Source organism: Mesorhizobium monacense, from assembly GCF_056781675.1.
In genome coordinates, this window is sequence record NZ_CM165567.1 from 284,467 (window position 1) to 339,435 (window position 54,969).

57 protein-coding genes and 1 tRNA gene (2 of these 58 cut by a window edge) are annotated in these 54,969 nt (G+C 64.4%); 25 read left to right on the top strand and 33 right to left on the bottom strand.

All coding sequences use genetic code 11. From position 1 onward, the window contains the following. The 9 genes from AC1RUK_RS01310 to AC1RUK_RS01350 form a co-directional block, all read right to left on the bottom strand. A protein-coding gene (locus AC1RUK_RS01310) for a UCP034077 family protein (RefSeq protein WP_481837081.1) crosses the window boundary here: on the bottom strand, window positions 1–226 show its beginning. It extends 257 nt beyond the left edge of the window; the window shows 226 of its 483 coding nt (coding positions 1–226); it begins with the start codon at window positions 224–226; its stop codon lies off the left edge, out of view. 444 nt (window positions 227–670) lie between these two features. Further along, entirely contained in the window at window positions 671–1,657 is a 987-nt protein-coding gene (locus tag AC1RUK_RS01315) for an ABC transporter permease (RefSeq protein WP_481837080.1), read from the bottom strand. Further along, on the bottom strand, window positions 1,654–2,640 hold the full coding sequence (locus AC1RUK_RS01320) for an ABC transporter permease (protein WP_481837079.1): 987 nt from the start codon (window positions 2,638–2,640) through the stop codon (window positions 1,654–1,656). Before AC1RUK_RS01320 ends, AC1RUK_RS01315 begins: the two co-directional genes overlap by 4 nt. Then, on the bottom strand, window positions 2,637–4,184 hold the full coding sequence (locus AC1RUK_RS01325) for a sugar ABC transporter ATP-binding protein (RefSeq protein WP_481839609.1): 1,548 nt from the start codon (window positions 4,182–4,184) through the stop codon (window positions 2,637–2,639). Before AC1RUK_RS01325 ends, AC1RUK_RS01320 begins: the two co-directional genes overlap by 4 nt. 88 nt (window positions 4,185–4,272) lie before the next feature. Next, window positions 4,273–5,307, bottom strand: coding sequence for an ABC transporter substrate-binding protein (locus AC1RUK_RS01330; protein ID WP_436173454.1), 1,035 nt, complete (start codon window positions 5,305–5,307; stop codon window positions 4,273–4,275). 53 nt (window positions 5,308–5,360) lie between these two features. Further along, entirely contained in the window at window positions 5,361–6,275 is a 915-nt protein-coding gene (locus AC1RUK_RS01335; RefSeq protein ID WP_481837078.1) for a sugar phosphate isomerase/epimerase family protein, read from the bottom strand. Between the two features lie 38 nt (window positions 6,276–6,313). Then, on the bottom strand, window positions 6,314–7,855 hold the full coding sequence (locus AC1RUK_RS01340; RefSeq protein ID WP_481837077.1) for a mannitol dehydrogenase family protein: 1,542 nt from the start codon (window positions 7,853–7,855) through the stop codon (window positions 6,314–6,316). Continuing rightward, entirely contained in the window at window positions 7,852–8,634 is a 783-nt protein-coding gene (locus AC1RUK_RS01345) for an SDR family oxidoreductase (RefSeq protein ID WP_481837076.1), read from the bottom strand. The genes AC1RUK_RS01340 and AC1RUK_RS01345 overlap by 4 nt, the downstream gene beginning before the upstream one ends. Before the next feature lie 72 nt (window positions 8,635–8,706). After that, complete coding sequence (locus AC1RUK_RS01350; RefSeq protein WP_481837075.1) at window positions 8,707–9,600, bottom strand: MurR/RpiR family transcriptional regulator; 894 nt, start codon at window positions 9,598–9,600, stop codon at window positions 8,707–8,709. A 121-nt stretch (window positions 9,601–9,721) separates the two neighbouring features. Here AC1RUK_RS01350 and AC1RUK_RS01355 point away from each other — a divergent pair, with 121 nt between their 5' ends. Together AC1RUK_RS01355 and AC1RUK_RS01360 are read left to right on the top strand one after the other, a co-directional pair. Then, the gene (locus tag AC1RUK_RS01355; RefSeq protein WP_481837074.1) at window positions 9,722–10,906 is read left to right on the top strand and encodes a Gfo/Idh/MocA family protein; all 1,185 of its coding nucleotides are present in this window, start codon (window positions 9,722–9,724) and stop codon (window positions 10,904–10,906) included. 173 nt (window positions 10,907–11,079) lie between these two features. Next, window positions 11,080–11,514 (top strand): hypothetical protein, encoded by a 435-nt coding sequence (locus tag AC1RUK_RS01360; RefSeq protein WP_481837073.1) that lies wholly within the window; start codon window positions 11,080–11,082, stop codon window positions 11,512–11,514. 191 nt (window positions 11,515–11,705) lie between these two features. Here AC1RUK_RS01360 and AC1RUK_RS01365 read toward each other — a convergent pair whose 3' ends face one another. From AC1RUK_RS01365 to AC1RUK_RS01375, 3 genes are all read right to left on the bottom strand, one after another. Then, entirely contained in the window at window positions 11,706–12,032 is a 327-nt protein-coding gene (locus tag AC1RUK_RS01365) for a GYD domain-containing protein (protein ID WP_120014089.1), read from the bottom strand. A 444-nt stretch (window positions 12,033–12,476) separates the two neighbouring features. Further along, complete coding sequence (locus tag AC1RUK_RS01370) at window positions 12,477–12,695, bottom strand: DUF1127 domain-containing protein (protein WP_436173447.1); 219 nt, start codon at window positions 12,693–12,695, stop codon at window positions 12,477–12,479. Between the two features lie 275 nt (window positions 12,696–12,970). Beyond that, window positions 12,971–13,060, bottom strand: a tRNA-Ser gene (locus AC1RUK_RS01375). Window positions 13,061–13,419: 359 nt separating this feature from the next. Here AC1RUK_RS01375 and AC1RUK_RS01380 point away from each other — a divergent pair. The 5 genes from AC1RUK_RS01380 to AC1RUK_RS01400 all read left to right on the top strand — a co-directional run bounded on the left by AC1RUK_RS01380 (window position 13,420) and on the right by AC1RUK_RS01400 (window position 16,263). Continuing rightward, window positions 13,420–14,118, top strand: a complete 699-nt coding sequence (locus AC1RUK_RS01380; RefSeq protein WP_481837072.1) for a hypothetical protein — start codon at window positions 13,420–13,422, stop codon at window positions 14,116–14,118. Between the two features lie 129 nt (window positions 14,119–14,247). Beyond that, window positions 14,248–14,568: a hypothetical protein gene (locus AC1RUK_RS01385; RefSeq protein ID WP_481837071.1), complete on the top strand. Its 321-nt coding sequence runs from the start codon at window positions 14,248–14,250 to the stop codon at window positions 14,566–14,568. Window positions 14,569–14,811: 243 nt separating this feature from the next. Then, window positions 14,812–15,801 carry a BMP family lipoprotein gene (locus AC1RUK_RS01390; protein ID WP_436173444.1) on the top strand — a complete coding sequence of 330 codons (990 nt, stop codon included), beginning with the start codon at window positions 14,812–14,814 and terminating at the stop codon, window positions 15,799–15,801. 105 nt (window positions 15,802–15,906) lie between these two features. Continuing rightward, complete coding sequence (locus AC1RUK_RS01395; protein ID WP_481837070.1) at window positions 15,907–16,032, top strand: hypothetical protein; 126 nt, start codon at window positions 15,907–15,909, stop codon at window positions 16,030–16,032. A gap of 57 nt (window positions 16,033–16,089) precedes the next feature. Next, a complete protein-coding gene (locus AC1RUK_RS01400) occupies window positions 16,090–16,263 on the top strand; it encodes an N-acetyltransferase (protein ID WP_481837069.1) in 174 nt (57 codons plus the stop codon). Here AC1RUK_RS01400 and AC1RUK_RS01405 read toward each other — a convergent pair. Together AC1RUK_RS01405 and AC1RUK_RS01410 are read right to left on the bottom strand one after the other, a co-directional pair. Beyond that, window positions 16,258–16,662, bottom strand: coding sequence for a hypothetical protein (locus tag AC1RUK_RS01405; protein ID WP_481837068.1), 405 nt, complete (start codon window positions 16,660–16,662; stop codon window positions 16,258–16,260). The genes AC1RUK_RS01400 and AC1RUK_RS01405 overlap by 6 nt on opposite strands. 16 nt (window positions 16,663–16,678) lie before the next feature. Continuing rightward, window positions 16,679–16,885, bottom strand: coding sequence for a SlyX family protein (locus AC1RUK_RS01410; protein WP_292856865.1), 207 nt, complete (start codon window positions 16,883–16,885; stop codon window positions 16,679–16,681). A gap of 191 nt (window positions 16,886–17,076) precedes the next feature. On the opposite strand from AC1RUK_RS01410, the gene AC1RUK_RS01415 reads away from it, so the two are divergent. The 6 genes from AC1RUK_RS01415 (at window position 17,077) to deoA (ending at window position 23,357) form a co-directional block, all read left to right on the top strand. Continuing rightward, a complete protein-coding gene (locus tag AC1RUK_RS01415; protein WP_481837067.1) occupies window positions 17,077–18,609 on the top strand; it encodes an ABC transporter ATP-binding protein in 1,533 nt (510 codons plus the stop codon). Beyond that, complete coding sequence (locus AC1RUK_RS01420; RefSeq protein ID WP_481837066.1) at window positions 18,606–19,745, top strand: ABC transporter permease; 1,140 nt, start codon at window positions 18,606–18,608, stop codon at window positions 19,743–19,745. Before AC1RUK_RS01415 ends, AC1RUK_RS01420 begins: the two co-directional genes overlap by 4 nt. Window position 19,746: 1 nt before the next feature. Beyond that, window positions 19,747–20,718, top strand: a complete 972-nt coding sequence (locus AC1RUK_RS01425; RefSeq protein ID WP_481837065.1) for an ABC transporter permease — start codon at window positions 19,747–19,749, stop codon at window positions 20,716–20,718. Window positions 20,719–20,793: 75 nt separating this feature from the next. Then, window positions 20,794–21,186, top strand: a complete 393-nt coding sequence (cdd, locus tag AC1RUK_RS01430; RefSeq protein ID WP_006203166.1) for a cytidine deaminase — start codon at window positions 20,794–20,796, stop codon at window positions 21,184–21,186. 30 nt (window positions 21,187–21,216) lie between these two features. Continuing rightward, the gene (locus AC1RUK_RS01435) at window positions 21,217–22,032 is read left to right on the top strand and encodes a purine-nucleoside phosphorylase (RefSeq protein ID WP_481837064.1); all 816 of its coding nucleotides are present in this window, start codon (window positions 21,217–21,219) and stop codon (window positions 22,030–22,032) included. 5 nt (window positions 22,033–22,037) lie between these two features. Next, window positions 22,038–23,357, top strand: a complete 1,320-nt coding sequence (deoA, locus tag AC1RUK_RS01440) for a thymidine phosphorylase (RefSeq protein WP_481837063.1) — start codon at window positions 22,038–22,040, stop codon at window positions 23,355–23,357. Window positions 23,358–23,369: 12 nt separating this feature from the next. Here deoA and AC1RUK_RS01445 read toward each other — a convergent pair whose 3' ends face one another. The 3 genes from AC1RUK_RS01445 to AC1RUK_RS01455 form a co-directional block, all read right to left on the bottom strand. Beyond that, window positions 23,370–23,933: a TIGR02281 family clan AA aspartic protease gene (locus tag AC1RUK_RS01445; protein WP_481837062.1), complete on the bottom strand. Its 564-nt coding sequence runs from the start codon at window positions 23,931–23,933 to the stop codon at window positions 23,370–23,372. A gap of 133 nt (window positions 23,934–24,066) precedes the next feature. Further along, window positions 24,067–24,696, bottom strand: coding sequence for a uracil phosphoribosyltransferase (upp, locus tag AC1RUK_RS01450; RefSeq protein WP_006203161.1), 630 nt, complete (start codon window positions 24,694–24,696; stop codon window positions 24,067–24,069). Between the two features lie 115 nt (window positions 24,697–24,811). Then, window positions 24,812–25,786, bottom strand: a complete 975-nt coding sequence (locus tag AC1RUK_RS01455; protein ID WP_481837061.1) for an adenosine deaminase — start codon at window positions 25,784–25,786, stop codon at window positions 24,812–24,814. A 135-nt stretch (window positions 25,787–25,921) separates the two neighbouring features. On the opposite strand from AC1RUK_RS01455, the gene ubiE reads away from it, so the two are divergent. The 3 genes from ubiE (at window position 25,922) to coaBC (ending at window position 29,996) form a co-directional block, all read left to right on the top strand. Continuing rightward, complete coding sequence (ubiE, locus tag AC1RUK_RS01460) at window positions 25,922–26,698, top strand: bifunctional demethylmenaquinone methyltransferase/2-methoxy-6-polyprenyl-1,4-benzoquinol methylase UbiE (RefSeq protein ID WP_481837060.1); 777 nt, start codon at window positions 25,922–25,924, stop codon at window positions 26,696–26,698. 13 nt (window positions 26,699–26,711) lie between these two features. After that, window positions 26,712–28,286, top strand: a complete 1,575-nt coding sequence (gene ubiB / locus AC1RUK_RS01465) for a 2-polyprenylphenol 6-hydroxylase (protein WP_481837059.1) — start codon at window positions 26,712–26,714, stop codon at window positions 28,284–28,286. Window positions 28,287–28,523: 237 nt separating this feature from the next. Next, window positions 28,524–29,996 carry a bifunctional phosphopantothenoylcysteine decarboxylase/phosphopantothenate--cysteine ligase CoaBC gene (gene coaBC, locus AC1RUK_RS01470; RefSeq protein WP_481837058.1) on the top strand — a complete coding sequence of 491 codons (1,473 nt, stop codon included), beginning with the start codon at window positions 28,524–28,526 and terminating at the stop codon, window positions 29,994–29,996. An 8-nt stretch (window positions 29,997–30,004) separates the two neighbouring features. Here coaBC and AC1RUK_RS01475 read toward each other — a convergent pair whose 3' ends face one another. The 7 genes from AC1RUK_RS01475 to AC1RUK_RS01505 form a co-directional block, all read right to left on the bottom strand. Continuing rightward, on the bottom strand, window positions 30,005–31,441 hold the full coding sequence (locus AC1RUK_RS01475; protein ID WP_481837057.1) for an MFS transporter: 1,437 nt from the start codon (window positions 31,439–31,441) through the stop codon (window positions 30,005–30,007). Window positions 31,442–31,588: 147 nt separating this feature from the next. Then, window positions 31,589–32,071: a DUF992 domain-containing protein gene (locus tag AC1RUK_RS01480; protein WP_481837056.1), complete on the bottom strand. Its 483-nt coding sequence runs from the start codon at window positions 32,069–32,071 to the stop codon at window positions 31,589–31,591. A 74-nt stretch (window positions 32,072–32,145) separates the two neighbouring features. Then, on the bottom strand, window positions 32,146–32,619 hold the full coding sequence (locus AC1RUK_RS01485) for a DUF992 domain-containing protein (protein WP_436173429.1): 474 nt from the start codon (window positions 32,617–32,619) through the stop codon (window positions 32,146–32,148). 193 nt (window positions 32,620–32,812) lie between these two features. Continuing rightward, complete coding sequence (locus AC1RUK_RS01490) at window positions 32,813–33,667, bottom strand: tetratricopeptide repeat protein (protein ID WP_436173428.1); 855 nt, start codon at window positions 33,665–33,667, stop codon at window positions 32,813–32,815. Between the two features lie 192 nt (window positions 33,668–33,859). After that, entirely contained in the window at window positions 33,860–34,123 is a 264-nt protein-coding gene (gene rpsU, locus AC1RUK_RS01495; protein ID WP_008874389.1) for a 30S ribosomal protein S21, read from the bottom strand. A gap of 235 nt (window positions 34,124–34,358) precedes the next feature. Further along, entirely contained in the window at window positions 34,359–34,745 is a 387-nt protein-coding gene (locus AC1RUK_RS01500) for an SET domain-containing protein (protein WP_481837055.1), read from the bottom strand. Window positions 34,746–34,856: 111 nt separating this feature from the next. Continuing rightward, window positions 34,857–35,615: an SDR family oxidoreductase gene (locus AC1RUK_RS01505; RefSeq protein ID WP_481837054.1), complete on the bottom strand. Its 759-nt coding sequence runs from the start codon at window positions 35,613–35,615 to the stop codon at window positions 34,857–34,859. Between the two features lie 262 nt (window positions 35,616–35,877). Between AC1RUK_RS01505 and AC1RUK_RS01510 the strand changes: the two genes are divergently transcribed. The 6 genes from AC1RUK_RS01510 (at window position 35,878) to AC1RUK_RS01535 (ending at window position 41,720) form a co-directional block, all read left to right on the top strand. Further along, window positions 35,878–37,131 carry a sarcosine oxidase subunit beta gene (locus AC1RUK_RS01510; protein WP_436173424.1) on the top strand — a complete coding sequence of 418 codons (1,254 nt, stop codon included), beginning with the start codon at window positions 35,878–35,880 and terminating at the stop codon, window positions 37,129–37,131. Then, a complete protein-coding gene (locus tag AC1RUK_RS01515; protein ID WP_481837053.1) occupies window positions 37,131–37,553 on the top strand; it encodes a hypothetical protein in 423 nt (140 codons plus the stop codon). The genes AC1RUK_RS01510 and AC1RUK_RS01515 overlap by 1 nt, the downstream gene beginning before the upstream one ends. 12 nt (window positions 37,554–37,565) lie before the next feature. Beyond that, window positions 37,566–37,862 (top strand): sarcosine oxidase subunit delta, encoded by a 297-nt coding sequence (locus AC1RUK_RS01520; RefSeq protein WP_481837052.1) that lies wholly within the window; start codon window positions 37,566–37,568, stop codon window positions 37,860–37,862. After that, window positions 37,859–40,852 (top strand): sarcosine oxidase subunit alpha, encoded by a 2,994-nt coding sequence (locus AC1RUK_RS01525; RefSeq protein WP_481837051.1) that lies wholly within the window; start codon window positions 37,859–37,861, stop codon window positions 40,850–40,852. Before AC1RUK_RS01520 ends, AC1RUK_RS01525 begins: the two co-directional genes overlap by 4 nt. Then, the gene (locus AC1RUK_RS01530) at window positions 40,845–41,429 is read left to right on the top strand and encodes a sarcosine oxidase subunit gamma (RefSeq protein ID WP_436173420.1); all 585 of its coding nucleotides are present in this window, start codon (window positions 40,845–40,847) and stop codon (window positions 41,427–41,429) included. The genes AC1RUK_RS01525 and AC1RUK_RS01530 overlap by 8 nt, the downstream gene beginning before the upstream one ends. 63 nt (window positions 41,430–41,492) lie before the next feature. Continuing rightward, the gene (locus tag AC1RUK_RS01535) at window positions 41,493–41,720 is read left to right on the top strand and encodes a hypothetical protein (RefSeq protein ID WP_481837050.1); all 228 of its coding nucleotides are present in this window, start codon (window positions 41,493–41,495) and stop codon (window positions 41,718–41,720) included. A 132-nt stretch (window positions 41,721–41,852) separates the two neighbouring features. On the opposite strand, the gene AC1RUK_RS01540 is transcribed toward AC1RUK_RS01535, so the two are convergent. The 6 genes from AC1RUK_RS01540 to AC1RUK_RS01565 all read right to left on the bottom strand — a co-directional run bounded on the left by AC1RUK_RS01540 (window position 41,853) and on the right by AC1RUK_RS01565 (window position 46,331). After that, entirely contained in the window at window positions 41,853–42,095 is a 243-nt protein-coding gene (locus AC1RUK_RS01540; RefSeq protein WP_436173418.1) for a DUF680 domain-containing protein, read from the bottom strand. Window positions 42,096–42,391: 296 nt separating this feature from the next. Beyond that, the gene (locus AC1RUK_RS01545; RefSeq protein ID WP_436173417.1) at window positions 42,392–43,036 is read right to left on the bottom strand and encodes a TetR/AcrR family transcriptional regulator; all 645 of its coding nucleotides are present in this window, start codon (window positions 43,034–43,036) and stop codon (window positions 42,392–42,394) included. An 86-nt stretch (window positions 43,037–43,122) separates the two neighbouring features. Then, on the bottom strand, window positions 43,123–43,899 hold the full coding sequence (locus AC1RUK_RS01550) for an SDR family NAD(P)-dependent oxidoreductase (RefSeq protein ID WP_436173416.1): 777 nt from the start codon (window positions 43,897–43,899) through the stop codon (window positions 43,123–43,125). Window positions 43,900–43,918: 19 nt separating this feature from the next. Further along, window positions 43,919–44,995: a phosphotransferase family protein gene (locus AC1RUK_RS01555; protein ID WP_481837049.1), complete on the bottom strand. Its 1,077-nt coding sequence runs from the start codon at window positions 44,993–44,995 to the stop codon at window positions 43,919–43,921. Next, window positions 44,992–45,516, bottom strand: a complete 525-nt coding sequence (locus AC1RUK_RS01560; protein WP_436173414.1) for a MaoC family dehydratase — start codon at window positions 45,514–45,516, stop codon at window positions 44,992–44,994. Before AC1RUK_RS01560 ends, AC1RUK_RS01555 begins: the two co-directional genes overlap by 4 nt. Beyond that, complete coding sequence (locus AC1RUK_RS01565) at window positions 45,516–46,331, bottom strand: SDR family oxidoreductase (RefSeq protein WP_436173413.1); 816 nt, start codon at window positions 46,329–46,331, stop codon at window positions 45,516–45,518. The genes AC1RUK_RS01560 and AC1RUK_RS01565 overlap by 1 nt, the downstream gene beginning before the upstream one ends. Window positions 46,332–46,456: 125 nt before the next feature. Here AC1RUK_RS01565 and AC1RUK_RS01570 point away from each other — a divergent pair, with 125 nt between their 5' ends. Further along, entirely contained in the window at window positions 46,457–47,698 is a 1,242-nt protein-coding gene (locus tag AC1RUK_RS01570; RefSeq protein ID WP_481837048.1) for an acyl-CoA dehydrogenase family protein, read from the top strand. Window positions 47,699–47,747: 49 nt separating this feature from the next. Beyond that, a complete protein-coding gene (locus tag AC1RUK_RS01575; protein ID WP_481837047.1) occupies window positions 47,748–48,785 on the top strand; it encodes a zinc-binding dehydrogenase in 1,038 nt (345 codons plus the stop codon). A 139-nt stretch (window positions 48,786–48,924) separates the two neighbouring features. On the opposite strand, the gene AC1RUK_RS01580 is transcribed toward AC1RUK_RS01575, so the two are convergent. The 3 genes from AC1RUK_RS01580 to AC1RUK_RS01590 form a co-directional block, all read right to left on the bottom strand. Further along, on the bottom strand, window positions 48,925–52,044 hold the full coding sequence (locus tag AC1RUK_RS01580; protein WP_481837046.1) for an efflux RND transporter permease subunit: 3,120 nt from the start codon (window positions 52,042–52,044) through the stop codon (window positions 48,925–48,927). Continuing rightward, window positions 52,041–53,204, bottom strand: coding sequence for an efflux RND transporter periplasmic adaptor subunit (locus AC1RUK_RS01585; RefSeq protein ID WP_436173409.1), 1,164 nt, complete (start codon window positions 53,202–53,204; stop codon window positions 52,041–52,043). The genes AC1RUK_RS01580 and AC1RUK_RS01585 overlap by 4 nt, the downstream gene beginning before the upstream one ends. A 172-nt stretch (window positions 53,205–53,376) precedes the next feature. Then, window positions 53,377–54,204 (bottom strand): MurR/RpiR family transcriptional regulator, encoded by an 828-nt coding sequence (locus AC1RUK_RS01590; RefSeq protein ID WP_436173408.1) that lies wholly within the window; start codon window positions 54,202–54,204, stop codon window positions 53,377–53,379. Between the two features lie 158 nt (window positions 54,205–54,362). On the opposite strand from AC1RUK_RS01590, the gene AC1RUK_RS01595 reads away from it, so the two are divergent. Beyond that, window positions 54,363–54,969 carry the 5' portion of an N-formylglutamate amidohydrolase gene (locus AC1RUK_RS01595; RefSeq protein ID WP_481837045.1) on the top strand. It continues 212 nt past the right edge of the window, so only the first 607 of its 819 coding nucleotides appear in the window; its start codon is at window positions 54,363–54,365; its stop codon lies off the right edge, out of view.

Sequence of the window (54,969 nt, forward strand, 5' to 3'; positions counted from 1 at the left end):
CACCGACCGGTGGTTTCCAGCATAACATGATGGCCGCTCCAACCTCGTCCATCGTCGTGAGAGGGTCCGCATTTGCCGCTAGCAGCATCAAGATCAGAGCCGAGGAGCAGAAAACAATTCGCCTGAGGCTTCCCATGGCATGCGCCGAGCCTAGCACGAGCAGGGCGGCCACCAAGCCAAACACCACGCTACAGGCTAGTTTCAGAAAATCAGGCGTTGCAAACATTAGGGGTCGTCCTCTTTGGTTGCCCACCCAAGTTTTCGGACCGACTTTCACTATCCGCCCGTCGCAGTATGCTCATGGCAGCTTATTCCCGGATGTCGTGAAGGGTTCTACTTCTGAACGATACGTGGGGATTGTGACAATAACTCGTTGCCGCTGCAATACAAGTTGCTGCTTTCATGTCACTCATCCTCCTTCGTGAGACAACCTTGACGGATCGCCCAGGCTGGTGGCGATGGTTCGCCGGAATGACGTTATTCGCCAGTCGGACCTGAATGCCGACAGTCGCGGCAGTTGTCCCCCCTTCGAGTCGGGCGGGCAGTTCAAACACGACGCTTTCTTGTCAAAACGGCGTGTGTCAATGACAGTTCCCCGCCATTCAAGACCTTCCGGATGCGCCAGGTGAATGACCTGCTTGGGTCAGAACCAGCCACTCACGCCAGCCCCCTACCGCTCCTCCACAATCCGCAAATACGCCGCCGTCACGAACAGCACGATCAGCCCGAACAGTATCCGCCTTGCCCCCTCCGGCATCTGCAGGATGGTCAGCAGGGTCGTCAGCACGGTCAGGATCAGCGCGCCGATGATGGTGCCGGTGTAGCCGCCGCGGCCGCCGAAGATCGAGGTGCCGCCGATCACGGCGGCCGCCACCGAAGGCAGCACCAGCGGTTCGGCCAGCGACAGCGACGGCGCCTTGATCAGGCCGATATAGAGCAGGCCGGTGATGCCGGCGAGCAGGCTGGAGATGACGTAGAGCGCGGTGATGACCTGCCAGTAGCGGACGCCGGAGAGGCGCGTGGCGCGTTCATTGTCGCCGACGGCATAGAGCAGGCGGCCGAAGCCGGTGCGGCGAAGCGTGAAGACGATCAGCACCGCCAGCGGCACGAACAGCAGCAGCGCGTTGGGGAAGCCGTAGGTCAGGCCGGTCCCCAGCCAGTTCAGGAAATCCGGGATTTTCGCGCCGGAAGCGATCACCGTGCGCTGGTAGACCTGCAGGCAGCCGGTACCGATCAGGCTGGTGCCGAGCGTCATGATCAGCGGGTGGACGCGAAAGACGCCGACGCCGATACCGTTGATCAGGCCGATCAGCAGCGCCGGCATCATCGCCAGCAGGAAGGCCACCGCCGGGTCCTGGTTGACGATCTGCGTGGCCATGATGAAGGCGCTCATCGTCGCCACCGTGCCGACGGAGAGATCGATGCCGCCGGTCAGCATGGTCATGGTCTGGCAGCCGGCGAGGATCGCCAGCGGAATGGCGAACTTCACCGTGTTGGCGAGCCAGCGTTCGTTGACGATGCCGGGGCGCAGGATCTGCAGGATCACCACCAGGATGACGAGCAGGATCATCAGCGGCACCAGCGGCCGGTCGGCCATGAAGCGCTTGAGGCGGCGGCCGAAGGATACCGGCTGGGGCATTGTCGCGCTGCTCGTCATGGCATTGCTCCTGCCGGGCGGCCTCTTATCGTGATGAAGGCGCCGAACATCACCACGGCGACCATGATGGCGCCCTCGATGATGGCGGTGACATTGGGATCGATGGCAAGCAGCGTCAGATCGGTGCGCACCAGCCGCAGCACGAAGACGGCGACGATCGGGCCGAGCAGGCCGCCCTTGCCGCCGCCGAGCGCGACACCGCCGAGCACCACGGCGGCGACGCTGGCCAGAAGATAGGGGCCGGGAATGGGGGCGCCGATGCCGGTGCTCATGGTCAGCGCCAGCCCTCCAAAAGCGGCAAACAGGCCCGACAGCGCGTAGGCGATGATGCGGGTGCGCGCGACAGGCACGCCGCTGCGGAAGGCGGCCAACTCGCTGCTGCCGATGGCATAGATCGAGAGGCCGAGCTTCGAGCGCCTGAGCGGTATCCAAATGATGCAGAGGCAGACGACCAGCAGCACCAGCGCCTTCGGCACCCAGGCGTCGATGTTGTCGGGCACGCCGGGTATAGGCAGCGTGCCGACGATACTGGCCTTCAGCCATTCGGCGGCAGCACCCCCCGGCGCGCCGAGCACCAGCAGGGCCGCGCCCTGCAGCACGAACAGCGTGGCCAAAGTGACGACGATATCGGGCACGCGGGTGACGACGATGAGGATGCCGTTCAATGCGCCCAGCACCAGGCCCATGGCGAGCACGAAGGGCACCACGAATAGCGCATATTCCTCGCTGGCGCCGTTCATCATCGAGGCGGCGGTGACGCTGGTCAGCGCCATCATCGCGGCGACCGAAAGGTCGATGCCGCCGGCGATGACGACGATGGTCTGGGCGGCGACCGCGAAGGCGTAGGGCAGCACGGCGCGTACCAGCGAGCCGAAATCGCCGCTGCCATAGCCCGGCTGGATCAGCTTGGTGAGCACGAACAGCAGCACGAAGAGGGCGAACAGGCCGGCGACCCAGCCCTGGTTGCGGAAGAAGCGGGTCAAGGTGCTAGCTCCGGGGTCGAAGATTTCGACGTCGGATCGGCCAGGATGCCGACATCGACGCTGACGCCGCGCGGCAGGCCATAGGCAGCGCGCATCAGCGTCGGCTCGTCGGCCTCCTCGACCGGGAAGATGTCGACGACATGCCCGCCGAAGATGACGATGACGCGGTCGCAGACACGCTGGACCTCTTCGAGTTCGGAGGTGTAGAACAGCACCGACTTGTCCAGGCCGGCGAGCTCGCGCAGCAATTTGTAGATCTCCTGCTTGGTGCCGACATCGATGCCGCGCGTCGGGTCGAAGCACAGGATGGTGCGCGCATTGGCGGCGATCCAGCGGGCGATCGTTACCTTCTGCTGGTTGCCGCCGGAGAGGCGCTGCACCTCGCCTTGCGCGCGGGTGTCGATCTGCAGGCGGGCGATGGCGCTGGCGACCACAGTGCGCTCCTTGTTTACCCGGATCGGTCCCCACTTGCGCAGTGCGGCGCTGAAGGGCAGCGCAATATTCTCGTGCACCGAGCGCTGCATGGCGAGTGCCTCGGTGCGGTCGCCCGGCACATAGGCGATCCCGGCGTGAATGGCATCGCTCGGGTGGGTGAATTTCACCGGTTGGCCGTCAACCTCGATCGAGCCGCCGGAGGGCCGGATGGAGCCGGCGAGCGCGGCAAAGAGTTCGTCCTGGCCTTGTCCTTCAAGCGCGACGACGCCCACGACCTCGCCATTGGCGAGCTCGAAGGAGACGTCTTGGAGCTTGGTGCCGACGCGCAGATTGCGGACGCCAAGGCGCGGGCGGCTCGCCGCGGTCGAAACGGCCTGACTGGCGGGGCGCGCGGCCATTTGGGTCTTGACGATCCTGGCGCCGAGCATCAGCTCGACGATCTTTTCCTCGACACCGGGCACGATGTCGACGACGCCGACGGTCTCGCCGTCGCGCAGCACGGTGGCGCGATCGCACAGCGCCGAGATCTCGACGAAACGGTGCGAAATGAAGATCACCGAGCGGCCGCTGTCGCCTTGCCGGCGCACCACTTCCAGCACCTTTTCGGCGAGGTTGGCGGGCAGCGCTGCCGTCATCTCGTCGAGCAGCAGCACGTCGGGCTCGACGGCAAGCGCGCGCGCCAGGTCGAGCACGCGCAGCACGGCGAGCGGGATGTCGCGTGCGGTGTCGCGCAGGTCGAGGTCGGGAATGCCAAGCTCGCGCACCCAGGCGCGGAACGGTTCGACCGGCGTGCCGGTGAGGCGCAAATTGGAGAGCACGTCGAGATCGGGGATCAGTGACGGTTCCTGGTAGACGGGAAGCAGGCCGGCACGGCGCGCGGCGGCCGGCGAGCGTATGTCGCGCGTCTCGCCACGGATCAGGACGCGGCCGGCGTCCGCGTGGATGGCGCCGGTCAGGATTTTCACCAGCGTCGACTTGCCGGCGCCATTGGCGCCCATCAGCGCATGGACCTCGCCCGGCAGCACCGACAGCGATGCGTTGCGAAGTGCTGCAACCGCACCGTAATTCTTGGCGACGCCGGTGGCGTCCAGCAATGGGCTTTCTGGCAGAGGGTTCGTCGTCAAACGGGCGTTCCCAATCATTCAGCGAGGACGGCAGACCGCTGTCCGCCGTCCTCGTGGTTTAGTTCAGGCAAGATTACTCGCCCGGACCCTTGCAGGCGACGATCTGCTCTTTCGTGTAAGTGGTCCAGTCCGGGATCGAGATCGAGACCGGCCATTCCGGGCTGAGCGACGGGTCGGCGGCGGCCTTGAGCTTGGCCTTGCCTTCCTCGGTGGCGTTCTCCCACAGCTGCGGCTCGACCAGCACGGTCTGCTGCGCCGGCTTCTTGCCGTTGAGGATCTGCAAGGCCAGTGTGACGCCGGCGCCACCGATCGAGCCGGGGTTGGTGACCGCAGCACCAACGAGGCCCTTGACCGAGCTCAGCTGGCCGACGAAGCCGGCATTGTCGGCGCCGACAACCGGCACCAGCGGCGCCTGCGATTCGACCAGCGCGTCGACGATCACGTTGTCGATTCCGGACGTCCAGATGCCGTTGAAGGGCGCTCCCGTGGCGAGGAAGGAGAGGATCTGCTGCTTGCCCTGATCCTGCTGCCAGCCGGTGAAGACCTCCTGCGCCACCTTCACATCCGGGAATTCGGCAAGCGCCTTCTTGAAGCCCTTGTCGCGGTCGCTGTCGGCCGAAGCGCCGGCGGCACCGCGCATATAGACAACCTCGCCCTTGCCGCCCATCTGCTGGAACAGCCATTTGGCGCCGAGATAGGCGTACTGCTCCTGGTTGTTGGAGATGATGTAGGCGGAAGGCTCGGTGACCGCCTGGTCGACGGCGACGACGACGATGCCGGCCTTGGTGGCCTCCTCCAGGCCAGCCTTGATGCCGGCCGGGTCGGCCGGGTTGACGACGATGGCGTTGACCTTGGCGCTGATCAGGTTGCGGATGTCTTCCAACTGGCCGGCCGCGTCGGTGTTGCGGTGCGCGATGTTGAGTTTCGTCACTTCGCCGGAGGCGAGCGCCTGCGCTTTCATCGCGCAGATCATCTCCTCGCGCCAGCCATTGCCCTGCACGGTGTTGGAGATACCGATCGTGTACTTGCCCTCGGCGGACGAGGCGCCCACCGAGGCCAGGAAGGCCGCGCCGGCAAGTAGTGGGACCATGGTCAGGTATTTCTTCATTTCAGTACTCCTCCACATTGATTTTTAGTTTCAGTCTTAAAGCTGTTTCTCCGTCATTTCACGAACGGACGCAGCACGTCGCGGGCGAGCAGGAAGCCTCGCTTGATGTTGTCGTCGCTCCCCTCGAACCGCCGGTCCTCGTGCTCGATGATGACGGATCCGTCGTAGCCGGCCCCGTAGAGGCCGGAGAAGAAGATTTTCCAATCGACATCGCCGAGCCCCGGCATGCGCGGCACCTGCCAGCCTATGCCGGCCGAGAGGATTCCGCGCTCATAGAGTCCATCATGATCAATCATCAGGTCCTTGGCATGGACGTGCAGCATGTAGGGACCGAACTCGCGGATGAAACGCCCCTGGTCGATCATCTGCCAGACAAGGTGCGAGGGGTCGAAATTCATGCCGATATCGCCGCCGAAGGCTTCGAGGATGCGGCGCCAGATCTGCGGCGAATAGGCGATGTTGTGGCCGCCCGGCCATTCGTCATAGCTGAAGATCATCGGGCAGTTCTCGAAGGCGAGCTTGACGCCGTTGTCGCGCGCATGGGCGATGATGGCGGGCCAGACCTTGAGCGCCGCTTCCCAATTGACGTCGACCGGCTTGGAGGCATCGCCGCCGCAGAAGGTGTTGACCAGCGAAACGCCCATCCGCCCGGCCAGCACGATCACCTGCTTCAGATGATCGATGACAGCCTCGCGATGGCCGGCATCGGGGTGCAGCGGGTTGGGGTAATAGCCGAGAGCCGAGATCGAGAGTTGCTTCCCGGCGATCGCAGCGGCGATTTCCTTCGCCTGAGATGCTGAGGTCCCAGCGGCATCGATATGGCAGGTGCCGGCATAGCGACGGCTGTCGCCCGAGGATTTCGGCCAACAGGCGATCTCCAGCGCCTCGAAGCCGGCCGAGCTTGCCCAGTCGGCGACCTCGGCGAGTGGAGTATCCGGAAATGGTGCTGTGAGCAGTCCAAGCTTCATGATACCTCCCCTGGTCGTGAACTTCACGACCTATCGTACTATGCAGATCGTGTCGGTCGCTTCAACCGCGCATCTATTGGCTCAGTGCAGGCATATCTGACAAAGGCCAGCGGATTGTCTGAGAGCAGGCCATCGAGGCCGGCGATGACATTTGCGCGGAACATGGTGTTGGCGGCCAGTGACGGATCGAAGATCGCGTCCATCGCAAGGATAGCTTCGGCGAGCCCCTTGGTGTCGGCGCCGATGCGGTCGGCGATGGCCGAGATCCTTCCGGCAAAGGGGTCGGACACCTGCCAGCACTTGCCGAAGCGCGGGGCGGCCTTGATCAGATAGGCCATCCAGCCGACGACGGGCACCGACAGCAGCGTGATGCTCCCACCCTGCCGCAACCGGTCGCGGATCGGGTTGAGCAAACGCTGCACGATCTTCTGCGAGCCGTCGGTGGCGATCTGGTGGTTGCGGTGGCGGATCGCGGTGTTGGCGAGACGTGCCAGGCTTTGCTCGACATAGGCAGGCGGTGAAATGCCAGGCACTAGCGCCAGCGTCGGCAGCGTCTCCTCGGTCAGCATGCGGCGGACGAACGTGGCGAGCAGCGGGTCGGCGATCGCATCTGACGTGTGCTCGAAGCCGCCGAGCACGCCGAGGTAGGCAAGCGTCGTCTGGGCGCCGTTCAGCACCCGCATCTTCAGGTGCTCGAACGGTGTGACGTCGTCGACGAAGCTCGCCCCAACGAGGTCCCAGCGCGGCACGCGGCCGGCGAATTTCTGCTCGATCACCCATTGCCGGAACGGCTCGCTGACCACCACGGCGGCATCGCGATAGCCGAAGCATTGTTCAACGGTTTCGATGTCGGCCTGCGTGGTCGCCGGTGCGATGCGGTCGACCATGGCCGAAGGGAAAGCGACATTGGCGGCGATCCAGTCCGAAAGGCTGTTGCCGCGCCGGCTTGCCATCGCCCGCACGACATTGCCGAGGATGACGCCGTTGGCCGGGATGTTGTCGCAGGAAAGCAGTGTCATCGGCCGATCATGCGACGCCATTCGAAGCTCCAGCGCCCGCGCCAGAACGCCCGGCACGCTGCGCGGTGCATGCGGGTTGGCGAGATCGTGGACGATGTCAGGGTGGTCGAGGTCGAGCGCGCCGGTGGAGGGGATGTGGCAATAACCCTTTTCGGTGACCGTCATGGTGACCATTTCGATGTCGGCCGAGGCCAGCACCGCCAACGCCGGCGCGGCGCTGTGCTGGCTGTCGACAAGGCGGATCATGCTGCCTATGACGCGCGCCTCGACCTCGTCGTCCTTTCGGATGAGCCGCGTGTACAGGCCGCGCTGGCTGCCGAGCGTTTCGGCTAGCAGGGGCGGGCGGATGTTGATGCCGACCACGCCCCATCGATCGAACTGTCGGGACAAAAGATCGTCGGTGTATTCGGCCTGGTGGCAGCGATGGAAGGCGCCGACACCGAAATGCGCCATGCCAGGCATGAGGGCAGCACGGTCATAGGAAGGTGTGCGGACAGTGGCTGGAAGCCGGCTAAGCAATGCCGGGCCGAGGGTGTCTGGCAATGCGGCAGCGGCGCTCACCGGTTCGCCCCGATCACCGACTGTTCCTGGTCGATCACCGCGCCGGTCATCGGCCCGGCCGCGTCGGAAAGCAGGAAGACGGCGAGGTTGGCGATATCGTTCGGCGTCAGCAGCCGCCCGAATGGCTGCGCGGCGTTGGCGGCGTCGAGCCAGCCCGGGCCGTGGCCCAGCGTTTGCGCCTGCATCACGCGTTCGGCGGGTGTGTCGGTCCAGCCGACATTGATGCCGTTGACGCGGATGCGGTCGAAGCGGTGAGCGTTGGCGGCATTCTTGGTCAGCGTCGACAGCGCGCCTTTGGTGGCGGAATAGACGGCAAGCTCAGGTGAGCCGCAATGGGCGTTGATCGACAGGATGTTGACGATGGCGCCGCCTTGGCCGCGCTTCCTCATGTCGGCGATGGCCGCTTGCATGAGGAAGAAGGGGGCGCGGGCGTTGACGGCAAACAACGCTTCCCAGTCGTCGAGGCCGGCATCGACGAAAGAGGCGCGGTCGGTCAAGCCGGCGGCGTTGACCAGCCCGTCGATGCACTCGAAACGGGAAAGGCATGCCGCGACCAGTTGGGCCGGCGCCTCGGGGTCCCCGAGATCAGCGGCGACGAATTCTGTCGGCGTGCCCATTGCGGAGAGCGACGCCGCCGCGATCTTGCCGCGCGCCGGGTCGCGGCCGGTGATCAGCAGGCCTTCGGCGCCGGAACGCGCCAGCGTCTCGGCGATCGCCAGGCCGATGCCTTGCGTTGCGCCGGTGACCAGCACTACCTTGCCGTCGAGCCGAACCTCCATTCCTCCTCCGTGGAACAAAGTTTCTATTTTTTCAAATATGGAACGACAGTTCTCCTCAGTCAATCGTTCCGGTCATTCTGTCCGGCGCGCGACCACGCCGTGGACCAACGCCATGCCGACGGCGAGCGAGGCGGCCAGCGAGCGGAAGCCGGCGAAGTCGGACTCCACCACTTCCAGCCAGGTGTCGGAAAGCTTGACCAGCGGCGAGAAGGTGCTGTCGGTGATGGTGACGATGCGCGCCTTGCGCTCATGCGCGACGGCGACCAGATCCGGCGTGATCGAATTGTAAGGGCTGAAACTCACCGCCAGAACCGCATCGCGCTTGCCGATGCAGCCGACCTGATCGAGCGCGGTGGAACCGACATTGTCGACCAGCACGTTGCGCACGCCTTGCTGCGAAAGGGTCAGCGAGAGATAGGTGGTGACGGGGAAGGCGCGCTTGCTGCCGATGACATAGATCAGGTCGGCGGCGGTGAGATGATCGACCATCTTTTCGAAGCTTGCGATGTCGAAGCCGCTGTCGATGCGGCCAAGCGAGGCCTGCGACGCCCCGACCATGCCGTGCAGAAAATGCAAATCGGCGTTGGGTTCGGCCGCCGTCCGCTCCGGGCCACGCCCCTCCGGCCAGGAGCCTTTCATATGGTCCTTGAACAGGCCCTGGAAATCGGAAAAGCCGGCATAGCCGAAGATCTGCGCGAAGCGCACCAGCGTCGAAGGCTGCACGCCGGCCTGATCTGCCACCTGCGCGATGGTGCCCAGCGCCACATCGCTCGGATGCTGCCACAGGAAGATGGCGACCTGGCGTAGCCGCTTGGGGAAATGCACGGTGCCGGAGGAGAGCACCGCGCGCAATTCCTCATAGGTCTGCGGCTTGGTGTAGCCGAGCGCCGCCAGCGAGCGTCCACGTTTCCTGGTCGCGGCCTCGTCGACGCTGGACCGTTCCGATGACATTTGCGCTCCGCTCATGGCTTCACGCTAGCGCGGTACGATCGTTTTACAATATGGAAATTGGAAATCATGTTCGAAAATGCTAGCGGCATTTCAGGCTATGCACGCTATCGAAAATCCGGGAGGAGTTTGAAAGATCATGGTCTATGCAACATCGGACGGATCGACGCGCAAACGCCTGACGGTCGGCATGGTCGGGGGCGGCCGCAATGCCTTCATCGGCGCGGTGCATCGCCTCGCCATGCGCCTCGACGACCAGATCTCGCTGGTTGCCGGAGCGCTGTCCTCGGATCCCGAAAATGCCGCAGCATCGGCCGCCGAGATCGGCATCGCGCCGGAGCGGAGCTATGCCGATTATCACGCCATGGCAAAGGCGGAAGCGGCACGGCCGGACGGCATCGAAGCCGTGGTCATCGTCACGCCCAACCATCTGCATGCGCCGATCGCCACCGCTTTCCTAGAAGCCGGCATCGACGTCATCTGCGACAAGCCGCTGTCGACGACACTGGCCGATGCCGAAGCGCTGGTTAAGCTGGCGCGGGCGAAGAAGCGCCGGTTCGTCGTCACCCTCAACAACACCGGCTACGCCATGGTCCGCCAGGCGCGCGAGATGGTGGCGGCGGGCGAGCTCGGCAGGATCGTGTCCGTGCACGCCGCCTACATCCAGGACTGGCTGACGCAGCCGATCGACGCGCAAGGGCAGAAGCAGGCGGAATGGCGCACCGACCCGGCGCGCGCAGGGCAGTCGGCGGTGCTCGCCGATATCGGCGTCCATGCCTTCAACCTGGCGAGTTTTATCTCCGGCTGCGAGGCCGAGGCGGTTTCGGCCGATCTGTTCACCGCCGTGCCGGGCCGGCGCCTCGACGACAATGCGCATGTGCTGGTGCGCTGGACAGGCGCTGCGCGCGGCACGATCCTCGCCAGCCAGACATCGCCCGGCCACTACAATGATCTCTCGGTGCGCATCTATGGCGACAAGGCCGGGCTCGAATGGTCCGGCACGCGGCCGGAAGAACTGCGCCTCTCCCGCTACGGCGAGGAGACGCGTACGCTGGTGCGCGGCGGGCATGGTTCGACCGACGAAAGCCGGCGCGTGTCTCGCATGCCGGCCGCCCACCCGGAAGGCTATATCGAGGCCTTCGCCAACTTTTATCGCGACGCCGCCGACATAATCCGCGCCCATCGCTCGGGCGCCGCGGTCGATCCCGCACGCGCGGCGCAGGTGCCCGATGTCGTCGATGGCGCGCGTGGCGTGAAGTTCGTCGCGGCGGCCGTTGAATCGAACGCCGGCGGTGGGGCGTGGACGCCAGCGCGGTTTGCGTAAATCGAGAGCACCTATCCCTTGATTGCCGTGCTTTGAACGCCTCGAGGCGCACGGTCCTACAGCGTTATCCGATGATCCTTTTTGCATCGCGCATACCGGGCCTTGCCGACCTCGCGGAGCGCCATAATTCCATTCTGGGGTTGGGGTGAATCACCTGCTGGTAGGAGGCGGCCGTGAAACACCAAACACTTGACCAACTACAAAGCGTTGCCGACGTTCACGCCGAAGCGACGCTTCTGATTGCCACTCGGGGCCAGCGCCTCGAGCGCTGGGCGCAACTTCTGGAGCAAAATCCCGACCGGTGCCTTGGGGCGCTTGCGGGCACCGAATACATAACCGCGGAGGTCCGTGACAGAATGCGTTCCGCGGGCTCACCCATCACCGTCGCATTCGAGGATCCGATCTTTCGCGCGCAAGGCCTGAAGGAGGATACTTACGGTGAAGCCAAGCGCTTCTTCGAACTGACCGATTGGCAGTTGCACGAAATCGTCTGCCATTGCCATGTCGGCGCGACGATGCCGGCACGATGGGCCGCGACGCGCGTCCGCGCGGCACTGTCCGGGAAGTTCGGTTTCTTCGCCTGGCTGCGGGGAGTACTCATGCTTTGACGAAACAGGTTCTTGCGTAGCGGCAAGGGTTCATGTCCGTGAGGCGATGGATACAGTTCACCGCCTCACGGGGCAGATGAGCGAAGCGCAACCGTCAAGGAATATCCGGCACCATCAAGTCCGCGTCGGCGCAAATGGGCCCGATATGGCGAGACCTGGCTTCGACAGTAAGGAATGTATGCGGCGCCTGTTTACGCGCCCGGCGGGCGATACCGGATCGACTTCGCCTTGCCGAGGGCTTCAATCGTTTCCTCGACGTCTAGAAGGACGGTGGTCTCATAGGAACTGAGGGCACCTCCTGCACCGATGGCGAGCACGACAGATGCCATCGAAACATTATCTGGCGCCTCCCACAGATTCCAACCATCGTGCTCTCCGAAAGCGTACCAGAACCCGTGCAGCTTTCCGCCCACCGACTCGATGTACGAACGGGCCGCCTCGCGTCGATCCTCCGGGTTTTCGATCAAACGCGCCCAGGTCTGGGGCGTATAGCTGAACCGCGAGAGATACATAGGCATGGTCGCCTCTAGGCTCCGCCGTTTCACAGCGGCTCGGCGTCGAGGGGTCGAAGGGGGGCTGGCGCCGAGCCTAGCCGGCCTTCGGGGGTAGTTCGCCAGCTGAATTGAGTATGCGCCTACGCTAATGGAAGCGCAATCCTGAGTGGGTGCTGACAGAGCCAGCACCGCTTTGACTCGCAAAACTCCCACGAAACAGTACGTTCCCTTATCCAATGGCCGGAGATTTCACAGTGCTAGCTGTCATCTCGGAATTATGGCCTCACCCGGATCGGCAGAATGACTACGATACCCTGGCAGCGGAGTTACGTCCGCTGCTGGAATCCATCGATGACACAGGACGGAGTTAAGGCGCAGATCGAGGAAATCACACCGAAGGTGAAGAATCGCTGATGAGCAACCCGGAGGCAGCGGCGGCGAAGAGCGCTCGCCGGCGAGGCAGCGCTGCTAATTTAAACATCCTCCAGAATGCCCGCCGATCGGGCCCATCCCGCGAAAGCGCGACGCAAGCAAGAGTTCGTCGCGAGTAATGCCGATGTCGCTGAGCATTTCATCCCGTGACAGGTTCAGTTCGTCCACTGCCATTAACATTGCTCTCCGCTCGTCTCGACGACGTAGCCAATCGATCAAGGAACCGATTGCGACAACAGGACCCTTCACAAGCATCGGAGTTCTCCCTCACCTCTACTGGGACTGGGAACTGGACACTTGAGCTATAACCCTCCGATGCGTCTGTGAGAAAATTCACACTTCTCCCTGCTCTGCGCTGCGACCAATCGATGATGCCGCGTGGGCGGTGTGCATCGCCACAGGAACAATGTTCGATTCTCGGATGATCTACTAACGCCAATGGCAACGATGACAAACCCCGCTTCGGCGGGTTTTTGTTGGTTATGACAATCGGAGAAAATGGCCTAAAAACACAATGAAATCAAAGCAGATGGCGGAGAGAGCGGGATTCGAACCCGCGTTACGGTCTCCCGTAAACACACTTTCCAGGCGTGCGCCTTCAACCACTCGGCCACCTCTCCGTCCTTGCATGGCGCGCCGGCCGGTTTTGCCGCGCGGGTCGGGGACATGCATCCCTTGGGGGCGGAACCTCCGCGTCGTGGGCGCCGTCAACCGTCGGGCAACCCTTCCCCGCACCTGAAGCCGTCGAAGCAACAGGCGCGGGGCTCATCTAGTCGATCCCGCGGCGAATGCCAAGCCATAATGGCGCTTCGCCGGCTTTGCCGCGCACGGATCGTCGGCGATGCCGCCGGCGCCGTGCTTTTCGGCATGCCAGCGGGCGAATGATGTGCACAGGCGGTGCGGCAGCCTGTCGTTGCTTGACTTCGCCGGCCGTCCCCTGTCGAGTGGAGGCAGGGCTTTGCGGGGGCACTGTCGGCAGATGACGTCCATCAACCAGGAGCCGGCCAGGCGGCCGGACAGCGGCCTGTCCTACGTGCCGGTGGCGTGGCTTTGCATCACCATGGCGCTTTCGGTCTATGGCCTGATCTCGTCATGGCGGGTGATCGGCGGCTACGACCTGCCGGACAGCGTCGCATACTTCGTTTACAGCGGTCTTGCCGGCGGCATCGTCACCATTCTATGGGGTCTTTACCTGCTCGGCCTTGCCTTCAACCGCTCGCCGCGCTTTCCGCGTCATTTCATCATCTGGCAGATCGTCACCATCGTTTGGTTGGCGGCGAGGCTGGCCTATGTGCTGCTCGCGCCGGATTTCGGCTTTTCAGCGCAGGGACTTGCCTTCAGCCTGGGCGAAATCGCCATCGGCGTGCTCTGCATCTATCTATTGCGCCGCGGCTCGGGCGCCGAGACGGTCTATGCCAATCCGGAAACCGAGAGCCCGTCGGTTCTGGTGTCGGTCGTCGCCGCCTTGCTCGGCATCATCCTCGGTGCCGCACTCGGCGCCTGCGTCGGGTTCGCCGCCGGCTCGCTGATCGCCGAAATTACCGACATGAGCTGTTTCGAGGGTGCCTGCGGCTATTTTACCGTTTTCATCGGCCTGGCCGGGCTGGTTGTCGGCGCCATCGCCGGCGGGCTGTTCGCCGTCTGGCGTGTGAACCGGCGAAAAGCCAAGCCGACATAAAGCGCATCGCGACTTTCAAATTCGCGTGTCGCGATTGCCGTCAAGGCAGGCGCGTTCTATCTCTCGGTTGGGAAGGGACGATACCCGGGTCCAAGGGAGGGGCCAGGGAGATCCTGGGGAGGAAGTCTGATGTTCCGTTTCATCTTTCGTCTCGCGGCGATGGTCGCGCTTTCGATTTCCGTCATCATGGCGGTGATCGATGCGACGCGCTCGGTGGCTGCATCGGCGCTTGTCATGACGCCGCTCAACGCAAGCTGGTTGGCGGCCTCCCCCGACACCCGCGCGGCCTTCGAGAGCTACGTGCGCGACAAGGCCAGCCCGCTGCTGTGGGACGGCGTCATCGCCTTTGTGATCGGCCAGCCCGGCTTTGCCGTGTTCGCGGTGCTGGCCTTCCTGCTCTATGCCGTCGGCTACCGGCGGCAACGGCGCAATGAATTCGCCGCGACCTGACGTTTGCGGACCATCAGCACGAAGAACCTTACGGCAGCTTGGCGAACGGAATGATGCGCGCTGCCGCCCACCCGCGCCATGCTTTTCCAAAAGGTCAAAATTCCGCGTGAATTTTGTTTCGGGCCGTGCCAGATTGGCCCGGAGCGGGAGGGGAGTACACTCCTGCCTGACGTCGCGTGCCTGCCGGAGAACCGGGCAGGGCGCGGTGTACAACGGAAAAATAACCGACAGGGTGTGGATCACATGAAACGTATCGTTCTCGGCCTCCTGGCCGCAACTGTAATGGTTCTTCCGGCCTTCGCCGCGGATATCCAGCCAGCCATTCTTTATGATCTTGGCGGCAAATTCGACAAATCCTTCAACGAGGCGTCCTACAACGGCGCTGAAAAATTCAAGACCGAGACCGGCATTGCCTATGTCGAATTCGAGGTCTCCAACGCCACCCAGCGCGAGCAGGCGCTGCGCCGCTTCGCCGAGGACGGCCGCAATCCGATCGTCATGGCGGGCTTCTCCTGGGCTGACGCGCTGGACAAGATCGCCGTGGAGTTCCCCGACACCAAGTTCGCCATCATCGACATGGTCGTCGACAAGCCCAATGTCCGCTCCGTCGTCTACAAGGAGCAGGAGGGCTCCTACCTGGTCGGCGTGATGGCGGCCATGGCGTCGAAGTCCAAGAAGGTCGGATTCATCGGCGGCATGGACATTCCGCTGATCCGCAGATTCGGCTGCGGCTATGTCGGTGGCGCCAAGGCGGCAGGGGCGACGGACGTCATCCAGAACATGACGGGTGATACGCCCGCCGCCTGGAACGACCCGGCCAAGGGCGGCGAGATCGCCAAGACCCAGATCGATCAGGGCGCCGACGTGGTCTACGCGGCGGCCGGCGGCACTGGTGTTGGCGTGCTGCAGGCAGCAGCAGACGCCGGCAAGCTCGGCATCGGCGTCGATTCCAACCAGAACGGCCTGCAGCCCGGCAAGGTGCTGACCTCGATGGTCAAGCGCGTCGACGTTGCCGTCTACAACACCTTCATGGACGCCAAGAACGACAAGTTCACCAGCGGCATCAACGACCTCGGCCTCAAGGAAGGCGGCGTCGACTACGCCATGGACGACAACAACAAGGCGCTTGTCGACGACGCGATGAAGACGGCCGTCGAAAAGGCCAAGGCCGACATCATCGCCGGCACCGTCAAGGTGCACGACTACATGTCGGACAACGCCTGCCCGTATTGATCGGTCGATATCACTTGCAAACCGCCGGGCGAAAGCTCGGCGGTTTTGTTTTGGCTGGAACTGGTCGACGGAGCAACGTCGGCTAAGGTCGAACCCGGAGAAACGATGCGGCCGACAGTCGGACTCATGGAAGCTCGCGATGTTGAGGGCTTTGCACGGATGCGCCTTGCCGCCTTCATCGAGGGCTCTGGAAGGACACTCGAGGAAGACATCGTCGACCTCGGCGCATGATTTGACGCCCTGGCTGGCCGGGCTTGCCGTGCCGGGCATCGGGGCCGCGGGATCGGCATGGCGCTGGTCGGCGCGGTCGAAACGCGTGCAATGTCGCTCGGCGTCGACATGCTCTATCTCTACACCTGGGAAGCGCGCGATTTCTACGCCAGGCTCGGCTGGACGGCGGTCGAGATGTTCGAACAGGATGGCGGGCCGATGCTGTTGATGTCGCGCAAGCTCAGCCTATAGCTGTCCGGCCAGATAGCCGAGCGCGAAGGCCGTGGCCAAGGCAATGGCGATGACGGTTCCGCGCCGCCCGCCGGAGGAATGCAGCCCGACGCCATAGGGTGGGCGCTCCAGCCTGTGGATCACGACCGGCGGTTTGGCCTCAGCCTCGCCAAGGCCGGCCAGCCGCATCTGCGGCAGTTCGGCGATGCGTTGCGAGATCAGCTGCCAGCGATTGTCGGGTGTGCCGACCGACGGCGCCGCGCGATCGAACACATGCATCCGTTCGGCGAGCCGCAGCACCGTGTCGCGGAAAGCAGGGTCGATCTCCAGGTCGCGCTCGGCGCGCTGGCGGTCCCTGTCGTTCATCAGGCCAAGCACATAGTCGCCGGCACGGGCGATGCGGTCGCTTTCACTGGCCATGACGCTTCTCCCTCCCTCACCAGTGCGGCGGCTTGGTCACCGGCACGTCGGGCGCGGCCTGTTCCTCCAGCGCCAGGAACCGGTCGGTCAGCGCGTCGAGCTTGCGCTGCATGCGCTCGATCACCGTCCACTGCTCGGCGATCTGGCCGGACAGTTCCTCGATCGTCTTTTCCTGCTCGGCGGCGCGGATTTCCAGCGTCGTCAGCCGGTCGGCAGGCATGATCATTCAAAACCCCGGTATGTTGCGCGGCTCCGAGGCCGCGTGTCCATATTAGCGAATGTGAAGGTCCCGGCCACCTTCGAAATTGACAAGCGCGCGGGGATTTGTCGAGAGTGGACAGCACTCCGGCCAATTGGCACGGGCGGGGTGTCATGCTAGGCGTTTTGACCAGGCGATAAAAATAAGAGTGGGACATGGCGCAAGCCGCAATCGAGCTGATCGGCATCAACAAGAGTTTTGGCGCCTTGCGCGCCAATCGCGACATCAATCTGGAAATCGTTCGCGGCACCATCCACGGCATTGTCGGCGAGAATGGCGCCGGCAAATCGACGCTGATGTCGATCCTCTACGGCTTCTACCAGGCCGACAGCGGCGAGATCCGCGTCGGCGGCCAGCCGGCATCGATCAAGACACCCAATGACGCGATCGCGCTGGGTATCGGCATGGTGCACCAGCACTTCATGCTGGTCGACAATTTCTCGGTGCTGGAAAATGTCATTCTCGGCGCCGAAAGCGATGCGCTTTTGAAGAAGAGCATCGCCAAGGCGCGGTCCGAGCTGGAGCGGCTCGAGCGCGAATACGGGTTGGAAGTCGATCCCGATGCGATCATCGAGGAACTGCCGGTCGGCCTGCAGCAGCGCGTCGAGATCCTCAAGGCGCTCTATCGCGGCGCCGAGATCCTGATCCTCGACGAGCCGACGGGCGTTTTGACGCCGGCCGAGGCCGACCACCTGTTCCGCATCCTCAAGCAATTGAAGGAACAGGGAAAAACGGTGGTGCTGATCACCCACAAATTGCGCGAGATCATGGCCATCACCGATACGGTGTCGGTGATGCGCCAGGGTACAATGGTGGCAACCAGGGAAACCAAGAAGACGACGGTCGAGGAACTGGCCGAACTGATGGTCGGGCGGCGCGTGCTGCTCAGGGTCGAGAAGGGCGAAGCCGAAGCCGGCGGCGTCAAGCTCGCGGTCAAGAACCTGACGGTGAAGGATTCTCGCGGCGTCATCATGGTCGACGACGTTTCCTTCGACCTGCGCGCCGGCGAGATCGTCGGCATCGCCGGTGTCGCCGGCAACGGCCAGTCCGAACTTCTCGAGGCGATATCCGGCATAAGGCACGCCGCGTCCGGCTCGGTCATGCTCGACGGCAAGCCGATCGACCTTACCGGCAAGGCAGATCCGGGCGAATTGCGCGATCGTGGCCTAGCCCATGTGCCGGAGGACCGCCATCATGTCGGCCTGGTGCTGGCCTTCGAGGAGAATGAGAACTCGATCCTCGGCTATCACGACGACGAGCGCTATCTGAAGGGGCCGTTGCTCGACATCGACGCCATCCGCAACGATGCCAAGGACAAGATCACCAAATATGACATCCGTCCGGCGGACTGCCGGCTGAAGACCGCCAACTTCTCCGGCGGCAACCAGCAGAAGATCGTGCTGGCGCGGGAGATGGAACAGGATCCGGGCGTGCTGATCGTCGGCCAGCCGACGCGCGGCGTCGATGTCGGCGCCATAGAATTCATCCACAAGCGCCTGATCGCCATGCGCGACCAGGGCAAGGCGGTGCTGGTTGTTTCGGTCGAACTCGACGAGATCCGCTCGCTCTCCGACCGCATCCTGGTGATGTTCGCCGGCCGCATCGTCGGCGAGCGCGGCCCCGAGGCGACGGAAGGCGAACTCGGCCTGCTGATGGCCGGTGTCGAGCAGCGGGAGGCCGCGGAATGAGCACGCCTTACGCCAAGCTGCCGGCCTGGGCCGACTACGGCCTGATCCCGGTGATCAATCTGTTCGTCGCCTTCGTCGTCGCCGGGTTCGTGGTGCTTCTGGTCGGAGAAAATCCGTTCCGCGCTGCGGTCATCCTTGTCGAAGGCGCCTTCGGCAGGGGCACGGGCATTGCGTTTACGCTTTTCTATGCCACCACCTTCATCTTCAGCGGGCTTTCGGTGGCGGTTGCGGCGCATTGCGGCCTGTTCAACATCGGTGGCGAGGGCCAAGGCTACATTGCAGGGCTCGGCATTGGTGTCGTCTGCCTGGCCTTCGACAGCGTGCTGCCGTGGTGGCTGACCTTCCCGCTGGCGATCATTGCATCCGCGGCGATGGGAGCGCTGTGGGCGTTGATCCCGGCCTATCTGCAGGCCAAGCGCGGCTCGCACATCGTCATCACCACCATCATGTTCAACTTCATCGCCGCCAGCGTCATGGTCTATGCACTGGTCGGCTTCCTGAAGCCGGCCAGTTCGATGGCGCCGCAGACGCGCACCTTCCTCGACGGCGCGCAACTGCCGAAGCTCAACTGGGTCATCGAACTGTTCGGCGCCAAGATACGCTCGGCGCCGCTCAACATCAGCTTCCTGCTGGCGCTGGCGATGGCCTATCTGGTCTGGCTACTGATCTGGCGCACCAAGCTCGGCTACGAAATGCGCACCTACGGCCACAGCCCGAAGGCGGCACGCTATGCCGGCATTTCGGAAACCCGCATCGTCATCGTCGCCATGATGATCTCGGGCGCACTGGCCGGCATGATGGCGCTCAACCCGACGATGGGCGACCAGCACAATGTCGCGCTCGATTTCGTCTCCGGCGCCGGTTTCGTCGGCATCGCGGTGGCGCTGATGGGACGCCTGCACCCGGTCGGCATCGTGCTGGCGGCGATCCTGTTCGGAATGCTTTATCAGGGCGGTGCCGAGCTCGCCTTCGAGATGCCGGCGATTTCCCGCGACATGATCGTCATCATCCAGGGCCTGGTCATCCTGTTCGCCGGCGCGCTCGAACACATGTTCCGGCCATACATTCAGGCGCTGTTCGCTTCGATCAGCCCGAAAGCGGTCGGCATCGAAGCGGTCAAGGGGAAGGGCGCCTGAGATGGATATCTTCATCGCCATCGTGCAGATACTCGACTCGACCATCCGCCTGTCGGTGCCGTTGCTGCTGGCCTGCCTCGCCGGCCTTTATTCGGAGCGCGCGGGCGTCTTCGACATCGGACTGGAAGGCAAGATGCTGGTCGGTGCCTTCGCCGGTGCCGCGGCCGCCTCGGTCCTGCACTCGGCCTTGCTCGGTCTCGGCACGGCGATCCTGATTTCGGTCGCTTTCGCGCTGATCCACGGCTTCGCCTCGATCACTCATCGCGGCAACCAGATCGTTTCCGGCGTGGCGATCAATTTCATCGCCGCCGGTTCGACCATCATGCTCGGCCAGCACTGGTTCCAGCAGGGCGGGCGCACGCCGGCGCTGGCGCCGGGCGAGCGCTTCGAGGCGATCACCTGGCCCGGCGTCGATGCGGTGCGGGGCGTGCCGATCATCGGGCCGATCTATTCGGAGCTGATTTCCGGCCACTCCATCCTGGTCTACATCGCCTTCCTGATGGTGCCGTTCACCTGGTGGGTGCTGTTTCGCACCCGCTTTGGGCTGCGGCTGCGCGCCGTCGGCGAGAACCCGGCGGCCGTCGATACGGCCGGCATCTCGGTCGCCTGGCTGCGCTACCGGGCACTGATCTGCACCGGCATCCTGACCGGCGTTGCCGGCGCCTATCTGTCGATGGTGCAGAATGGCGGCTTCGTGAAGGACATGACCGCCGGCAAGGGCTACATCGCGCTGGCGGCGCTGATCTTCGCCAAATGGAAGCCGGTCAATGCCATGTTCGCCTGCCTCCTGTTCGGCTTCCTCGACGCGCTGTCGATCCGGCTGCAAGGCACGCCGCTGCCTGTCATCGGCAAGGTGCCGGTGCAGTTCATGCAGGCGCTGCCCTATGTGCTGACCGTGATCCTGCTTGCCGGCTTCATCGGCAAGGCGATCCCACCGCGTGCCGGCGGCGTGCCCTATGTCAAGGAACGCTGAGCGATCCCGAAGCGGAAATCGGCATCTGCCAACGAATACCGGCTATTGAACAAGATCGTGGGAGAGAACAACTGAATGTCGCATGACCTGTTCGAGGCGGCCAAAGCGGCGATGGCCAAGGCCTATGCGCCCTATTCGAAGTTTCCGGTTGGAGCGGCGCTGCGTACCGAGGACGGCCGCGTCTTTGCCGGCGCCAACATCGAGGTGGCGTCCTATCCCGAGGGCTGGTGTGCCGAGACCACGGCGCTCGGCCATTACATCATGGGCGGCGGCGGCAAGATCACTGAAATCGCGGTCATCGCCGAGCGGATGGCGAAATGCTCGCCCTGCGGCGGCTGCCGGCAGAGGCTGGCGGAATTCTGCCGGCCGGAGACAAAACTCTATCTTTGCGACAATGGCGGCGTGGTCGAGACCGTGACGATGGGCGAGATGCTGCCCTACGGCTTCAAGGGCGACATTTTGAAATGAAGACTTGGCTGAAATGAAGAGTTGGCTGAAATGATCGAAAAAGCTCTGGATCATCTCGTCGAAAGGCTGGACGGGCTGGCACCGGCGATCGCGTTGGTGCTGGGTTCCGGCCTCGGCGGACTTGTCGACCAGGTCGAGGACGCCCGGCGCATTTCCTATGCCGAGTTGCCGGGCTTCCCGAGAAGCGGCGTCAGCGGCCATGCCGGCGAGGTGGTGGCCGGGCATTTTGCCGGCACGCCGGTGCTGATGCTGTCCGGCCGCGCCCATTATTACGAGCACGGCAACGCGGCTGCGATGCGGCCGGCGCTGGAGGTATTGGCCGGCATCGGCATCACGCAACTGATCCTCACCAACGCCGCCGGCTCGGTCGATCCGGAGATGGGACCGGGCTCGGTGATGCTGCTCACCGACCATATCAATTTCTCCGGCTCCAACCCGCTGATCGGCGAACCCAGCGACCGCCGCTTCGTCGACCTCACCGAGGCCTATGATGCGGGTCTGCGCAAGGCGATCGAGAAGGCGGCCAAGGCGACCGGTACAGACTTGCACAAGGGCGTCTATATGTGGTTTTCCGGACCCTGCTTCGAAACGCCGGCCGAAATCCGCATGGCGCGCATCATTGGCGCCAATGCCGTCGGCATGTCGACCGTGCCGGAGGTCATTCTCGCCCGCTTCTTCGGCTTGCGCGTCGCCGCCTGCTCGGTCATCACCAACCTCGCCGCCGGGATGACCGGGGCTGAGCTTTCGCACCAGGAAACCAAGGACATGGCGCCGCTCGGCGGCGCGCGGCTGGCGACGATCCTCAAGCGCGTGTTCCAGGACGGGCTGCCGGAGAGTAAGGTCTAGGCCTCATGCTTCCCCAGGAAATCATTCGCCGCAAGCGCGACGGCCACAGACTGTCCGCGCCCGAGATCGCCAGCTTTGTCGACGGGCTGACCGCCGGCAGCGTCACCGAGGGTCAAGTCGGCGCCTTCGCCATGGCGGTGTTCTTCAACGGCATGAGCCGCGAGGAGGCGGTTGCGCTGACGATTGCCATGCGCGATTCCGGCGACGTGCTCGACTGGTCGGACCTGCCCGGCCCGGTCACCGACAAGCATTCGACGGGCGGCGTCGGCGACAATGTCTCGCTGATGCTGGCGCCGATCGTCGCCGCCTGCGGCGCCTATGTGCCGATGATCTCCGGTCGCGGCCTTGGCCACACCGGCGGTACGCTCGACAAGATGGATGCTATCCCCGGCTACGTCAGCCAGCCGGACGTAGCACTCTTGCGCAAGACTGTGCTCGAAACCGGCTGCGCCATCATCGGCCAGACCGCCGACCTGGCGCCCGCCGACCGCCGCTTCTATGCGATCCGCGACGTGACGGGGACGGTGGAATCGGCGCCGCTGATCACCGCCTCGATCCTGTCGAAGAAGCTCGCCGCCGGACTGGGCTCGCTGGTGCTCGACGTCAAGGTTGGCAATGGCGCCTTCATGGAGAAATCGCGCGACGCGACCGCGCTGGCCAACAGCCTGGTCGAGGTCGCCAATGGCGCCGGGCTCAGGGCCTCGGCCTTGGTCACCGGCATGAACGAGCCGCTGGCGTCCGCCGCCGGCAACGCGGTCGAGGTGCGCAACGCCGTCGATTTCCTCACCGGGCGCTTCCGCGACAAACGGCTTGAGGATGTGACGCTGGCGTTGGCCGCCGAGATGCTGCAGTCGGCCGGGCTGGCTGCGTCCAACCAGGACGGTATCAGGCGCGCCGCCGAAACGCTTGCCGGCGGGCGCGCGGCCGCCGCCTTCCAGCGCATGGTAGCCGCGCTCGGCGGTCCCGTCGATTTCGTCGACAAGCCGGAAAAATACTTGCCCAAGGCACCGGTGGAACTGGCCGTGAAGGCGCCAGAAAGCGGTTTCGTCACCGGCATCGCGACGCGTGACATCGGGCTTGCCGTCGTCGGCCTCGGTGGCGGGCGCACCCGGCCCGACGACAGGATCGACCATGCGGTCGGCATCACCAGGCTGTTGCCGGTCGGAGCTGAGGTGCCTTCTGGCGAGGCACTGGCGCTGGTCCATGCCCGGACAATGGCGGATGCGCAAGCGGCTGCCGCGGCGGTGCTTGCGGCCTATACGATCGGCGCTTCGAAGCCGGCGGCTGAAAAGACCGTCATGCGGCGGATCCTGCCGCGCAGATAGGGTGTCGTTGTCCTACTGGACAAGCAGCAACGCGCCGTTCTCGACCTCGTATTTCTGCAGCTTCTGCAGAAAGCTCATGCCGATCAGGTTGGTGCGCAGTGCCTTGTCGTCGAGCACGACCGCCTGGACGTTGTCGACCGAGATCCTGCCGATCTGCAGGCGGTCAAGGGTGACCACCGCCGCCTTGATGGCGCCGTTGGCGGTGTTGACCTGATGGATGAAATCCGACGGATTGAGCGAGATGCCGATGCGGCGCGCCGTCGAGGTGTTGATGGCGACCAATGTGGCGCCGGTGTCGATCAGGCCGTCGACCTGACGGCCGTTGAGCTTGAAGGCCGAGGTGAAGTGGCCGCGCGCGTCGGCGTTGACCACCACCTTGCGGCCGAGCGGCACGGGAGCGGCAGGCTTGTCCGGCACCGAGGCGAGGCTGAGGTCCGGCTGCGTCTCGACTGCCGGCTTGGAGGCCACCGCCGATCTCAGCAGTCCGTCCAGCATCCCAGGGTTCGACTGATAGACGATCGGGATCGATGCCGAGGTTCCGGCAAAGACGCCAAGGAAGAGAAGCTTGCGCAGCATGGATGGACCTTCGTGAAGGCCCCATTTCTACACCGACATGGTGTTTTCAGCTTTAACGCGCGCGGGAACCGCGCCTTTGCGTAAACGATTGGTAAACGACCCGGCAGCTGTCGGCGGAAGGCCTAAGTCGCCGTCACTTCGTCCCGTACATGCGGTCGCCGGCATCGCCGAGGCCGGGCATGATATAGCCCTTGTCGTTGAGCTGGCGATCGATGGAGGCGGTGAAGACCGGGACATCCGGATGCGCCTTGATGAAGCGCTCGATGCCTTCGGGGGCCGCCAAGAGGCACAGGAAGCGGATGTTGGTGGCGCCGCGGCCCTTCAGCTTGTCGATCGCCGCAATCGCCGAATTGGCGGTCGCCAGCATCGGGTCGACGACGATCACCAGCCGGTCGGCGAGATCGCTCGGCGCCTTGAAGAAATATTCCACCGCCTCAAGCGTTTCATGGTCGCGGTAAAGCCCAATATGGGCGACGCGCGCCGCCGGCACCAGATCGAGCAGGCCTTCGAGCAGGCCGTTGCCGGCGCGCAGGACCGAGGCGAAGACCAGCTTCTTGCCCTCGAGCGTCGGTGCTTCCATCGTCTCGATCGGTGTCTCGATCTCGGTCGTCGTCAATTCGAGATTGCGGGTCACCTCATAGCCGAGAAGCAGTGAGATCTCGCGCAGTAACCGCCGGAAGCCGGCTGTCGAGGTCTCCTTCTTGCGCATGATGGTCAGCTTGTGCTGGACAAGCGGATGGTCGACGACGGTGACGCCCTGCATGGTGCTCTCCTGGAATTCCGGCTGCTTGGCCGAACCCTAGCGACAATGTGCCGGCCAAGGAACCGCTTGCCGTCGTCGGGCCACAGCTTTTGCTGGAAATTTGCCGGTGAAGAGATCAGCGCACGGCGCTGTTGAGGCGGGCGAGGAGGGCTGTCTTTGTTTTCCGGTCGACGAAAGCCGCCTCGATCGCCGTCCTGGTGACAGCCGTGAGCGCCTTGTCGTTCATCGCGAAATGCTCGGCGGCGATATCGTATTCGCGCTTCAGCGAGGTCCAGAAATAGGGCGGGTCGTCGGAGTTGAGCGTCACCTTGCAGCCCGCCGCCTTGAGCGCCGGAAAAGGATGGTCGGCAAAACTGTCGAACACCTTGAGCGCGATGTTCGAGCCGGGGCAGCATTCGAGCACCACGCCCTCGTCGGCGATGCGGCGGACGAGGTCGGGATTCTCGATGGCGCGCACACCGTGGCCGATGCGGGACGGGCGGATGTGGTCGAGCGCTGCCTTGACGCTTTCCCAGCCCATCAGTTCGCCGGCATGGATGGTGATGCCGAGCCCTGCCTCGCGCGCGATCTCGAAGGCGCGGACATAGTCCTCGAAGTCTCCCAGGCGCTCGTCGCCGGCAACGCCGAAGCCGGTCACCAGCGGGTGCCCGCAACGGGCGGCGAAGCGCGCCGCCTGCTCGATCGATTCGACGCCGACATGGCGCACGCCGGTGACGATCATGCGGCTCTCTATGCCGGTCTTGGCCTTGGCGCGGACCATGCCTTCGCCGAGCGCTTCGGTGTAGGCCTTGGGCGACAGGCCTGCCTTCTTGGCATGGTCGGGCGAGGTGAAGACCTCGGAATAGATGGCGCCGTCGCGGGCGAGGCTGGTCAGGTAGTGGTCGGCGAGGCGCGCATAGTCCTCTTCGGTACGGAACAGGTCGGACGAGAAATCGTAAGCCGCCAGGAAGGACGTAAAATCGTGCCAGACGAAGGAGCCGTCCTGGATGTAGGGCGACGTGTCCTTGCCGTATTTGCGCGCCTGGCTGATGACGAGTTCGGGCGCCGCTGCCCCTTCTATGTGGCAGTGCAGTTCCGCTTTCAATGGCATTCAATCATCCCGTCACGTCGGTCCAGGTCGCATAAGCCCACCACCTGGAAGCGCGGCCGAACACCGCGCCTTAAACAATAGCGCCCGCACCATCGATCGGCTATGGTCCCGCCGGTTTTATGACGGATCAAAATAATGTCAGTTGAGAGAACCACGGCCGCGGGCGGCATGGAAACCTCCTATGGTTTCAAGCGGGTAGGGGCAGACGACAAGCAGTCGCTGGTCAACGACGTTTTCCACAAGGTGGCGAACCGCTACGACCTGATGAACGACCTGATGTCGGCCGGGCTGCACCGGCTGTGGAAGGACGCCATGGTGACATGGCTCAATCCGCCGAAACGGCCTGGCTGGACAGTGCTTGATGTTGCCGGCGGTACCGGCGACATCGCTTTCCGCATCGTCGAGGCGAGCCACGGCAACGCGCACGCGACGGTGCTCGACATCAACGGCTCGATGCTCGCCGTCGGCCGCGATCGCGCCGAGAAAAAGGGCCTGTCCGACAACACCGATTTCGTCGAGGCCAATGCCGAGGAACTGCCTTTCCCCGACGCCACCTTCGACGCCTACACCATCGCTTTCGGCATCCGCAACGTGCCGCGCATCGATGTGGCGCTGACTGAGGCCTATCGCGTGCTGAAGCATGGCGGACGCTTGCTTTGCCTGGAATTTTCCGAGGTCGAGATGCCGCTGCTCGACAAGGTCTATGAGACCTGGTCGTTCAACGCCATCCCGAAGATCGGCCAGGCGGTCACCGGCGACGGCGAACCCTATTCCTATCTGGTGGAGTCGATCCGCAAATTCCCCAACCAGGTGAATTTTGCTTCCATGATCACCCGCGCGGGCTTCGGTCGCGTCACGTTCCGCAACTATTCGGGCGGCATCGCCGCGCTTCATTCGGGCTGGAAGCTTTGAGGCGAGTGCAGCGATGAGTACAGTCGGCGCCGCCTTTCGGCTCGCACGGGCCGGCTGGGTGCTGGTCCGTGAAGGCGTCATCGCCGCCTTGCCGGGCGAGGAGCTTTCCGGCCTGCCGAAATTCGGCTGGCGCATGGCGCGGCTGTTCACCCGACGCCGCGCGCTTGCCTACAAGCGCGGCGACCGGCTGGCCAAGGCGGTGGTGCGGCTGGGGCCGTCCTACGTCAAGCTCGGTCAGTTCCTGGCGACGCGGCCCGATGTCGTCGGCAACGATATGGCGCTCGATCTGGCTCTGCTGCAGGACAAGATGCATACGTTCCCGCAGGCCGAGGCGATCGCCGCCATCGAGGCCTCGCTGGGACGCAAGATCGGCGAACTCTACGCCAGCTTCGACGGTGCCGTCGCCGCCGCGTCGATCGCCCAGGTGCACAGCGCCGAGACCATCCATGAGGGCGTTTCGTCCTGGGTGGCGGTGAAGGTGATCCGGCCAGGCGTGCGCCGCCGTTTCTTCCACGACCTCGAAAGCTATTTCCTAGCCGCGCGCCTGCAGGAAAAGTACATCCCGTCGTCGCGCCGGCTGCGGCCGGTCGAGGTGACCGAGACGCTGGCGCAGACAACCAAGATCGAGATGGATCTCAGGCTCGAGGCGGCAGCGCTTTCGGAACTCGGCGAGAACACCAAGGACGATCCGGGCTTCCGAGTGCCGTCGGTCGACTGGGAGCGCACCGGCCGCGATGTCCTGACCATGGAATGGGTCGACGGCGTCAAGATGAACGACATTGCCGGCCTCGCCGAGGCAGGCCACGATCTCAAGGCGATCGCCGCCAACCTGATCCAGTCGTTCCTGCGCCAAACGTTGCGCGACGGCTTTTTCCATGCCGACATGCATCCGGGAAACCTGTTCGTCGAGGGGGACGGCACCATCGTTGCCGTCGATCTCGGCATTGCCGGCCGGCTCGGCAAGAAGGAGCGCCGCTTCCTTGCCGAAATCCTCTACGGCTTCATCACTCGTGACTATTTGCGCGTCGCCGAAGTGCATTTCGAGGCCGGCTATGTGCCGCGCCAGCACAATGTCTCGGCCTTCGCACAAGCGATCCGCGCCATCGGCGAGCCGATCCATGGCCAGCCGGCCGAGACCATCTCGATGGCCAAGCTGCTGACGCTGCTGTTCGAGGTGACCGAACTGTTCGACATGGCGACGCGGCCGGAACTCATCCTGCTGCAGAAGACCATGGTGGTGGTCGAAGGCGTCGCCCGCACGCTCGACCCGGCCTTCAACATGTGGAAGACGGCCGAGCCGGTGGTTGGTGACTGGATCGCCGGCAATCTCGGTCCGCGCGGCCTGCTGGTCGATGCACGCGACGGCGCCAGGGCGATGCTGGCGCTGGCCCGCCAGGCGCCGGACCTTGCCGTCCGCACCGAGCGGCTGTCGCGCGAGATCGACCTGATGGCCGAGCACGGCTTGCGCTTCGACGAAACGACGGCGCGCGCCATCGGCAAGGCCGAAGCGCGCTACACCCGCTCCGGCCGGCTGGCACTGTGGGTGATCGCGCTGACGCTGCTCTATATTGCGTGGCGGATTTTCTAAGGTGTGTGATATTCAGGTGATGCCGGCCTGCAAATGGCGGTTTCCTGCGCTTCCGGTGCTCACGTACTTTAAGTACGCTCCGCTCCGGTTCTTGGAAACTACCTAGTTTGGTCGCTTCGCGCCCGTCTTCGACTCCGGCCCGGCCTGACCTGAATATCAACACACCTTTAGCCGCTTGTTCTGGCATGATTGCATTGCTATCATTGCTTCCAGAAATTTCGAGCAAAGTGCAATCACATGGCCAGCATCACCATTCGCAACCTCGATGACGCGGTCAAGGACCTGCTGCGGAAACTGGCGGCGGAGAACGACCGCTCGATGGAGGAGCAGGCACGGGTTATGATCCGCGCCGCGGTCGAGGGCCAACTCGGCCCGGCCGGCCGCATCGACCAGATCGAACAGACGCTGCGCGAACTGGCGAGTGCACGCAGCCCGGCGGCGCCGATCGCTGCTGCGGCGAGCAAGGTCCTGCCGCGTGGCAGCCTCTTCGGCAAGCGCATCCTGCTCATCATCGGCGGCGGCATCGCCGCCTACAAGGCGCTCGATCTGATCCGCCGGCTGCGCGAGCGAGGGGCCGCGGTGCGCGTGGTGATGACATCAGCAGCGCAGGAATTCATCACGACGCTTTCGGTCGGCGCGCTTTCGGCCGACCATGTCTTCACCGATTTGTTCGGCCGCAATGACGAGCACGACGTCGGCCATATCAGGCTGTCGCGCGAGGCTGATCTGCTGGTCGTGGCGCCGGCCACCGCCGACCTGATGGCGAAGCTCGCCAATGGCCATGCAAATGATCTCGGCTCGACCGTTCTTCTCGCCACCGACAAGCCTGTGTTGATGGCGCCGGCGATGAACCCAAAAATGTGGTCGCATTCGGCGACGCGCCGCAATCGCGCGACGCTTGGTAAGGACGGCATTGCCTTCATCGGACCGGCGAAGGGCGAGATGGCCGAGAGCAATGAGGCCGGCGAGGGCCGCATGGCCGAGCCGCTGGAGATCGTTGCTGCCATCGAGGCGCTGCTCGACACCAGGCCGAAGCCGCTTACCGGCCGCAGGATCATCGTCACCTCCGGGCCGACGCATGAGCCGATCGACCCGGTGCGCTACATCGCCAACTGCTCGTCGGGCAAGCAGGGCCATGCGATTGCCGCTGCCCTGGCAAGGCTCGGCGCCGATGTGCGCCTCGTCTCCGGGCCGGTCAACATTGCCGATCCGGCCGGCGTCACGACGCTGCATGTCGAGACCGCGGCCGAGATGAAGGAGGCGGTCGAACAGCTGCTGCCGGCCGACGCCGCTGTGTTCGTCGCCGCGGTCGCCGACTGGCGCACCGCCAATGCCGCAGGGGAAAAGATCAAGAAGGTGGCGGGTGAGGGGCCGCCGGCGCTGCAGATGATCGAAAATCCTGACATCCTTGCCGGCGTCGGCCATCACAAGCAGCGGCCGGGGCTGGTCGTCGGCTTCGCCGCCGAAACGCAGGACCTCGTCAACAATGCCGAGGCCAAGCTTCGGAAGAAGGGCGCCGATTTCATCGTCGCCAATGACGTCTCGCATGAAAGCGGCATCGGTCCCTCGGGCGTTATGGGCGGCGACCGCAACAAGGTGCGGATCGTCTCCAGGACCGGCGTCGAGGAATGGCCGGAGATGGGCAAGGACGAGGTGGCGGCGCGGCTCGCCGCCCTGATCGCCGAACGCCTCAAAACCATTGTGGTCTGAAGCCTCGATCAGCCGGCTGCCTTCTCCAGTCGCGTCTCGGGGAGCGTGATCCTCAAGGCCGCCAGGCATCCGACGATGCCGAGCGGCACGAAGGCGAGGAACAGCCAGCTGGCGACGCTGGCCGCGGCCTCCCGGTTCAACCCTTCCGAAAAGCCGCTGGCATTGGCGATGATGCCGGCCACGGCTGCGCCCACCGCATAGCCTATGCGCTGCATGGTCGGCACGGCGGCGGAAGCGATGGTCTGCTCGCTGTCGCCGGCCGAGGCGACGATGACGCGGGTCAGGAAAGGCCAGGCGACACCGAAGCCGCCGCCTTGCAGCAGGGCGCACAGCAGGATCAACGGAATGGAACCCGCCGGGATCGTATAGGCGAAGCCGGCAATGCCGCAGGCGATCATCAGCGCGCCGATGACGATGATCGGCCGCTCGCGTTCCTGCGGTGCGTTGGCGACCAGGATCGACAGGATCGACCACGAGATCGACTCGGCGGCGATGATATAGCCCGTGGTCAGGATCGGTATGTCGTGCAGGCTGGTCAGCAGCAGCGGTCCGTAGACGCCAAAGGAGATGGTCGCCGCCGAAAAGGCGGCGACCATGGTCATGCCGCTGCCGACCGGCGAGCGCCATGAGAACAGCCTGGCCGGGAACAGCCGCGATTGCTGTTTCAGTGCGTCGACGCGGAAGAACAGCACGAGGCCGATCAGGCCGAAGCCAAGCAGCAGCGACGAGCGCAGCAGGGCAATGTCGACGCCAGCCATGGCGATCAGCACGACGCTCACGGCGAGACAGCCGAGCGCGACATAGGGGAAGGGCGGCGCCGTGCCGCCGGTTGCCCGCGGCCGGGTAGCCTCCGGCGTGTTGAGCACGATGAGGCTCGCAAGCGCGACGGCGATGCCGCCCAGGGTGAAGATGCCGACGGCCCAGCGCCAGGACATAAGCTCGGTCATGATCGCCCCGATCATCGGCCCGCTGAAAGCGGCGATACCCCAGATCGCCGACATGATGCCGAAAAGCTGCGGCCAGATGTTGCGCGGAAACAACCGTTCGACCGAGACGAAGGCCAGCGACACCAGCGCGCCGCCGCCCAACCCTTCGATCAGTCTGCCGGCGAGAAACTGGGGCATGGACGGGGCGATGGCGCTTACTAGGGCGCCAGCCGCATAGAGCAAGGCGGCGACCACCATGTTGGTGCGCAGCGGAACATAGCTGACCAGCCGTCCGGCGGCGGCGCCGGCGACGATGGCGCCAAGCTCGTAGATCGCCAGCGACCAGCCGACCAGTTGCACGCCGTCCAGTTCGCCGACCATGGCCGGCATCACCGTCGCCACCATCGTCTCGTTGGTGGCGTAGAGCAGAATGCCGAGGTTGATGAAGCAGAAGCGCGCCAGATCGCCGCTCGCCCACAGTGCGCGCCAGTCGACCCTGTTGCTGGTTTTCATGCTCACATCATTCTCCCGACTTGCCAGCCGTTGAAAGGGTCGGAGCGTGCGTCGAAAACGATGCGCCGTCCGTCGGGAAGCGCTTTTAGAACCTCAACCGCGGTTGAGCTCAAGCGGTTTTTTGAGACGCTTGCGCAGCCAAGCTGCGGACGGTCAGTTCGCGGTACTGCGCAGCTGGAACTGGCTGACGCCGATGGCGATGTTGATGCCGGTCTGCGTCTGCAGGCTGAGCGGCTGCAGCGTGAAGGCCTGCGAGGAGCCACCGACCAGGAGATTGGCGCCGGCGCCGACTGCCGCGGTCAGTTCGGCGCTGGCGCCGATGTAATCGCCGGCCAGCGCGCCGGGCGCATAGATGTTCTTCAGCGGCGTCAGCACCAGCCACTGCATCACGCTCTGCTTGGTGGTGCCGATGTCGAGCCCGTATTTGTTGACGGCGCCGAAATAGGCTTCCGGCGCGAAGGTCTTGTCGGCCGGGGTGAAGGTGCAGCTCAGATCCTTGCTCGAGCCGAAGATGAAGCCGGTGCCGCCGCCGATGGCGCATTCCAGTGTGCCGAGTTCGATGCCTTGGTCCCGGGCGTGAGCCTGTCCTGTAAGCGCTGTCGCGATCGCGGCAACGGCGATGATGGTTTTGTGCAAGGCGTTCCCCCAAAAAGCATGCGGCGCGGAGACAGTAGCCTGTTCCGCGCCGCGCGTAGAGGGATCAAATGCGCTTATTTGAACGAGTGGATCAGCTGGAGCGAGGCCACGGCAACTGCCAGATTGACGCCGGTCTGCGCCTGGACGCTGAGCGGCTCCAGCATGAAGGCGCCGTCCAGCCCGCCGACCAGCAGATTGGCGCCGCCGCCGGTCACGATGCTGGCCTCGGCATTGACGCCGTAATAGCTGCCGGCGAGGTCGCCTTCATCATGGCTGCGGGTGGCTGCCAGAACTGCCCATGCCAACTGGCCCTGATGCGTCTGGCCGATATCGACGCCGAGCTTCGAGATCATCCCGGTGTACTGCTCGGACGGCCCGTGATGATAGGGACGAAATGTGCAGGACACGCCCTTGTTTGACGTGATGACATAGCCGACGCCGCCATCGATGGTGCAATCGAGCGTGCCGAGCCGGAGCGCGCCGGCGCTGACGGGAGAGGCGAGGAGCGTGATGGCCAGCGCTGAGGCACAAACAAGTATCTTGATCATCGGGAAGGTCCCTTTCGCAAATTTCGCAAACTAGCCCCGATTAACGATCGAGGTACACGGAGCGTTCCGCCGAAAACTTGGCGCGAACATGGCGAGAGTTAATGTGCCGTTATCGGGGCAAGGGCGACGCGTGGCGAAACGCTGCCTTGAGCCCGTACGGGCTCAAGGTCGGACTGAACAATGACTATTGCCGTTAGCTAGCGGTGGCGCTTGAGGTGCGCGACAGACCGTCCTTGGCCGGCTGGTAGGTCGGATCGAGATGGATCGCCTCGCGGTAGGACTTCGCGGCTCTCACCTTGTCGCCGCGCCGTTCGTAGATCAGCGCCTGGTTGGCCCAGGCCTCGGCGTTCTTGCCGTCGAGCTTGATGGCCATGTTGAAGTCGGAGAAGGCGTTGTCCTCGTCGTTCATGGCGAGATAGGAGAGGCCGCGGCCGTTGTAGGGCTCGGCGGCGTCCGGCGCCAGCGAGATGGCGGTCGAGAAATCCTCGATGGCGAATTTGTGCTGGCCCTGGCTCTGATAGATCAGGCCGCGATTGTGATAGGCGCGCGCATCTGTCGTATCGAGCTGGATCGCCTTCTGGAAATCGTTGAAGGCCTCGGTGGTGCGGCCCGCCTTGCGATAGAGGTTGCCGCGGCCGATATAGGCGGCGTCGTAGTTCGAATTGATCTGGATCGAACGGTTGTAGTCGGCGAGCGCGGCCTCCTGGTTGCCGAGGAAGCGCTGGATCAAGGCACGGTTCGAATAGGCCTGGTAGAAATTCGGATTGAGCTGGATGGCGGTGTCGAAATCCTTCAGCGCCGCCTGGTACTGGCCGCCACGGCCATAGGCCGAGCCGCGCACATTGTAGGCTTCCGGATCCTGGGGGTTGCGCTGGATCACGGCCGACAGCGAGGAGATGTTCTCGGTCGAGCCTTGCGCCTTGTCGATGTTGGTGAATTCGCCGGTCGGGGCCGTCTGGCAGCCGGCAAGCGCCAAGCCGGAAAGCAGGGCTGCCGTCAGGGCGAAGCCGCGCAATGCGGTTCTGCGCTCCACGGAAATTGCGTTCATGTCTGCTCTGTCCTCACTGCCCGCCGCGCCGTCAGGTCCGTTCCCTCTCCGAACCGGGTCGAAATTATCGCAAGTGCTGGAGCGTACCATGTGTGTCCAAGCGGACGCACGTCGCTCTAAATAAAAAGGTGGCGGCGATTCCGCATCGCGCCACCTTGGGTATCCTTCGAAAAGGACGAAAAATTGGCGGTATCAGCGCGGCGGACGCGCTGCACCGGCGGCACCGGCCGCAACCGGGCGCGGCGTCATCGGCAGCAGGCCTTCGCGCTGGGCGCGCTTGCGGGCCAGCTTGCGGGCGCGACGCACGGCCTCGGCCTTTTCACGGGCGCGCTTCTCGGAAGGCTTCTCGTAATGTCCGCGCATCTTCATTTCGCGGAAAATGCCTTCGCGCTGCATCTTTTTCTTCAGCGCGCGAAGCGCCTGATCAACATTGTTGTCGCGGACGAGTACCTGCACGGGCAATCCTGTCTTTCGGGTTTGATATCAACAGGCAAGCGGCCATAGCCACGAGCCTCCGCGGCGAGTTACACCACGAATTGTGGCGGCTGATAGCAGAATCAGGCCGCGCTGTCCACAGCCGAAATGAGGCTGTGCGGCCAAACCGCGATCGGTCGCCGCCAGATTGGGTTTTGACCTTTTGTTTGAGCATGATCTTTTCCGAAAACCGGTTCCCACTTTTCGGGATCATGCTCTAGGCAGTGGCCAGATGAAGCTGCTCGAAACCTTCGAAGAACTCGCCGTAGTTGCAGGTTATCTCTTCGCCAGCCGCGATATCGCAGGTCGCGGTCGCGCCGCCATAGCGCGAGAAATCCGTGTTCGGCCTTTGCGCATGGTTCATGAAGCGGCCGTTGTCGACTTCATAGACCATGAAGCCCGGACGATCGGGGCTCGGATATCCGTAACGGTCGAGCAATTCCTTGAGGTGGGGCGGTGCCGCCTCGTATTTTTCCGTCGGGATCAGCCGGTCGAAATCCGGATCGAGGCGCCAGATCGAGGCGCCCTTGCGGATCGGCTCGGCGGCGAACACGCCGACGCCTTCGATTGCGCTCTGGGCGACATAGGTTCTGATCAGCAGCATGTTTCCCTGCCCGTTTTCGACAGGGAAACGGAATCGCCAAATCGCGCCGAAAAAGCAAGACCGGAGGGCTGCGTTGCGGCAACGAACATGCCTATTCGCCGGGAAAACTCTTCACGTCCGGTTGATCGAGACGCCGCCGTCGGCAAACAGCGCGGTTCCGGTGGTGAAGCTCGACGCGTCGGAGGCGAGATAGAGCGCCGAGCGGGCGATCTCCTCGGGCTCGGCGACGCGCTTCAACGCATGCAGGTTTTCGACGAAGGCCCGCGCTTCCGGTGTATTGAATGTCGCCGCGGGCGTATCGGTGCCGCCCGGCAGGAGCGCGTTAACCCGAATGGCCTTCGGGCCGTATTCGGCGGCAAGCACCTGCGTCAAGCCGATCAGGCCGGCCTTGCTTGCCGCATAGCTGGTCATGCCTGGCATGCCGACGGTATGGCCGACAAAGGTCGAGGTGAAGATCAGCGAGCCGCCGCTGCGCTCGACCATCGCCGGCACCTGGTATTTCGCGCCGAGAAACGCGCTGGTGAGATTGGTATCGAGCGTCTCGCGCCACCCCTCCAGCGACAGTTCGGAAATCGACCCCATCTGGCCGACAGCGCCGACATTGTTGAAGGCGATGTCGAGACCCCCGAAGCTTTCGACCGCTAGATCGACAAGCGTTTTTGCATAGGCCTCGTCCCTGACGTCGCCGGCAAGCGCCACGGCCGTTCCTCCGGCATCCTCGATCTCGGCGACCAAGGCATCAAGCTCTGCCTGCCGGCGGGCCGCGACGACGACCTTGGCGCCTTCCTCGGCAAAGAGCTTTGCGGTGGCGCGGCCGATGCCGGAACTGGCGCCGGTGACGATGGCGACCTTGTTGGTGAGTGCGAACATTTTCTGCATCCTTTTTCGCGCCGGCATTGCCGGCAATCGGATGCTTGGTCGCAAATGCGGCTGGTCGGAGCCACCCGAAAGCTGCACTGGGCTCGGCGCAACGCAGGTTGGCCAGTCGTAGCAGATGCCTCTTTTTCGCCATGGCGCAAAACGGCAAGCGCCGTCGCAAACAGTGCAAGGGTGGCAACGCCTTTTCGCTAGTGATACACCTCGCTCGTCCGGCCGATTGCTGGCCCGGCCGTCCCATCCGCGAGGCTAGAACGTGAAGAAATATTCGGTATTCGCCATCGCCCGTGAGGCCATGCGCGGCCATAAGGGCTGGGAAGAGCAATGGTCTTCGCCCGAGCCGAAGAAGGAATACGACGTCATCATCGTCGGCGCCGGCGGCCATGGCCTGGCCACCGCCTATTATCTCGCCACGGTGCACGGCATCACCAATGTCGCCGTGCTGGAAAAGGGCTGGCTCGGCGGCGGCAACACCGGCCGCAACACCACAATCATCCGCTCCAACTACCTCTATGACGAGAGCGCCGGTATCTACGACCATGCGCTGAAGCTGTGGGATGGGCTCAGCCAGGAGCTCAACTACAACGTCATGTATTCGGCGCGTGGCGTCATGATGCTCGCCCACAATGTGCACGACATCCAGGTGCTGAAGCGCCATGTGCATGCCAACCGGCTGAACGGCATCGACAATGAATGGCTGACGCCCGAGCAGGCCAAGGAATTCTGCCCGCCGCTGAACATCTCCAAGCAGGCGCGCTATCCGGTGGTGGGCGCCGCCTTGCAGCGGCGCGGCGGCACGGCGCGCCACGATGCGGTGGCCTGGGGCTATGCGCGCGGCGCTTCGGCACGCGGCGTCCACATCATCCAGAATTGCGAAGTCACCGGCGTCAAGCGCGCTGCCAATGGCGCGGTCATGGGCGTCGACACGACGCGCGGCTTCATCGGCGCCAAGAAGGTCGGCGTGGTCGCGGCAGGTCATTCCTCGGTGATCATGAACATGGCCGGCGTGCGCATGCCGCTGGAAAGCTATCCGCTGCAGGCGCTGGTCTCGGAGCCGGTCAAGCCGGTGGTGCCTTGCGTGGTGATGTCGAACACGGTGCATGCCTACATCTCGCAGTCCGACAAGGGCGAACTGGTGATCGGCGCCGGCACCGACCAGTATGTCTCCTATTCGCAGACCGGCGGCCTGCACATATTGCAGCATACGCTCGACGCCATATGCGAGATGTTCCCGATCTTCACGCGCATGAAGATGCTGCGTTCCTGGGGCGGCATCGTCGACGTGACGCCGGACCGCTCGCCGATCCTTGCCAAGACGCCGGTACCCGGCCTCTATGTCAATTGCGGCTGGGGCACGGGCGGCTTCAAGGCGACGCCGGGCTCGGGCCATGTCTTTGCACACACCATCGCCAAGGACGACCCGCACCCGATCAACGCGCCCTTCACCATCGAGCGCTTCCGCACCGGCCGTCTGATCGACGAGGCGGCAGCGGCGGCGGTGGCGCACTGATGATGACCGAGATGGCTGTCGCGGTGCCGCTGGTGCTCGCCAGCGAGCAGGGGATGTTTCATTTTCCGTCGGCTGAAGAAGTGCGCCTGCAGCCGATCAGCCGCGCCGAAAACGAGACCGGATGGCCGTTTGCCGTCGATGCGGGCGTGCTGGCCTGCGTCTGGAGCGGCGGCCAGAAGGTGGTCAGCTTCCTGGAAAACAGGCCGGCCGAACTCGAGGACGGCGAGACATTCCAGTCGCGCCACGTCATCGTAACGACCGATCCGGTGCTGCTCACTTTCGGCAATATGGCTGATCGCGAGCTGTTCAGTCCGGCGGCAAGCATTGAGGAACGCATCCGGCAGGTCGCGCCCTTCGCGGCGCTCGGCCAGAAGCTTTGCGACCAACCGGCCGGCGCCCATGTCGGCCGAGGCGAATTGTAGGAACCAAGCACAATGCTTCTCATCCGCTGCCCCTATTGCGAGGAAGAGCGCCCGGAACTCGAGTTCCGCAACGCCGGCGAGGCGCATATCGCGCGCTCGGCCAACATGGCCGGCGAGAGCGACGACGATTTCGAGAAGTTCTTCTTCATCCGCTCGAATCCCAAGGGCGTCATCTACGAGCGCTGGCGGCACATGCATGGCTGCGCGCGCTTCTTCAACGCCGTGCGCGACACCGTCACCGACAAGTTCATCATGACCTACAAGGCCGGCGAGCCGAAGCCGTCGAAGCTGCCTGGAGTTGCCAAATGAGCGGCGCGTTCCGCATTCCCGGCGCCGGGCGCCTCAAGCAGGCAAAATCGGCCCGCTTCAGCTTCGACGGCCAGGCTTACGCCGGCGTCGAAGGCGACACGCTGGCCTCGGCCCTGCTTGCCAACGGCGTCCATCTCGTCGGCCGTTCGTTCAAGTACCACCGTCCGCGCGGCTTCCTGTCCGCCGGCGCGGAAGAGCCCAATGCGCTTGTCCAGATTGCGCGCGACGATGCGCGCAAGACGCCGAACGTGCGGGCAACTGTGCAGGAGCTCTATGACGGGCTGGCCGCACAGTCGCAGAACCGCTGGCCGTCGCTCGCCTTCGACGTTGGCGCGGTCAACGACATCGCCTCGCCATTCTTTTCGGCCGGTTTCTACTACAAGACCTTCATGTGGCCGAAGGCCGCGTGGAAAAGCCTCTACGAACCGAAGATCCGCGCCGCGGCCGGCCTCGGCGTGTCGCCAGACCGGCCCGATCCCGACCACTATTCGGCGCGCTTCGCGCATTGCGACGTGTTGGTGCTGGGCGGCGGTGCCGCCGGCATCGCTGCAGCGCTTGCGGCAGCCGAGACCGGCGCCAGCGTCATGCTGGCCGACGAGCAGGCGGAGTTCGGCGGCAGCCTGCGTTTCGAGACTGGCGCCAAGATCGACGGCCAGGACGGTTTTGCCTGGGCACAAGGCGCGATCGCCAAGCTGAAGGCGATGGACAATGTCCGCGTGCTCTCGCGCACGACAGCGTTCGGCTACTACGCGCAGAATTTCGTTGGGCTGGTCGAGCGCGTCAGCGACCATCTGCAAAACCCGGGTCGCGACCTGCCGCGCGAGCGGCTGTGGCAGGTTCGCGCCAAACACGTCGTGCTGGCGACCGGCGCCATCGAGCGCCACATGGTATTTGCCGACAACGACCGTCCCGGCATCATGCTGGCTTCCGCCGCACGCACCTATCTCAACCATTACGGCGTTGCCGTCGGCAAGAATGTCGGCGTCTACACGGCCAATGACTCCGCCTATGCGGCGGCGATCGACCTGAAGAAGGCCGGCGTCAATATCGCGGCCATCGTCGACCTGCGCGACAACCCGACCGGGCCGGTGATCGACGAGGCGCGGGCGCTCGGCATCGAGATCAATTTCGGCCGCGCGGTGGTTCGCGCCGGCGGCAAATTGCGGGTGACCTCGATGACCGTGCAGCCGAAGAATGGTGGCGGCGAGCGCACCATCCCGGTCGACGCGATCCTGATGTCGGCCGGCTGGACGCCGTCGGTGCATCTCTTCTCGCAGTCGCGCGGCAAGGTCGCCTTCAACGACGAGACCAAGCGCTTCGTGCCCGGCACCTACGCGCAGGACTGCGTTTCGGTCGGCGCCTGCAACGGCACCGACGGGCTGTCGGCGACGATCGACGAGGCCTATGCGGCTGGCGCCAAGGCGGCGAAGGACGCAGGCGCCAAAGCCGCCAAGGGTACGAAGCCGAAAGTCGACGCCGGCGAGAGCTGGTCGCGCGGCATGCTGGGTGCGGCTCCCGGAGCCGGGCCGGATACGACGGTCAAGGCTTTCGTCGATTTCCAGAACGACGTCACCGCCAAGGACATCCGCCAGGCGGTGCATGAAGGCATGCATTCGATCGAGCACGTCAAGCGCTTCACCACCAACGGCATGGCGACCGATCAGGGCAAGACCTCCAACATGCACGGCTTGGCGATTGCCGCCGAGACGCTGGGCAAGCCGATCCCTCAGGTTGGCCTCACCACATTCCGCGCGCCCTATACGCCGGTCACCTTCGGCTCGATCGTCGGACACGCGCGGGGACCGCTCTTCGACCCGACCCGCAGAACCGCGATCCATCCCTGGGCCGAGGCCCAAGGTGCCGTGTTCGAGGATGTCGGTCAGTGGAAGCGTGCCTGGTATTTCCCGAAGGGCGGCGAGGACATGCATGCCGCCGTCGACCGCGAATGCGTCGGCGTGCGCAAGACGGCCGGCCTGTTCGATGCCTCGACGCTGGGCAAGATCGAAGTGGTCGGGCCGGATGCCGCCAAGTTCATGGAGCTGCTCTACACCAATCCGTGGGAGAAGCTGGAGCCCGGCCGCTGCCGCTATGGCATCATGCTGCGCGAAGACGGCTTCATCTATGATGACGGCGTCGTCGGCAGGCTGGCTCCTGATCGCTTCCATGTGACGACGACGACCGGCGGTGCGCCGCGCGTCATGAACCATATGGAGGACTATCTCCAGACCGAGTTCCCGCATCTCAATGTCTGGCTGAGCTCGATCACCGAGCAATGGGCGGTGATTGCCGTGCAGGGACCGAGCGCGCGGAAGATTATCGAACCCTTGGTCGAGGGCATCGACATGTCGGACGAGGCGCTGCCGCATATGTCGGTGCGCGAAGGCAAGATCTGTGGCGTGCCGACCAGGCTGTTCCGCATGTCGTTCACCGGTGAGCGCGGCTTCGAGGTCAATGTGCCGGCCGATTACGGCCAGGCTGTCTGGGAAGCGCTGTGGGCCGAGGGCCAGAAGCATGGCGCGGTTGCCTACGGCACCGAGACCATGCACGTGCTGCGCGCCGAAAAGGGCTACATCATCGTCGGCCAGGACACCGATGGCACGGTGACGCCGAACGATGCCGGCCTCGACTGGGCAGTTGGCAAGAAGAAGACCGACTTTGTCGGCATTCGCGGCTTGGTGCGGCCGGATCTGGTCGCCAAGGGCCGCAAGCAGCTCGTCGGCCTGAAGACCAAGGACCCGAAAGTGGTGCTGGAAGAAGGCGCGCAGATCGTCAGCGACCCGAAGCAGGCGATCCCGATGAAGATGATCGGCCATGTCACGTCGAGCTACTGGTCGGAAAATTGCGGCCGTTCGATCGCGCTGGCGCTGGTCGCCGGCGGTCGCGACCGGATGGGCGAGACGCTGTACGTGCCGATGCCGAACGGGGTGATCGAAGTGGAGGTCACCGGCATGGTGTTCTTCGACGAGAAGGGGGAGCGCCTCAATGGCTAAGGCTGCCGCGAAAACCAATGCATCCGCGATGTCGTCCTCGGCAGAGCGCCGTCCAGCGCTTGCCGGGCGCAGCGTATCGGCAACGGGCGTCAAGCTCGAGGTTATGCCGCCGGCCGAGCGTATCTCGCTGCGCGCGCCGGAGGCTTCCGTGGCAGCGCTTTCGAAGGCGCTTGGCGTGACCTTGCCGACAACGCCGAAGACCTCGGCGACGAAGGCCGGCCGCACGGCGCTGTGGCTTGGGCCGGACGAATGGCTGGTCATCGACGAGGCCGGAAAAGATCCGCTCGCCGATTGCGCCAAGGTTACCGCGCTGCATTCAGCGGTCGGCATCTCGCACCGCAACGTCGCCTTTTCCGTCACCGGGCCGGCCGCCGCCGCGGCGATCAATGGCGGCTGCCCGCAGGATCTGTCGCTCGAAGCCTTTCCGGTGGGTGCTGCCTCGCGCACCATCCTGGGCAAGTCCGAGGTCGTGCTGCTCCGCAGCGGACCAGACGCCTTCCGGGTCGAATGCTGGCGTTCGTTCTCGGATTATGTCTTTACTCTGCTGTCTGAGGCGGCGAGCGACGCGGCGGCCTAACGCAGGTCAGGAACGTTTGCCGCGCAGGGTCGTTCTGCTTCCGCAGGCCGAGGGAGAATGCCGATGCCGACGAAATCCGCGCCAAAGCCGGCCAAGAAGACTGCTGCCGTCCGTTCGCTCGAACGCGAACGAGATCACGAGGTGAGCGCGGAAGAGGAACTCGAGGAAGGCCTCGAGGACACGTTCCCGGCCAGCGACCCGGTGTCGATAATTTCGACCTCCATCTCCGGCGCTCCCGCAAGACCCGGCAAGGCCAAGACGGTGGCCGGGCGAAAGCAGCGCAAGAAATAACTCACCGGCAGTGCGCCCGACATGAAAACGGGCGGTCAGGATCTCCTGCCGCCCTTTGTCTTCATCGGCAAATTCGAGCCGCCGCGGCCTCGTTCTTTGGGGAGAGCGCCGCCCAGCGGTATCAACCTTAGATTAGAACGTGCTGGGCACGATCCAGGGATCGATGTCGATGCCGAGACGCGGGCCCTTGGCGGCGTCGGTCTTGGTCGCGCCGGCCTTTTCGACCGAGCCGGTCGTGCCGCAATCGAGCTTCACATTGGCGTTGGTATGGACGCAGGCCGTAGCCGGCGCTTGCTTGGTCGGCTGGGTGGAGCCGGCGAAGGCCGCACCTGAAAACGCCAACACCGCTGCGAGGGTGAGGATTGTCTTTTTCATGGTTTGTCTCCGGTTCAATTCTTTCGTACATGTACGATACGGCGTACATATACGTCTCGGAGATCGGGACTTCAAGTCAGAAATCGTACACGTACGAACAAATTTTCTTAAAATGCCAAAATGCCGCAAGGCGCGGCAAAGCCTGCTCCATCCTGACGAAATCGCGATGGGCTCTATCTCTTTGTTTGAGCGAGATCTTTTCCGAGCCGAAGGTCGGCGCAGGCAAACGCCGGATCCCGGTTGGGGATCATGTTCCAGACGCCGGCTGGATCAAACGATGTGGGACTGCAGGACTATCAGCAGTTGACCGGCGTCTCGGTCAGCGGCGGCACGTCCTGTGTCGAGAGCGTGGCGAGCGTGAAGTCGCACATCCGCTTCACGAAAGCCTGCGGGTCGCCGAAGGGGTAGAACGGAAAGGTAATCAGCAGCGAGATCGTGCCGTGGCCGACCGCCCACAGCATGGTGGCGATGGCGCGCGGATCGCCCTTGAGCTTGCCGGCGGCAACGCAGGCCTCGACCCTGCTGATCAGCGCCTTCATCGCCGGGTTGCTCTCTTCCATCTCCTGGTAGGACCTGCCTTCTGGCGGCTTGGTCTTTTCGGTCATGAAGACGGTGCGATATTCATTGGGATTGCCGAGGCCGAAGGCGGCGTATTCGGTCATGACCGCCTGCAGCGCTTCGATCGGATCGTCGGAGGGATGCTCCTCGATGCGGCGGGCAAGTGTCTCGAATGCATCCTCGGCCAATGCGAACAGGATGTCCTGCTTGTCGGCGAAATAGGAATAGACCGACATCGGCGCATAGCCGACGCGCTTGGCCAGCTTGCGGATGGTCAGGCCTTCATAGCCTTCTTCCTGCACAAGCTTGTGCGCCGCCTCGACCAGTTCGGAGCGCAGCTCGGCCTTCTGTCTTTCACGGCGGTTCTGGACGCTAAGCGGCAATTCCTGCCTGCCTTTGTTGGTTGCCTGACTAAATTATATACGCTGTACGAAAACGGACAAGGGTGGGGTAAGTTCCCCGCGTCACGTCAGATCGCGCCAATGCCGCCATCGACGGCGAGCGTGTGGCCGGTCATGAAGGAATTGGCTGGGTCGGCGGCGAACAGGATGGCGGTGATGACCTCATCCACTTCCGCGACCCGTTTCATCGGCACGCCCCGCGTCAGCTCGGCCAGCGCTTCGGCCTCGGGCGCGCCGCTGCCGCGGACAAAACCGTCGACCATCGCCGTGCGCGTATGGGCCGGGCAGATGGCGTTGATGCGGATGCCCTTGGTGGCGTATTCGGCGGCCGCAGACCTGGTCAGCCCGACGACGCCATGCTTGGCGGCGGCATAAACCGACAGTTTCGGTGCGCCGCCAAGTCCGGCGACCGAGGCGATGTTGACGATCGTGCCGCCCTTGCCGGTCGCCTTGAATTGCCGCTCCATCAGCGGGATCTGGTGCTTCATCGCAAAGAAGACGCCTAAAAGGTCGACCTCGAGCACCCGGCGCGCATCGTCGGATGCCACCTGCGGCAGGCGCACGAAGCTGTGGACGATGCCGGCATTGTTGACGGCGACATCCAGCCGGCCGAACCGTTTCGTCGCCAGCGTCACCAGGTCTTCCGACAGCTTTTCGTCGGCGATGTTGCCGGCAAGGATCGCCGTCTCGGCCTCCAACGTTTCGGCAAAGGCGGCCAACGCCTTTTCGTCCAGATCCGACAGCACCAGCCGCGCGCCTTCGGCGGCAAAGCCCTTGGCCGCGCCGCGGCCGAGGCCGCCGGCAGCGCCCGTGATCAGCACCGTCGCCCCGTCGAAACGACCCATCGCTCAGCTCTCCCAATTTTCAAGTCTTCTTGTCGATCAATCTCACCGCCAGGCCGGCGAGCAGCTTGACCGCTTCGCCGTAGGTTCTCGCCTTCTCCGGATTGGAGGCGTTGCCGTCCAGCGCGCGCCGGTAGACGCCCTGGCAGATGGCCGCCAGCCGGAAAAAGGAGAAAGCGAGGAAGAAGCTCCAGTTGCCGATGCCGGCAAGATCGCGCCGCCGGCAATAGGCGTCGACATAGGCTTCTTCCGAGGGCAGGCCGAGCGTCGCGCGGTCGATGCCGCCGAGACCACGAAAGCCCGACGCGTGCGGCAGCCGCCATTGCATGCACTGATAGGCGAGGTCGGCGAAGGGGTGGCCGAGCGTCGACAGCTCCCAGTCGAGCACCGCCAGCACCCGCGGCCCGTCCTTGGCGAAGATCATGTTGTCCAGCCGGTAGTCGCCATGCACCAGCGAGACACGGCCGTCATCGGCCGGCATATGCGTCTCGAGCCAGGCGATCAGCCGGTCCATGTCGGCCACCGTGCCGGTTTCGGAGGCGCGGTACTGGCTGGTCCAGCGGGCGAACTGGCGCTCGAAATAATTGCCGGGTTTGCCGAAGTCGCCGAGCCTGGTCGCTTCGACATCAACGCCGTGCAGTGCGGCAAGTGTCGCGTTCATGGCGTCGTAGATCGCCGCGCGCTCTTCGTTGCCGGAGGCTTCCGGCAAGGACGGGTCCCAGAAGATGCGGCCGTCGAGGAACTCCATGACATAGAACATGCGGCCGATCGGGGAGCCCTCACCGGACAGATGCAGCATGGCGGGCACCGGCACGGCTGTTCCGGCAAGCGCCTGCATCACCCTGAATTCGCGGTCGACCTGATGCGCGGATTTCAGCAATTGGCCGGGCGGCTTGGCGCGCAGCACATAGCGGCCGCTTGCCGCCGTCAAAAGAAAAGTCGGGTTCGATTGTCCGGATTTGAACTTTTCGATCGCGGAAAGCCCAGCAAAGCGCGGAACATGTGCCTCGAGATAAGGCCCAAGCGCTGCCTGATCGAGCGCAAGCGCCGACTTGTCGAGCGCAAGCGCCGACTTGTCGAGCGTGTTCGAGTCGCTCATGCCGTCTCTGGCTGGCGCTCGATCAGCGTCAGGGTCAGCCAGCGGGCGGTCAGCGCCGGCTTCTTCGAACCCTCGATCTCGATGGTCACGTCATGCGCGGTCTGCACCCAGCCCGAGGGCCTGACCTTGACGTCAGCCAGCACGAAACGGGTGCGGATGCGCGATCCGGTCTTCACCGGCGCCAGGAAGCGCAGCGAATCGAAGCCGTGGTTGACGCCCATCTTGCCGTTTTCGAGCGGCGGCATGGTCTCGAAGGTCATCGCCGAAAGCAGCGACAGCGACAGGAAGCCATGCGCGATGGTGCCGCCGAACGGCGTCTCCAGCCTGGCGCGCTCGGGATCGCAATGGATGAACTGGTGATCGTCGGTGGCGTCGGCGAACTGGTCGATCATGCGCTGCGTGACGATGCGCCACGGTGACACGCCGACTTCCTTGCCGACGCTGGCCAGAAGCACATCGAGACTGATCGGTTCCACGCTGATGTCCTCCACTTCGCCTGCCGGCTTCTCCGGCCGACACATCAATCCTTGAACAATTTCAGCCCGTGCTGCACCGACTGCCCGCCATCGATCGGCAGGATGGCGCCGGTAACATAACTGCCGGCACGGCTGCACAAATAAAGCGTTGCGCCGGCAATGTCATCCGGGGTGCCGATACGGCCGATCGGAACTTGGTTGCCGACATGTTTCGCCTGTTCCTCGGTTCCAGTGGCGAAAGCGGTCATCCGGCTCTGGAAGGGGCCTGGGGCAAAGGCATTGACGGTGATGCGGCGGCCGGCGAGCTCGATCGCCAGCGTGCGTGTCAGATGGTGAACGGCAGCCTTTGAGGCAGTGTAGGAATAGGCGTCGTCGGCAAGCGGCTGGGTGCCCATCACCGAGCCCAGATTGATCACCCTTGCCGGATCGTCGTCTCTGGCGGCGGCGTCGAGCAGTGGCAGCAATTCACGCGTCAGGTGGAAGACGGCGGTGACGTTGACGCCGAGCACCTTGGCCCAGGCTGAATAGGGGAAGCTTTCCAGCGGCGCGCCCCAGGAGATGCCGGCATTGTTGATCAGGATGTGCAGTTTTTCGGTGCGCGCCTTCACCTCGGCGACCAAAGCCGCAATGCCGGCCTCGCTGGAGACATCGCCGGCAAAGCCCTCGGCGCGGCCGGAGGCCCCGAGACCGTTCAGTTCGGCGGCGACCTTGACGCAATCCTCACCCTTGCGCGAGGCGATCATGACGTTGGCGCCGGCCCTGACCAGGGCTGTCGCCGCCATGCGGCCGATACCGGTCGCGGCCCCGGTGACCAGCGCGGTCTTGCCCGCGACCGAAAACAGCTCGTCCAGATAACTCATCGCATTTCCTCCGCCTTGCCCCTGTCTCGCGGCCGGGCGAAAGGGCTCGCGTTGACAAGGCTACCCGAAGTACGGTCATCCTTGCCATGGGTAAAGGGCCTGCTGCGCGAAAGGGCCGGAGATCGATGTCGGACATGAATCTGGGCATGACCGAGCGGCTGAAGCCGATCCACGCACGCGTCGCGGCGATGGTGCGCGACGAGATCATGCCGCTCGGCGAGGAGTTTCTGGCCGAGATCGGCAAGGGCGGTGACCGCTGGGTCTACACTGACCGGCAGACCGAAATCCTCGAAGGACTGAAGAAGACCGCCAGAGAGCGCGGCCTGTGGAATTTCTGGCTGACTGGTTCCGAGCGCGGCTACGGGCTCTCAACCGTCGAGTACGCTTATCTGGCCGAGGAGATGGGCAAGGCGCATCTCGGCGCCGAGACTTTCAATTGCTCGGCGCCCGACACCGGCAATATGGAAGTGCTGGAACGCTACGGCTCGGCCGAGCACAAGCAGCAGTGGCTGGAGCCGCTGCTCGACGGCAAGATACGCTCGGCATATCTGATGACCGAACCGGATGTCGCCTCGTCCGACGCCACCAACATTTCGATGCGCTGCGAGCGGCAGGGCGGCGACTTTGTGCTGAACGGCGAGAAATGGTGGGCCTCGGGCGCCGGCGATCCGCGCTGCGCCATCTTTATCGTCATGGTCAGGACTGGTGGCGACGACGCGCCGCAGCACCGCCGGCATTCGATGATCCTGGTGCCGTCGGACGCGAAAGGCGTGACCAAGGTGCGGCCCATGCAGGTCTATGGCGACGATGATGCGCCGCATGGCCACATGCATCTCAGATTCGACAATGTGCGGGTACCGGCGGGAAACCTCATCCTCGGCGAGGGCAGGGGGTTCGAGATCGCGCAGGGGCGGCTCGGCCCCGGCCGCATCCATCATTGCATGCGGGCCATCGGCCAGGCCGAGATGGCGCTGGAGATGTTGTGCCAGCGATCGGTGCGGCGCGAGGCCTTCGGCCAGCCTCTGGCCAAGCTCGGCGCCAATTTCGACATCATCGCCGAATGCCGCATGGAGATCGAGATGGCGAGGCTGCTCTGCCTCAAGGCAGCGTGGATGATCGACCAGGGCGATGCACGCGCCGCAGCGCCCTGGATCAGCCAGATCAAGGTGATCGCGCCGCGCGTCGCGCTGAAAGTCACCGATGAGGCAGTGCAGATGTTCGGCGCGCAAGGCATCAGCCAGGACACGCCGCTGGCGCGCTCGTGGACGCATCTCAGGACGCTGCGGCTGGCCGACGGGCCGGACGCCGTGCATCGCCGGCAGGTGGCGCGTACAGAGCTGAAGAAGTACACGCAGGAAAAGGTCTGAGCCGCGGCTCGGCCAGTCACCACTGCGAGACAAGCAAGGAGTTCCCCCGATGGCCATTCCGTCCGAGATGAAGGCGCTGCTGCTCGTTGGCGCCGGCTATACGAGAACGCCGTCCGCCAGCGCGCTGGAGGCGATGGAGCCGTATCTAGAGCAGGGCACAATCGCCGTGCCGACTCCCGGACCGACGCAGGTGCTGATCAAGGTCAGCCTCGCCTCGATCAATCCGTCCGACATCGCCTTCATCAAGGGCCAATATGGCCAGCCGCGCGCCAAGGGCCAGCCGGCCGGCTTCGAGGGGGTTGGCATCGTCGTCGCCTGCGGCGACGAGCCTTATCCCAAAAGCCTGGTCGGCAAGCGCGTCGCCTTCGCCACCGGCGTCACCAATTGGGGCTCCTGGGCGGAATATGCCGTCGCCGAGGCCGTGGTCTGCATTCCGCTCCTCGACACGGTGCGCGACGAGGATGGTGCGGCGATGATCGTCAATCCGCTCACCGCGCTCGCCATGTTCGACATCGTCAAGCAGGAGGGCGAGAAGGCCTTCATCATGACCGCCGGCGCCAGCCAGCTCTGCAAGCTGATCGCAGGTCTGGCCAAGGAGGAGGGCTACAGGCCGATCGTCACCGTGCGCCGCGACGAGCAGATCCCGCTTCTGAAGGAGATCGGCGCGGCCCATGTGCTCAACGAGAAGGCGGCTGACTTCAAGGCTGCGCTGCGCGAGGTGATCAAGGCCGAGCAGCCGCGCATCTTCCTCGATGCGGTGACCGGGCCACTGGCCTCGACCATCTTCGACGCCATGCCGAAGCGCTCGCGCTGGATCATCTACGGACGGCTCGACGCCGAGGCGACGGTCATCCGCGAGCCCGGCCAGCTGATCTTCCAGCACAAGCATATCGAGGGTTTTTGGCTGAGCGAATGGATGCGCCAGTTCCGCGACAAGCGCGGCCCGGCGATCCTTGAAGCGCAGAATCGCTTTTCCGATGGGCGCTGGTCGACGGATGTGACTGCGGTGGTGCCGCTGTTCGAGGCGATGGCGAAGGTTCCAGGAGAACTCGCCAAGCCGAATGGCAAGGTGTTCATCAAGCCGTAGGCGCGGCTTCCCTTCGCCCCGTTTACGGGGGGAGGTGGCCCGAAGGGCCGGGCAGCGCTTTCGCTTGCAAGGCTGGCGCTGCCCCTCACCTGCCTGCCGGTATCCTCCCCGTATGGCGACGGGGAGAGTAGAGCTGAACCTACTCCGCCGGCTCGACGTTGGTGTAGGCGGCTTCCTCCAATTCGCGCTTCAGACGCGCTTCCTCATGCGTTTTCGGCGTGACGAAGCGGCCGAGCAGGAGATAGGCGACCGGGGTCAGGAACAGGGTCGAGACGGTGGCGAGGCCGAGGCCGCCGACGATCACCCAGCCGAGCGCGATGCGTGCCTCGGCACCCGCACCGGCGGCCAGCACCAGCGGCACGCCGCCGAGCACGGTGCAGATCATCGTCATCATCACCGGGCGCAGGCGGATGATCGAAGCCTGTTCGATCGCCTCGCGCACGCCGAACCCGCGGTCGCGCAGCTGGTTGGCGAACTCGACGATCAGGATGCCGTTCTTGGCCATGACGCCGACCAGAAGCACCAAGCCGATCTGGCTGTAGGCGTTGAGGCTGGTGCCCGAGAGCAGAAGCGCGAAGATCGCGCAGGCAAGGCCGAGCGGCACCGTCGCCATGATGATGATGGCGCTGACGAAGCTTTCGAACTGGGCGGCCAGCACCAGCAGGATGATGACCAGGGCGAAGCCGAAGATGGTGATCATGGCGCTGTTGGTTTCGCCCAGCGTCGCGGCTTCGGCGAGCGGCAGGATGCGGCTGCCGGGCGGCAGCAGCGGCGTGGCGATCTCCTCGGCGCGGCTCAGCGCGTCGCCGAGCGCGAAATTGCCTGACAGGTTCGAGATGATAGCCACTGACGGCTGCTGCTGTTCGCGCGTCAGCGATGGCGGTACGGCGCGTTCGGTCAGCGTCGCGATGGTCGACATCGGCACGAAGCGGCCATCGGCCGTCTTCAGGAAGATGTTCTCCAGATCGGTCGGATCGTTGATCGGATTGGTCGTCGAGACCAGCTTCACCCCGTAGCTGCGGTCGGCGATGTAGACATCGACGACGTCGTTGCCGTCGAGCATCGCCTGCAAGGTGTTGGCAAGCCCGGTGATGTCGATGCCGAGGTCCGAGGCGCGCTCGCGGTCGATGGCGACCGCAAGCTGCGGCTGCGTCGGGTCGACGGAGAGCCGCGGCGACTGGAAGCCCGGGTCCTTGCGCATTTCGTCGATGACCTTGACCGCCGCCTCGCCCAGCGCCTTGCGGTCATTGCCGACCAGCGCGAATTGCAGGCCGTTGCCGGCGCCGCGAATGCCCAGGCTGTTGGGCTGCACCGGGAAGACGCGCACGCTCGGCACCTGCCGGGTCAGCTGGCTGATCTCGGCCATGATCTCGCGCTGGCTGCGCGTGCGCTCGTCCCATGGCGCCAGCGTCATCACCATGAAGCCGTTGTTGTAGGCGCCGTTCTGGCCGGCATTCTCGAAGGTGGCGCGGATTTCGCCGGAATCGCGCAGCGGCTGGATCAGTTTCTCGATCTTCTGCATCTGCTGCGTCGTGTAGTCGAGACTGACGCCTTGCGGCGCACTGATGCGCAGCAGCACGACGGCGCGGTCCTCGCTCGGCGTCAGCTCCTGGCGGATGGTGCCGAACAGGCTGAAGGCTGTGCCGGCAAACAGGAGCGCCACCAGAACGACGATCCATGGCGCGCCGAGGCAGGCATGCAGGCAGCGCCGGTAGGCAGCGTTCAGGGCGCCGCCGATGCGGTTGCCGCCTTCATGGTGGAGCGAGGCGCTGGACAGCATGCGCGAGGCGAGCATCGGGCAGAGCGTCAGCGCCACTACGCAGGACAAAAGCACCGACATGGCAAGCACGAAGCCGAACTCGCGGAACAGGCCGCCGGTCTGGCCGGGCAGGAAGGAGATCGGCACGAATACGGCGACCAGCGTCAGCGTGGTGGCGATGACGGCAAAGAACACCTCCTGCGCGCCGAGCACGGCGGCGGCGCGGGGCCCCATGCCTTCGTTGCGCCGGCGCACGATGTTTTCGAGTACGACGATGGCATCGTCGACGACGAGGCCGGTGGCCAGCACCAGCGCGAGCAGGGTCAGGATGTTGACCGAGAAACCGGCGAGATAGATCGCGGCGATGGTGCCGATCATGGCCACCGGCATCGACAGACCCGGAATGAGCGTCGCGCGCCAGTCGAGCAGGAAGGCGTAGATGACGATCAACACGATCGAGACCGACAGAGCCAGCGCGATCTCGACCTCATGCACGGCGCCGTTGACGAACACGGCGTCGTCGCTGGTGACCTTGATCGCCATGCCCTGAGGCAGGTTCTGCTGCAGCTTGGCGACGGCGGCCCTGACGCCGGTCGAGATGTCCAGCGTGTTCGATTCCGCCTGGCGGATGATGCCGAGGCCGATGCCGGTCTTGCCGTCCGAACGCAAAGTGGTCTGGCCGATGTCGGGGCCGAGCGTGACGGTGGCGACGTCGCGAATGCGCGTCTTGCCGCCGATGATGATGTTCTCGAACTCGTCGGGCGTGGTCACGTCCGCCGTCGTGCGCACGATCAGGTCCTGGTTGGTGGTGGTGATCGAGCCGGCCGGCGAATCGAAGGCGACCGAGGCCAAAGCTGCCCTGAGGTCAGCGACGGTGAAGCCGTGGCTGGCGAGCTTGTTCTGGTCGACGTCGATACGGAAGATCTTGTCGCGATCACCGGAGACCTGGACATCGGCGACGCCGGGCACGGCGGCAAGCTCATCTTCGATCTGGTCCCGGACGATCACCGTCATGTCCTGCACCGACATGGTGTCGGAGGTGACCGCCAGCCGCATTACCGGTTCGGAATTGGCGTCGGCCTTGACGATGCGCGGCGGGTCGGCGGTGTCCGGCATCTGGTTGGCGACACGGCCGACGGCATCGCGCACATCGGAGGCGGCGACATTGAGGTCGACGCCGTCGTTGAACTCGATGGTGACGCGGCTGGAGCCGAAGGAGGAGGTCGACGAGATCGACTTGACGCCGGAGACGCGGGCGACCGCGCCTTCGATCGTATCGGTCAGCTCGCGGTCGACGGTTTCGGCGGCCGCACCCTCGAAGACCGTGCTGACGGTGATGACAGGGCGGTCGACATCCGGCAATTCACGGATCTCGACACCGTAGAAGGCGGCAAGGCCGGCGACCGCGATCAACGTATTCAGCACCAGGGCCATGACCGGCCTGCGGATGAACAGCGCGGTGAAGCCGGTTTCGCTGGCGGCGTTGGCGGTGCCGGTCATGAGCCGTCAGCGTCGGCGGCGCGCTGCTCCTCGCCGGCGATGCGGACGTCGCCGCCTTCGCTGACGCTCTGGGTGCCCTCGGTCACCACCATGTCGCCGCTGACGATCGGCGCGTCGATCAGTACCGTTTCGGTGTTGCGCTGGATGATGCGCACGGCGACGCGTTTCGCCTTGCCGTCCTGCACCGCCCAGACATAGGCGCCGTCGGAGCCCCACTGGATGGCCAGCGGGCTGACGGCCGGATAGGAGTCGCCGGGAAATTTCATGCTGATCTGGAAGGACATGCCGGCACGCAACGAATCCGCCGGGTTGGCGATCGTTGCCTTGACCAGCAGCGTGCGGCTGTTCTCGTCGATGTGGTTGTCAATGGCTGAAACCGTGCCGGTATAGGCCTGCGCCGGGTTGGCGATCGGCGTCGCCGACAGTTGCGCGCCGACCTTGACGGCGGCGGCGAAGCGCTCCGGCACGAGGAAGTCGACCAGAATGCTGGAGCGATCGTCAAGGGTGGCGATCGCCGACTGATTGGTCACATAGTTGCCGGCCGATATCGGCAGGATGCCGACGGTGCCGGCGATCGGCGCGACGATGGAGCGGCGCTGCAGGGCAAGTTCGGCATCGCGAAGTACTAGTTTGGCGACCGCCAGCACCACTTCGGCATCGGCGACGGCGACCGGGGTCGCGGCGTTGGAAGCGCGCAGCGATATCACCCTGTCGAGCTTGTTTTGCGAGTCCTGTAAGACGAGCTTGGCGCGGTCCTGCGCGATCACCTCGGTGTCGGAATCCAGCGTGGCGATAATCTGCCCCTTTTCGACATGGGTCCCGGAGGCAACCAGAAATTCGGCGAGACGGCCGGAACTGTACGGATTGACCGTCACCGAGGCGTTGGCGCGGCCGGTGCCGATCGCCTGCAGACGGTCGTTGATGGTGGCTGAGGCCGCCGGCAAGGCGACGACGGTTGCGCGTTGGCCGGCGCCGTTGCTGCCGCTTGCCTGCCTTGTCGTGTCGACCGCACCTGTCGTCACATTGGGCGCCGCGGCGTAAGCCCAGTCGATCCCCCAGCGGGCCAGCACCTCCGGCGCGCCCGGAAAGAAGCGAACCCAGGCGGCGGCCGCAGCCACCAGGACCACAAGCGCAATAACGATCTGTTTCCAGGCGGCCATCGGCACTCCGGTTGGCAAACGTCTACCGGTTTTCCCCAAGCATAAAACGCAGCAACGCACCCGGTCTGTGCGAAGCCACAAAAGTATCATGGCTTTATGGCAATTCTGCCGATGCCATGCACATTAAATCTGCGTAACGTTTGGCGGTCCCGCCGCCAGGAATTCTGGACTGTCAGCGCAGGCTTTCCAGCTCACGGATGCGCTTGGCGCCATCGGTCTCGAGCTGCCGCGTGACGGCGCCGATCAGCGTTTCCGCGACGACGAAAAGCGCCGCCGAGGAATCCCAGGCCGAAGGCACGGCGGTGCGACCGGCAATGACATGACGGGCGAAGCGGGCGATCGGCGACAGCCACTGGTCGGTGAACAGCACGATGTGCACGCCGCGCTGATGCGCGGTTTCGGCGAAGCGCACCAGGCTGTCCTGGTAGCGCCTGATGTCGAAGATCACCAGCACGTCCCGCTTGCCCATGTCGATCAGCCGGTCGCGCCAGATGCTTTCCTGGCCGGCGAGGTGGTAGACGTCGGGCTGGACGATGGCGAGGTGGGCGGCCATGTAGCGCGCCAGCGGATCGGTGAAACGGCCGCCGATCAGGAAGGTCTTGCCGCGGCGATGGGCAAGGGTCGCGGCAATGTCGGCAAGCTGTCTGTCGGACAGGTGCCTGAAGGTCTCGCGCATGTTGTCGAGGGTCGCCTCCAGCATCGGCGACACCGCGCCGCCGCCGGGTGAGGCCGGGTTGAGCGTCCTCGTTGCCGGCGACTGCAATTGCGCCGCCAGCTCGTCCTGCAGCGCCGACTGGAATTCGGGATAGTTCTGGAAGCCTAGCCGGGCGACGAAACGCAGGATCGTCGGCGAGGACACACCTGCCGCGGCAGAGAATTCGGCGACCGTCTTCAGGCCGATCAGCGGGTAGTTGGCGATCAGCGTTTGTGCGGCGCGGCGCTCGCTTGCCGGCATCGCGCCTATGCGGTCCGAGATCAGTTCGGCAATGCTGGAAATCATGTTTTCCCCCACTCTTTGTCCGCACCTGTCCGCGCCGGCGCCGCTTTCTCGAAATCGCGTTTGACAAAGCCAGTCAAACTGTATGAAATCATCCACAGGGACGCAATGAGACAAAATACGTAACATACGATACAGCGCTCCCCTGGGAACTGCAGACTATGGAGACAGCACGGCCCGCCAGCCTTGCATCGCCTGAAACCGTAAGGGTAACCAACCCAGGCGGATCGAGCCCGTTCGTCTTCACCTGCGACCACGCCTCCAACTTCCTGCCCGCCGAATTCGGCACGCTCGGCCTCCCCGCCGAGGACCTTTCGCGCCACATCGCCTGGGATCCAGGCGCGCTGCCGGTCGCCCGGCGCATGGCCGAGGCGCTCGATGCGACACTGGTCGAAACCGGCATCTCGCGCCTCGTCATCGACTGCAACCGTCCGCTCGACGCGCCCGACCTGGTGCCGCCGATCAGCGAGACCACGATCATCCCAGGCAATGCCGGCCTGTCGGACAAGCAGCGCGCGGAGCGCGTCGCTTTGTCGTGGCGGCCCTTCCATGGCACGATCGCAGCGATCGTCGACAAAAGGCTGGCGCTGGGGCAGGAGACGCGGCTGGTTTCGGTGCATTCCTTCACGCCGGTTTACAAGGGCAAGAGCCGGCCCTGGCATATCGGCATCATCCATGACGAGGACCGTCGGCTGGCGGCGCCGCTGATATCAGCGCTGCAGCGTCTCGCCGGCGTCACCGTCGGCGTCAACGAACCCTATTCGCCGG

What these genes read in the sequence shown, in the direction of transcription:
- AC1RUK_RS01315 (WP_481837080.1), bottom strand. Translation starts at nt 1,657, where the DNA reads ATGACGAGCAGCGCGACAATGCCCCAGCCGGTATCCTTCGGCCGCCGC.
- AC1RUK_RS01330 (WP_436173454.1), bottom strand. Translation starts at nt 5,307, where the DNA reads ATGAAGAAATACCTGACCATGGTCCCACTACTTGCCGGCGCGGCCTTC.
- AC1RUK_RS01335 (WP_481837078.1), bottom strand. Translation starts at nt 6,275, where the DNA reads ATGAAGCTTGGACTGCTCACAGCACCATTTCCGGATACTCCACTCGCC.
- AC1RUK_RS01345 (WP_481837076.1), bottom strand. Translation starts at nt 8,634, where the DNA reads ATGGAGGTTCGGCTCGACGGCAAGGTAGTGCTGGTCACCGGCGCAACG.
- AC1RUK_RS01350 (WP_481837075.1), bottom strand. Translation starts at nt 9,600, where the DNA reads ATGAGCGGAGCGCAAATGTCATCGGAACGGTCCAGCGTCGACGAGGCC.
- AC1RUK_RS01355 (WP_481837074.1), top strand. Translation starts at nt 9,722, where the DNA reads ATGGTCTATGCAACATCGGACGGATCGACGCGCAAACGCCTGACGGTC.
- AC1RUK_RS01365 (WP_120014089.1), bottom strand. Translation starts at nt 12,032, where the DNA reads ATGCCTATGTATCTCTCGCGGTTCAGCTATACGCCCCAGACCTGGGCG.
- AC1RUK_RS01370 (WP_436173447.1), bottom strand. Translation starts at nt 12,695, where the DNA reads ATGCTTGTGAAGGGTCCTGTTGTCGCAATCGGTTCCTTGATCGATTGG.
- AC1RUK_RS01380 (WP_481837072.1), top strand. Translation starts at nt 13,420, where the DNA reads ATGACGTCCATCAACCAGGAGCCGGCCAGGCGGCCGGACAGCGGCCTG.
- AC1RUK_RS01385 (WP_481837071.1), top strand. Translation starts at nt 14,248, where the DNA reads ATGTTCCGTTTCATCTTTCGTCTCGCGGCGATGGTCGCGCTTTCGATT.
- AC1RUK_RS01390 (WP_436173444.1), top strand. Translation starts at nt 14,812, where the DNA reads ATGAAACGTATCGTTCTCGGCCTCCTGGCCGCAACTGTAATGGTTCTT.
- AC1RUK_RS01395 (WP_481837070.1), top strand. Translation starts at nt 15,907, where the DNA reads ATGCGGCCGACAGTCGGACTCATGGAAGCTCGCGATGTTGAGGGCTTT.
- AC1RUK_RS01400 (WP_481837069.1), top strand. Translation starts at nt 16,090, where the DNA reads ATGGCGCTGGTCGGCGCGGTCGAAACGCGTGCAATGTCGCTCGGCGTC.
- AC1RUK_RS01405 (WP_481837068.1), bottom strand. Translation starts at nt 16,662, where the DNA reads ATGGCCAGTGAAAGCGACCGCATCGCCCGTGCCGGCGACTATGTGCTT.
- AC1RUK_RS01415 (WP_481837067.1), top strand. Translation starts at nt 17,077, where the DNA reads ATGGCGCAAGCCGCAATCGAGCTGATCGGCATCAACAAGAGTTTTGGC.
- AC1RUK_RS01420 (WP_481837066.1), top strand. Translation starts at nt 18,606, where the DNA reads ATGAGCACGCCTTACGCCAAGCTGCCGGCCTGGGCCGACTACGGCCTG.
- AC1RUK_RS01425 (WP_481837065.1), top strand. Translation starts at nt 19,747, where the DNA reads ATGGATATCTTCATCGCCATCGTGCAGATACTCGACTCGACCATCCGC.
- cdd (WP_006203166.1), top strand. Translation starts at nt 20,794, where the DNA reads ATGTCGCATGACCTGTTCGAGGCGGCCAAAGCGGCGATGGCCAAGGCC.
- AC1RUK_RS01435 (WP_481837064.1), top strand. Translation starts at nt 21,217, where the DNA reads ATGATCGAAAAAGCTCTGGATCATCTCGTCGAAAGGCTGGACGGGCTG.
- deoA (WP_481837063.1), top strand. Translation starts at nt 22,038, where the DNA reads ATGCTTCCCCAGGAAATCATTCGCCGCAAGCGCGACGGCCACAGACTG.
- AC1RUK_RS01445 (WP_481837062.1), bottom strand. Translation starts at nt 23,933, where the DNA reads ATGCTGCGCAAGCTTCTCTTCCTTGGCGTCTTTGCCGGAACCTCGGCA.
- upp (WP_006203161.1), bottom strand. Translation starts at nt 24,696, where the DNA reads ATGCAGGGCGTCACCGTCGTCGACCATCCGCTTGTCCAGCACAAGCTG.
- AC1RUK_RS01455 (WP_481837061.1), bottom strand. Translation starts at nt 25,786, where the DNA reads ATGCCATTGAAAGCGGAACTGCACTGCCACATAGAAGGGGCAGCGGCG.
- ubiE (WP_481837060.1), top strand. Translation starts at nt 25,922, where the DNA reads ATGTCAGTTGAGAGAACCACGGCCGCGGGCGGCATGGAAACCTCCTAT.
- ubiB (WP_481837059.1), top strand. Translation starts at nt 26,712, where the DNA reads ATGAGTACAGTCGGCGCCGCCTTTCGGCTCGCACGGGCCGGCTGGGTG.
- coaBC (WP_481837058.1), top strand. Translation starts at nt 28,524, where the DNA reads ATGGCCAGCATCACCATTCGCAACCTCGATGACGCGGTCAAGGACCTG.
- AC1RUK_RS01485 (WP_436173429.1), bottom strand. Translation starts at nt 32,619, where the DNA reads ATGATCAAGATACTTGTTTGTGCCTCAGCGCTGGCCATCACGCTCCTC.
- AC1RUK_RS01490 (WP_436173428.1), bottom strand. Translation starts at nt 33,667, where the DNA reads ATGAACGCAATTTCCGTGGAGCGCAGAACCGCATTGCGCGGCTTCGCC.
- AC1RUK_RS01500 (WP_481837055.1), bottom strand. Translation starts at nt 34,745, where the DNA reads ATGCTGCTGATCAGAACCTATGTCGCCCAGAGCGCAATCGAAGGCGTC.
- AC1RUK_RS01505 (WP_481837054.1), bottom strand. Translation starts at nt 35,615, where the DNA reads ATGTTCGCACTCACCAACAAGGTCGCCATCGTCACCGGCGCCAGTTCC.
- AC1RUK_RS01515 (WP_481837053.1), top strand. Translation starts at nt 37,131, where the DNA reads ATGATGACCGAGATGGCTGTCGCGGTGCCGCTGGTGCTCGCCAGCGAG.
- AC1RUK_RS01520 (WP_481837052.1), top strand. Translation starts at nt 37,566, where the DNA reads ATGCTTCTCATCCGCTGCCCCTATTGCGAGGAAGAGCGCCCGGAACTC.
- AC1RUK_RS01525 (WP_481837051.1), top strand. Translation starts at nt 37,859, where the DNA reads ATGAGCGGCGCGTTCCGCATTCCCGGCGCCGGGCGCCTCAAGCAGGCA.
- AC1RUK_RS01530 (WP_436173420.1), top strand. Translation starts at nt 40,845, where the DNA reads ATGGCTAAGGCTGCCGCGAAAACCAATGCATCCGCGATGTCGTCCTCG.
- AC1RUK_RS01535 (WP_481837050.1), top strand. Translation starts at nt 41,493, where the DNA reads ATGCCGACGAAATCCGCGCCAAAGCCGGCCAAGAAGACTGCTGCCGTC.
- AC1RUK_RS01540 (WP_436173418.1), bottom strand. Translation starts at nt 42,095, where the DNA reads ATGAAAAAGACAATCCTCACCCTCGCAGCGGTGTTGGCGTTTTCAGGT.
- AC1RUK_RS01550 (WP_436173416.1), bottom strand. Translation starts at nt 43,899, where the DNA reads ATGGGTCGTTTCGACGGGGCGACGGTGCTGATCACGGGCGCTGCCGGC.
- AC1RUK_RS01555 (WP_481837049.1), bottom strand. Translation starts at nt 44,995, where the DNA reads ATGAGCGACTCGAACACGCTCGACAAGTCGGCGCTTGCGCTCGACAAG.
- AC1RUK_RS01560 (WP_436173414.1), bottom strand. Translation starts at nt 45,516, where the DNA reads ATGTGTCGGCCGGAGAAGCCGGCAGGCGAAGTGGAGGACATCAGCGTG.
- AC1RUK_RS01565 (WP_436173413.1), bottom strand. Translation starts at nt 46,331, where the DNA reads ATGAGTTATCTGGACGAGCTGTTTTCGGTCGCGGGCAAGACCGCGCTG.
- AC1RUK_RS01570 (WP_481837048.1), top strand. Translation starts at nt 46,457, where the DNA reads ATGTCGGACATGAATCTGGGCATGACCGAGCGGCTGAAGCCGATCCAC.
- AC1RUK_RS01575 (WP_481837047.1), top strand. Translation starts at nt 47,748, where the DNA reads ATGGCCATTCCGTCCGAGATGAAGGCGCTGCTGCTCGTTGGCGCCGGC.
- AC1RUK_RS01580 (WP_481837046.1), bottom strand. Translation starts at nt 52,044, where the DNA reads ATGACCGGCACCGCCAACGCCGCCAGCGAAACCGGCTTCACCGCGCTG.
- AC1RUK_RS01585 (WP_436173409.1), bottom strand. Translation starts at nt 53,204, where the DNA reads ATGGCCGCCTGGAAACAGATCGTTATTGCGCTTGTGGTCCTGGTGGCT.
- AC1RUK_RS01590 (WP_436173408.1), bottom strand. Translation starts at nt 54,204, where the DNA reads ATGATTTCCAGCATTGCCGAACTGATCTCGGACCGCATAGGCGCGATG.